Consider the following 57,361-nt stretch of genomic DNA (forward strand, 5'->3'; position numbering starts at 1 on the left):
ATGATGTCGGCCTCCTCGTCGGCAACGACGCGGACTTCCTTGAGGTCGATCCCGATATTGGTCAGGTACTCGGCGATAAAGCCGATGTTCTTGTCCTTGGTCCGGCCGGACAGGATCTCGTCACCAATGACCAGAATACCCGCTGTGACGATCTCACTCATTTCCAATCCTCGTCTTATCCCCTGACCTTGCGCATCCAACGCATTGAAGTCACGGGGCTTTGCTGCCGAAATAAGCACCCGGAAGCCGATTTTTGAGGCAGCACGGGGAAACAACCCCATACCAAATGCCCCAGCCCATGCATATCGCGCTGGCCCGGCCCTTGCTACCATCCCGTGAAGTCATGCACTGTGTCGCATGGCTTCGAAAGATAGTCAGGATTTATGGCAGTCGCGTTTGATGAAATGAATGGCCCCGGCGGGGACCTCCGGCCCGCCTACCAGGAACTCTCCCGCTGGTTGAAGGAGACGCCTCCGGACGCCCTTGAATATCGCCGCCAGGAAGCGGAGTTGCTGTTCCGCCGGATCGGCATCACCTTCGCCGTCTATGGCGACGCCGAAGCCCAGGAACGGCTGATCCCCTTCGATGTGATCCCCCGGATCATGTCGGCCAAGGAATGGACGCTGCTGGAAAAGGGCCTGAAGCAGCGGGTCCGCGCCCTCAACATGTTCCTGCGCGACATCTATCACGGCCGCGACATCCTGCGCGCCAATATCATCCCCGACGACCTGATTTTCCAGAATCCGGTCTTCCGCCCCGAGATGAATGGCCAGGACGTCCCCCACGACGTCTACGTCCATATCGCCGGGATCGACATCGTCCGGGTCGACGCCGATAATTTCATCGTGCTGGAGGACAATGCGCGGACCCCGTCCGGCGTGTCCTACATGCTGGAAAACCGCGAAATCATGATGCGGCTGTTTCCGGACCTGTTCGCCCGCCACCGCGTCGCACCGGTGGAAAAATACCCCGACGAATTGCTGTCGGCGCTGCGCTCGGTGGCGCCGCTCTCCGCGTCCGCTGAGCCTGTGGTCGCGCTGATGACGCCCGGCGTCTACAACTCGGCCTATTACGAGCACTCGTTCCTGGCCGACAAGCTCGGCATCGAGCTGGTCGAGGGCCGCGACCTCATCGTCAAGAACGACGAGGTGTTCATGCGCACCACCGAGGGCCTCAAACGCGTCGATGTGATCTACCGCCGCGTCGACGACGACTTCCTGGATCCCCTGACCTTCCGCCCGGATTCCGCGCTCGGCGTGCCAGGGCTGATGTCGGCCTATGCGGCCGGCAACGTCACGCTGGCCAACGCGGTCGGCACCGGCATCGCCGACGACAAGGCGGTTTATTCCTACATGCCTGACATCGTGAAATTCTATCTCGGCGAAGAGCCGATCCTGAAGAACGTGCCGACCTGGCGCTGCCGCGAGCCGAAGGACCTCGCCTACGTGCTCGACAATCTCGGCGATCTCGTGGTCAAGGAAGTGCACGGCTCGGGCGGCTACGGCATGCTGATCGGCCCCGCCGCCACCAAGGCGACCATCGAGGCGTTCCGCGACAAGCTCAAGCGCGAGCCGGAGGGTTTTATCGCGCAGCCGACGCTGGCGCTGTCGACCTGCCCAACCTGCACCGCGTCGGGCCTCGCGCCGCGCCATGTCGACCTCCGGCCGTTCGTGCTGACCGGGCGCGATCACGTCACCATCGTGCCGGGCGGGCTGACCCGCGTGGCGCTGAAGGAAGGCTCCCTGGTGGTCAATTCGAGCCAGGGCGGCGGCACCAAGGACACCTGGATTCTGGACGAATAGAGATGCTGTCGCGCACCGCCGAAAACCTGTACTGGCTGGCCCGCTATGTCGAGCGCGCGGAATATCTCGCGCGCACCATCGACGCGACCTTGCGCGTGACCGCCCTTCCCGCCGCCTATATCGGCAAGACCAATGAATGGGATTCCGCGCTGTTGACCGCCGGCGTCAGCGCCAGCTTCTACGAAGCCTATCAGGAAGCCAACGAACAGAACGTCGTCGAGTACCTGGCGTTCTCGCCGTCCAACCCCTCCTCGATCAAGAATTGCATCGAGGCCGCCCGGCTCAATTCCCGCTCGGTGCGCACGGCACTGACGAGTGAGATGTGGGACACCATCAACTCGGCCTGGATCGAGCTGCAGGAGGTCTGGGGTAAAGGCACGTCGAGCCGGGAAGAGCTGGCGAGATTCCTGCGCTTCGTGCAGGAGACCTCGCTGCGCTTCGACGGTTCCGCTTACCGGACCATGCTGCGCAACGACGCCTACTGGTTCTCGCGCCTCGGGCTGCATCTGGAGCGCGCCGACAACACCGCCCGCATTCTCGACGTGAAATATCACGTGCTGCTGCCCGAGGAGGAACATGTCGGCGGTCCGCTGGATTATTACCAGTGGACCTCGATCCTGCGCTCGGTGTCGGCGCTGACGGCCTATCACTGGGTCTACCGCGAGACGCTGAAACCCTGGCTGATCGCTGATTTGCTGATCCTCAACGACACGCTGCCGCGCTCGCTGGCGAGCTGCTACAGCAATCTGGTGCGGAACCTCGACCAGATCGGCGTCGCCTATGGCCGCCAGGGCGCCTCCCAGCGCCACGCCCGCGGCGTCCGCAACCGGCTTGAACACAGCCATATGGACGATATCTTCCAGCATGGCGTCCATGAATTCATCCAGGAATTCATTGCGGACAACGCTCGGCTGGGTGAGATCATCACCAAGCAATATCTGATATGATGTACGTCATTCCGGGATGGTCCGAAGGACCAGACCCGGAATCTCGAGATTCCGGGTTCGATGCTGCGCATCACCCCGGAATGACAACGCAGAAAAGTAACGGTCTGCCATGCGCCTGCGAATTGCCCATACCACCAGCTATCGCTACGAGCCCCCCGCCTCTGGCGTGATCCAGATCCTGCGGATGACGCCCGGCAGCCATGACGGGCAGTATGTCGCCGAGTGGCAGATCGACGTTTCTACCGATTCCCGGCTCGACATGCACCAGGACGCGTTCGGCAATGTCACGCATGTACTGACTCACGGGCCGCTCGCCGACCTCACCATCAATGTCGAGGGCCTGATCGAGACCCACGACACCGGCGGCGTGCTGCGCGGCACCGACGAGCGTTTCCCGCCAAGCCTGTTCCTGCGCCCCACCGCGCTCACCGAAGTGAATCCGGCGATGGCGACCTTTGCCCGCGAGATGCGCTCCGAATCGGGCGACGACGTGCTCGGCTTCCTGCATGCGCTGATGGTGCAGATCAACGAGCACATGACGTTCGACGAGGATCCGACCAACAGCGGCACCTCGGCGGCGGAGGCCTTCGCTTTGAAGCGCGGCGTGTGCCAGGACTACGCGCATATCTTCATCGCCTGCGCGCGCTCGGGCGGCGTGCCGGCGCGGTTTGTCTCCGGGCATTTCCTGCGCTCCGACGGCACCGTCAACCAGCAGGCCGGCCATGCCTGGGCGGAAGCTTTCGTGCCTGATCTCGGCTGGGTCGGCTTCGACGCCGCCAACGGCATCTGCACGACGGACGCCCACGCCCGCATCGCCATCGGGCTGGATTATCTCGGCGCGGCCCCCGTCCGCGGCACCCGCTATGGCGGCGGCAACGAGACGCTGACGGTCGCGGTCAAGGTAGAACAGGCCGGCGGCCGGTCGGGGCAGTGGCAGAGCCAGTCGTGAGGGGCTCCGTCATTCCGGGATGGTGCGCAAGCACCAGACCCGGAATCTCGAGATGGTTGCGCGAGATTCCGGGCTCGTCGCTTCGCGCCGCCCCGGAATGACGACTGAAGTTGTCGCTCGAGATCCCGGGTTCGCGCTAAGCGCGCCCTCAGATGCGCAATTGCGCATCGGGGGATGACGGCCTTTCGGCCGTCACTTATCCAGCCACACATCCTCGAACCGCAGATTATTATACTGACTATTGTCGTGCGGCTTGAAGTTCTTCACATGAGGCTGCCAGCAATTGCCGGCCGATGAGTGCAGGATGATCGGGCGTACGGCGTCGTCGACCAGGATGCGCTCGATATCCCAGACGATCTTCCTGCGCTTTTCCTTGTCGAGTTCGCGCGACTGTGCCGCCAGCAGCTTGTCGACCTCGGCATTGCAGTACTGGGTATAGTTGCGCTCGGACTTGCATGAATAGTTCTCGACGATGTTGCCGTCGGGATCGTCGACGCTGACGCCGGTAACGTTCAATCCGATCGTAAAATCCTTCTTCGCCAGCCGCGCATACCATCGCGGCGTATCGAGGATGTCGAGTTCGCCGACGATGTAAATCTTCTTGAGCTGGTCGGCCAGGATCACCGCGGGATCGCGATAGGTCGGCAGGTTCCGGGTCTGGATCTTGATCGGCAGCGGTTTGGCGTCGCTGTAGCCGAGCTTCTGCATGATCGCCTGCGCTTCCGCGACGTTCCTGGCGATGTCAGGGCCATAGCCCATGAGCGATGACACCATTTCCGGAGACATGCCCCATTCGCCCTCGGGCTTTGCCAGCATCGCCCCGCCCAGCCGCGCGTTGCCTTCCATCAGGATGGTGTTGAAGGCCTTGCGATCGAGCGCCAGCGACATCGCCTTGCGAATGTCGGGATTGTCGAACGGCGGGTTGACGCGATTGACCAGCAAATTGATCTGGGTTCCGGTGCCGGTCATCTCGCAGATCGCGTTCGGCGCCCGCGCCTTGATGTCCTTCAGCAGGGGAACGCTGACATCGGAGGGAAAGGTGATGTCGTAGTCGCCGGTCGCGAATGCCAGCATCCGCGTGGCGCGGTTGTCGATCGTCCGCACCGTGATTTCATCGAGATAGGGCCGATCCTTCTTGAAGTAATCCGGATTGCGCACGACGTGCATGGATTCGCCGCGCTTGAATTCGACGAACTTGAATGGCCCGGTGCCGATCGGCTTGGTCCGCATCACAGCTTGCGGCACGTGGCAGGGATAGACGGCTGAAAAAGCGCTCGCCAGCAGCACCGGCAGGCTCGGCTGCGGCTCGCTCAGTTCGAACGTCGCCTCATGGTCGCCATTGATGCTGACGTCCTGCAGCTTGGTGTACCAGACCTTGCGCGGGTTGCGCCTGAAATCCTGCGTTTCGGTCTTGCCGATCAGCATTCGCCAGGTGCACTGCACGTCTTTCGCCGTGAAGGGTTGGCCGTCGTGCCACTTCACGCCCTGCCGCAGCTTGAAGGTCAGCTTGGTGTTGGTCGCGTCCCAGGACCAGCTTTCGGCCAGATCAGGGATCACGGTCTCCATGCTCTCATGCGGTTTGGCCGGATCGAACACCACGAGATTATTGAACACCGCCGCAAACGGCAGCACCGAGGCGATGGTCGCTTCTTCCAGGAGTGACGTCGAGGGCGGATTGTCGTTGTGATAGAGCCGCAGCGTGCCGCCCTTCTTCTGGGCGATTGCGGGGCTTGCAGCGCACAGCGCGATGCAAAGCAGTGCCAGGGGAGCGAATTTCCATCTGACGGACAACCGGTTGGCGCGCACTTTGGCCTCCCAAAAGATTTTGTTTTTCTATAGAACTACCACCGGTCGAGCGCAACGTTACGCGGGTGATTATCCCAGAGTAAGGTAGCTGGCGTCGCATGAAGATCGCGGTCGGGATCATCGCAGCGGTTCTGTTGGCGGCCGCTGCCAAGGAAGCAAGCGCAGTGTTCGCGCCGCTGGCGCTGGCGCTCTTTATCATCGCAATCGTCTGGCCGCTGCAGAGCCGGCTGCAGGCGAAAATGCCGAAATTGCTGGCATTAGCCGTCACCATCGTCGTCACGATCGTGGTCTGTCTCGCTTTCGCCTCGCTCGCGGCCTGGGGCTTCGGGCGGGTCGGACGATCACTGATGGCCGATACGGTGCGCTATCAGGCGCTTTATGGCGCCATGGTGACGTGGCTCGACGGCCATGGCGTCTCGGTCGCCGGCCTGTGGGCCGAGCATTTTAACGTCGCGTGGCTGATGCGCGCAACGCAACTCGTCACCGGCCGCGTCAACACCACACTCAGCTTCTGGGTGATTGCACTTGTCTATGTTGTGCTGGGACTTCTGGAGGTAGAGGACGCCAGACGAAGGATCGAGACGCTCGGCAAGCCTGAGGTTGCGCGCGTGCTGCTGGACGGCAGTGCGGCGACCGCGGCCAAATTCCGGAAATACCTCCTGGTTCGGACGCAGATGAGCGCCATCACCGGCCTGCTCGTCGGTCTGTTCGCCTGGATCACCGGACTGCCGTTCGCGCTCGAGTGGGGCGTGATCGCCTTTGCGCTCAATTACATCCCCTTCATCGGGCCCTTCATCGCAACGCTGTTTCCCACCTTGCTGGCGATGACACAATTCGAGAGCTGGCAAGCCGTTCTTGCCGTGTTCGTTTGCCTCAACATCATCCAGTTTGTGGTCGGCAGTTATATTGAGCCGCGCGTTGCCGGCAGCATGCTTTCGATCTCGCCTCTGGTTGTGTTGTTCGCGATCTTTTTCTGGACTTTTCAGTGGGGCTTGTTCGGAACCTTCATCGGCGTACCGATCGCGCTCGCTATCCTCACCTTCTGTGCCCAGCATCCGTCGAGCCGCTGGATAGCCGATCTGCTCGGCGGATCGAAGCAATAGGGGGTGACAAACGCTAGCTACCGCTCTCGCCGGCGATCTCGACGCACTGCGGCGGGAGCAAACAGAGCCGCCCGTTCGAACCGGCGGCCAGCGTATGGATCAGAAACTGCGTCGGTTCGGCGTCAGGGCCACCCATGACAGGCGACGGAGCTGAGATGATCTTCAGCGTACCGCAGGCGCCGATCCAGTCGATGTGGCGATGGCCGTGCATGACCACGGCCCGCTTCGCGAAAGGCCTGAGTTTGCGGACAAACCAGCTGCCGTTGACCAGCGCGGTTCCAATCCGTTCGGAAAAATTCGTAACCGGCATTGGATATTCTATCAGATGATGATGCAGCGCGACGATCCATTGCGCTTTCGGGAAACGACCCAGCGCCGCCGCGAGCCGGCGCATCTGTTCAACGGAGACCAATCCGAGCGCGTTGGTGAAGGAAAAATGCGTATCGGCGTTGGAATTCAGGATCAGGACGCCTAATCCGTCTTCCCGATCGGGTGGCAACAGCATCGGAAACAGGTCGTCGAACAGCCCGACCAGTCCGGCGGCGCGGCGCAAGCCGCCGCGTTCGGCGAATGCCGCGATCCGCTGGCGATACGGCGCCAGCGCCTCGTTGAGCGTCGCTGCCGGCTTTCCCGCGTCGTCGACGACATACACACGTTCCCCCTGCACGGTTGCGATGGCCGACAACGTCCGCATCTGCCGCAGCCGCTTGCCGGGGCTGAACGGCAAATCGAGCCGGGCCGGATTGGCACGGTCGACGATGTTCAGATCGTGATTGCCGGGCAACATGACCATGAGAGCCGCGAGATCACGATGCAGCGCCACGACGTCGAGGAATTCGGCCCATTCCGTCGCGCGGCCGGCATCGGCCATGTCGCCGGTCACAAGGATGAGATCGAGCGGGTCAGCGGCGTGGATCGCCGCAAGACGCGCCATGAGGCGCGTAAAGCGCTGGTTTCCGCGCGGGCCGCCACGTCCGCTCTCGATGCGGAAACCATATCGCTCGCCAATCACGTGAAGGTCCGAAAGATGCGCGACACGCCAGGTCCGGCAACCGGACGGCGCGTCGTCGAATCCGGGAAGATCGAGCGGCTGATCCATTCTGGCATCCGCAAAGCCCCAGACCAGCGACGCGAACGCGAGATAACCCGATACCAGTATGACCGCATTGGCCAAAGTCGGAACGATCAGCCGATGCAGAAGCACAAGGTCCGACACCGAACCGATCCACCGCGAGAAGGGCCAAACGAAAATCGCGACTGCCGCCGCACACAGGCAGAGCACAATGCCGGCGCCAGCGGAGCTCGTCGCACGCAGCCGTGCCCGCCCTGCCGCGTCAGCGTTCCTGCCGAACACCAGTTCCACCAGGTGCCGCAGCGCTTCGCGCCCAAACGCATAGCCGGGCTGGACGGCGAGCGCATTGAGCGACCAGAAATTTGTCTCAGCGGCCCGAAACAATGGTCGCCATCCGAACCATCCAAGCGCGATGACCGTGACCAGCAGCAGCGACGCGCCGATCCCGGTCAGTTCCAGAACATGTTCGGACAAGGATGAGAACCATGCCGTCGCGATCAGCGGCGCGAGCCCGAGCAGCACCGCCGGCAACAGCAGCGAGACGGTCCAGGCAAACAGCAGTTTCGGCAGGCTGATTTCAACCAGCAGACTGCCGGCGATCGCCAGCAGCGATCTCTGTCCGGGACTGGAGGCATCGTCCTCGATATCGCCCTGGCGCGGATCGACAAGCAACCGGCCTTGAGCGGCTGTTGAATCAGGCTCCGCGGTCGGCCTCGTCATGATCAGGGCCCGCATTTTACGTCCGCAGCAGGATCGATTGCTCTCCGACCGACGCTATCAGTCTTTCGGTGGAATGCCAGCAGCGCATCCGCTCACCCGGGGCCGCGACCTTGCTTCTGAACACACTCATTTTGTTCGCCAGCCTTCCTCTGCGCCAGCCTTCGGATATGCAATTCGTGCCACCGGATAGCGTAATTTGTCACAAATTTTTGTAGCAAAGCGCACAAGCCGCAAACCCTTTCATTCGGTTGCAGCGTTAACATTGAGCGATAGTAATCAAGTTCCGCATTACAAATTGCAAGGGAGGCTTGTTATGCGCACAAGGCTTATCGGCACTGTCGCGGTTGTTTCGACCGCTTGGCTGGTCACGTTGAGTGGAAATGCCCGTGCAGAAATATTGATCACGACTGCCGCGATATCGCGAGGCGAGTTGGTTGTCGTGGGACGGGTTCGGCGAGCGCGCGACCCCAACGTGGAGATCAAGATAAGCCCAACCAAAACGGTGCGTGTTGAGAGCACATCGACCGGAGGCTTTAGGTGGGTTGGATCGGAATTTCCCTCCACTTGTATCGTGAAGATCACGTCCGGGCCGGATACGAGAGACGTGGTGATACAGAACTGCGGCCTTCCCGGACCTGCTGGCCCGCCTGGCCCAGCAGGTCCTCCAGGCCCGGCCGGACCGAAGGGGAATTAGCGGCTTCGGTGCGGATTGGACTTAGTCTTGAGGACTTCATCCCGCTCAGAAGAGGTTCATATGGCGAGGGTCAGGATCGTGCATACGACCGAATACACCTACCGCAACGCGGTGGGCTTGTTGCGCCACAAGCTGATGATCCGGCCGGATGAGAGTCACGATCTGCGACTTCATAGCGCGACGCTAAAGGTCGAACCGGCGCCGTCCGATATCTACTGGAAGCATGACGTTTTCGACAATTCGATCTGCTTCCTGCATTGGCCGGAAGCGCTCAGAACCAGGCGGCTCGGCATTGTGTCAGAGCTTGACTTAACACATCACCCCGAGGGGCAGCCACTTCCGATTTATAGTCTCGACTCGGCTGCCGAGCAGTTTCCATACGCCTACGCCGCCCATGAGTTTCCCGATCTGGCTCGGTTCACTCAACTCCAAATGCCGGACTCCGATCGAAAGGTCGACGCATGGGCCCGCCGTGTCGTGTCAAGCGTGGATAGTAAAGAGACCCTGCGAGTACTGGACGCAATGACGCATGTAATCAAGGAAGAATTCCGTTATGTCGCGCGCCATGAGGAGGGTACGCAGACAGCCGCCGAGACCCTCGCACTTGGTTCCGGCACCTGCCGCGATTTTGCAGTGCTGATGATGGAAGCGCTGCGCTGCTTCGGGCTCGCCGCGCGTTTCGTCACCGGCTATTTGTATGACAATATCTCAGGTTCGGTTCGCGGGGGCGGCAGTACCCATGCCTGGTGCAGCGTCTACCTCCCCGGCGCAGGATGGGTTGAGTATGATCCCACGAATGGCTTGATTGCCGGCGAGAACCTGATCCGCGTGGGCGTAACCCGAGAGGCGGAACAAGCAATTCCAATTTCGGGCGGCTTCGTCGGCAACGCTGATGACCCGATCGCACTGCATGTGGATGTATCCGTCCATGCCATGCCGCAGCATGGATGCGGCGCAACATAATTAGCCCGCTCCCGGCATATGCAGTTTGTGCCATCGCGTTGCGCGATTTGTCACAAATTTTGTAACGAAACATACGTGCTGCAAACAGTGCTGTTCGGTTGCACCGTTGACTCGACGCTTCCTTGAGCGTTCACTTGTGCAACGATCTAAAAAGAGCTGACGCAATTCCTCGGGATGATTTGTCAGCGCGCAGCAGTGCTGCCGAAATACCTGACGATCCCTGAAGCGGATTGCTTGAGCCAGATGGAGGGGTCCAATGGACTCACCTTCGATCGCGGAACAAGCCGAGCGGCCATACGTCTCAACGGGGCATTTGCCCGAAGCCGAGACGGTGCAGAGGTTGGTGTCTGACGCACACCGGCAATTCAAGTCGAATACCGACGGCCAGAATTCCCAAGTCTATCCAGCCCTTGCCAGGATCCCCGGCGATTTGTTCGGCGTCTGTGTTGTCGGCACCAGCGGACGCGTCTACGCCGCCGGAGATACCGACTACGAGTTCTCGATCATGAGCGTGTCGAAGCCGTTCGTGTTCGCGCTGGTTTGCGAGACGATCGGACCGGAAGCAGCGCGCGACAAACTCGGTGCGAACGCCACGGGACTGGCCTTCAATTCGCTGGCCGCGATCGAGCAAGGCTCGAATGGTCGCACCAACCCGATGGTGAACGCCGGCGCCATTGCGACAACAAGCCTGACACCGGGTTCGACCGCGGAGGAAAAATGGCAATTCATCCATGACGGATTGTCGCGTTTCGCGGGCCGAAAGCTGCCGCTGAATGAAGAGGTCTACGCCTCGGCGTCGGATACCAACTTCCGCAACCGCAGCATCGCCCGCCTGCTGCAGAGTTTTGATCGGATCTACTGCGACGCAAGGGAAGCGACCGACCTCTACACCAGGCAGTGCTCGCTGAATGTCAGCGCCCGGGACCTCGCGGTCATGGGCGCTACGCTGGCTGATGGCGGCGTCAATCCGATCACCAGGGAACGCGTGGTCGATCCGGCAGTCTGTCACTACGCGCTGGCGGTGATGATCACCGCCGGACTGTACGAGACTTCGGGCGACTGGCTTTACGACATCGGCTTGCCCGGAAAGAGCGGAATCGGTGGCGGCATCGTCGCGGTTGCCCCGGGCAAAGGCGGCTTCGGAACCTTCGCGCCCCCGCTCGACGCCGCAGGCAACAGCGTCAAGGGACAGCTCGCCGCTAAATTCCTGTCGCAGCGGCTGGGAATGGATCTGTTCGTGTCGCAACCGGAAGAATGAATCAGATGCCAAAGGGATTGTGACGGGCCGCAAGACCCGACCGATCCGGACCCGAGCAAGCCGGAGGACGCCATGGCAACGCACTCGATTTCAATCGGCGACATCCGCGAAGACGCGCAGGCGTCATGGGTGCCGATGATCGCCATTGCGTTCGGCCAGATGATCATGTCCTTCAACGTCGCTTCGCTGCCGGTCGCGATGGGGGGCATGGTGCAGAGCTTCGGCGTCCCGCCGACGACCGTCGCGACCGGCATCGTGGCCTATTCGATGCTGGTTGCCGGCTTCGTGATGCTGGGCGCGAAACTCGCCCAGCGGTTCGGCGCCGCTCAGGTCTTCCGCGCCGCCGTCGTCCTGTTCTGTGCCGCGCAGATATTGATGACATTCAGCCCCACCGCGACCCTGATGATCACGGCCCAGGCGCTTTGCGGCGCGGCAGGGGCCGTGATCGTGCCGTCGCTGGTGGCACTGATCGCCGAGAATTATTCAGGGCGCCAACAGGCGACCGCCGTCGGCGCGCTTGGTTCGGCGCGGGCGGCTGCCGGCGTGCTGGCGTTCATCATTGGCGGCGTCCTCGGTACATATATCGGCTGGCGTCCGGCGTTCGGAATCCTGATCGCCGCCTCCGCCATTGTTTTCGTTTTGAGCTTCCGCCTCAGGCCCGACCACGGACGGCCGGACGTGCAGATCGATGTCACAGGCGTTGTGCTGGCGGCAACAGCCATCATCCTCATCAGTTTCGGCTTCAATAATCTGAACGGCTGGGGCTTGGCGCTGGCAACCCCCAACGCGCCGTTCGACCTGCTTGGCCTCTCCCCCGCGCCGGTCATGATCGTTCTGGGTATCGTACTCGGCCAGGCCTTTCTGATGTGGACGCATCGGCGCCAGGCGGCCGGGAAGACGCCGCTGCTTGCCCTCGAGGTGATCGACTCGCCGCAGGAACGCGCGGCGGTCTACGGGCTGTTTGCCGTGGTCGCACTGGAGGCGGCGCTTAACTTTTCCGTGCCGTTGTACATTCAGATCGTACAGGGCCGCTCCCCTCTCGCGACCGCGATCGCGATGATGCCGTTCAATCTCACGGTGTTCTTCACGGCGATGCTGATCGTCAACGTCTACGACAAACTGACGCCCCGCCAGATCGGCCGCTATGGCTTCGCCCTTTGCACGATTGCACTGGTGTGGCTCGCGTTCGTGGTGCGGAACGACTGGAGCGAGATTCCCGTGCTGTTCGGCCTCGTCCTGTTCGGTATCGGCCAGGGTTCGCTGGTCACGCTGCTGTTCAACGTGCTGGTCACCGCCTCACCCAAGGCGCTTGCAGGCGACGTCGGATCGGCGCGCGGCACCACGCAGAATCTCGCCGCGGCAGTCGGAACAGCCGTCGCCGGCGCGCTCCTTGTCGGCCTCTTGAGCACAATCGTCGTCAGCAACATCGCCGCGAATCCGGTGCTGCCGAAGGAGATACAGAGTCAGGTCGATCTCAACAGCATCACTTTCGTCAGCAACGAGCGTCTGCGGACCGTGATGGAGAACACGACCGCTACGCCCCAGCAGGTGCAGGAAGCGGTGCGCGTGAACACGGAGGCGCGGCTGCGAGCGCTGAAGATCGGCCTGCTCATCATGGCCGGCCTCGCCTTGCTCGCGGTGTTTCCGGCCGGACAGCTCCCGAATTACCTGCCGGGAGAAATCCCAAGTGACGACCCCGCGGTCGAAGGCGCGAAATCGGCCTGATCCCGATTGCGAGACGTGTGTTCTCCGCGGTGAAAGTAACAAGGCGTCGATCAAAGGAGAGAACCCAATGGATGCAATCGAGCGTCGCAGCGTATTACGGGGCCTTCTGTGTGCGGCCGCAGCCGCGGGTTTTGCCGCAAGTTCGCTGCCGGCCGTGGTCGAGGCCATGCCCCTCGCGCCCCAGAAGGACCTTGGCAAAGATCTTGGCAGCAAAGATCCTGGCAGCAAGGCGGATGATCTCACCGTGCGGGTTCAGGCCGTAGCCCGCCGGCCGCCCCGGCGTCCTGTGGCTCGTCCGCCGCGACGACGCCCAATTCATCGTCACCGCCGGCGCCGTTGGGTCTGTTATTGGCACCGCGGGCGCCGCGTTTGCGGCTGGCGATGGCTATAGCCAATTTCAGTATGCTGATGAGACCCGAGCAGCCGGCGCTGCCGCTGATTTGATCGCACAGGCTCCGAACCGAGGAGGACAACATGACCACTTACGACGGTAGTTCACGGTTGCGCGCCGATGGTTTGTCCGCGCCGCCATTTTGGATCTGCGTTCTGCTTGGATTGGTGATGATTGCGGCAGGAGCCCTGGTGTTGGGTGACGTCGTGCTCGTGACTGTGATCAGCACGATGTTCATCGGCTGGATCTCGATCGCCACGGGCGCCTTCGAAGTGGTTCACGCGTTCTGGACCAAGGGATGGGGCGGCTTCATATGGCAGGTGCTGCTGGGCATTCTGTACATCGCCTTCGGCGCGGCGCTGGTGAGCCAGCCCGTCGCCAGCGCCTTGATCCTCACCTATGTCCTCGGCCTGTTGCTGCTGATATCCGGCATCGTTCGAATTCTGCTGGGCTTCGGCCACTGGAGAGAAGCCGGCTGGATCATGCTGCTGTCGGGATTGTTCGGAGTCCTGGCTGGCCTCGTCATTCTGACGGGATTCCCGATGACCGGTCTGTGGGTGCTCGGATTTGTCCTCGGCGTCGACCTGATATCTCACGGCATCGCGTGGCTGGCTTATGCGTGGCGGCCGGCGGCGAAAACGGCATAAGGGAGTGGTCGCTATGGTTGCACGTGCTGACGAAGGGTCCGTTTTTCTCGCGAAAAAACTCGGCGGTCTGGTTCTGATCGTGCTGGGATGCGTGCTGCTGGTCGCAGGCATGAACCTCGAGTCAACGGCGTTATCGTTTCTTGGCGTCCTGTCACTGATTGCCGGCGTGATCTTCTGGGTTCTCAAGATCATCAGGCGCAATGAGAACAGTCAGACCAGATAACCAGATCAGAGAACGGGGAACACGCGGCTATGAGAATGTCTTGCCTGAGAATATTCCCCGGCAGCTCCATGCTGGCAGTTCTGGCTGCAATTGGAATGAGCTTCTCCGCCCCGCCCTCCGCGCAGGCCCAGCAAGCTGCATTATTTCAGAACGTCAGGATCTTCGACGGAAAGAGCGGCGCGCTTTCAGCGCCGTCCAACGTCCTGATCCGAGGCAACACGATAGAGAAGATTTCGACGGCGGCGATCACGGTCGACGCTCAAACTGCAACGATCAATGGTGCCGGCCGCGTCCTGATGCCGGGCCTGATCGATGCGCATTGGCACGCGATGCTGATCCGCACGAACCCGGTAGAGGCGTTCGGTGACGTCGGCTTCAACAATCTGGTGGCTGGCGACGAAGCGACAGACACGTTGATGCGCGGCTTCACCACCATTCGCGACGTGGGCGGGCCGGTGTTTGGTCTCAAACGCGCCATCGATGAAGGCATCGTCAAGGGCCCGCGTATCTATCCGTCCGGCGCCATGATCACTGTCACGAGCGGGCATGGGGATTTCCGGCAGCTGACTGATTTGCCGCGGACGATCGGCGGCATGCTTACCCGCATGGAGCAGATCGGCGGCGCCATCGTTGCTGACAGCCCTGACGAGGTGCGCGTACGCGTACGCGAACAGCTCATGCAGGGCGCCTCACAAGTCAAGTTGACGGCGGGCGGCGGAGTGTCGTCACCCTTCAGTCCGATCGACGTGAGCACCTTCACGGAGGCCGAAATGCGCGCCGCGGTCGAAGCGGCAGAAAATTGGGGGACCTACGTCGCCGCGCACGCCTTTACGCCGGCTGCGATCCGGAGCGCTATTGCGGCCGGCGCGAGGTGTATCGAGCACGGTTTCCTGATGGACGACGCAACCGCAAAACTGATCGCGGACAAGGGTGTTTGGCTGAGCATGCAGCCACTGCCGGAGGGAATGAGGCTGGGCCTTCCTGAGGGTTCTGTGCAGCGAGCCAAAGCGGAAGAGGTCTGGCCCGGGATAGCCCGCGCCTATGAGATGGCGAAGAAATACAAGATCAAGACGGCGTGGGGCACGGATGTGCTGTTCTCCCGCGAGCTGGCCCAACAACAAGGGGCAATTCTGGCCTCGCTTACCCGTTGGTACACCCCTGCCGAAGCGCTGGTCATGGCGACATCGACAAACGCCGAACTGCTTGCCATGTCCGGGCTTCGCAATCCTTATCCCGGCAAGCTCGGCGTGGTGGAAGAAGGCGCGCTGGCCGACCTGTTGCTGGTGGACGGCAACCCCGTCGATAACATCAAGCTGATCGAAGACCCCGCCAAAAATTTCATCGTCATCATGAAGGATGGAAAAATCTACAAAAACCTGCTTGGCGCGGGCAAATAGGACACCTCATCCATCGCAGTGCCATGTTCGTTTTGATCGATCAATATTCGCAACCGCGATAGTTCGAGGCCTCGCAGGCTTGCGCCATCGCACGTGCGGTCGAGATTGATGGTCCGCGACACATCGCACAGGCCGGCCCCGGCCCCGGCATCGCCGCGTTTCCCCCCAAGGCTGACCACATGAAGGCGCCGTTCGAATAGCGCGGAACGCTCTCGCAATTCCGCCTCCCAGCATGTTTTCATTTTTGCCTAAAGCTGCCAAAATCCATGGGGCTGCGAGGGATGACTGCCAGGCAAAACGACCGGATACGAGGAGACGCGCGATGTCGGAAACCGACAAGGTGTTCGCAGGCTCGATCCCGGAAAACTACGATCGCCATATGGTTCCGCTGATCTTCGAGAGCTACGCGCGGGACCTTTCACAACGCGTCGCCACGCTGGCGCCAAAGGCCGTGCTGGAAACCGCGGCCGGCAGCGGCGCGGTCACGCGCGCGCTGGCGCCAGTCCTTGCCGCTGATGCCTCCTATGTCGTCACCGACCTCAATCAGCCGATGCTGGATTATGCGAAATCAAGACAAGGCGCGGACAGCCGCATCATGTGGCAGAAGGCCGACGCCCAGGCATTGCCGTTCGAGGACGCCGCGTTCGACCTGGTCTGTTGCCAGTTCGGCGTCATGTTCTTTCCCGATCGCCCATCCGGCTACCGCGAGGCCCGGCGCGTTCTCAAGCCGGGCGGCTATTTCCTGTTCAATGCCTGGGATCGCATCGAGGAGAACGTGTTCGCGAGCGACGTCACCGACGCGCTTGCGACGTTCTTTCCGAACGACCCTCCCCGCTTCATGGCGCGCACGCCCCATGGCTATCACGACACGTCACTGATCCGCAGCGACCTGGCAAAGGCCGGCTTCACTGATGTGACGATCGAGACCCGGGAGGCGCAGAGCCGCGCCCCTTCTGCCCGCTATGTCGCGCTGGCCTATTGCCAGGGAACCCCGCTGCGCAACGAGATCGAAGCACGGGGGGCGGACCGGCTCGAGGCTGCGACCGACCATACGGCCTCGGTGATCGCCGGCCGGCACGGCAGCGGCGAGATATCGGCCAAGATCCAGGCCCATGTCATCCTCGCCCGGACCTAGCCCTGCCGAGCCGATTCAATGCGTCTTTTTACCCACCCGGCGCATGCCAAGTCCTGGGTAATTGGGGGGTTGGATGCCCTCCCGAAATTCGCTACTAGTTGCCCCGCCGGTAATTCGGACGGCTTGGGGACACGGAATGACCTATTGTTGCGGAGTGCTGGTACGGGACGGTCTGGTCATGATCGCGGATACCCGCACCAATGCCGGCCTCGATAACGTCTCGACCTTTCGCAAGCTCCACATTTTCTCCAAGCCGGGCGACCGCATCATGGCGATCGCCAGCGCCGGCAATCTGGCGATCAGCCAGTCGGTGCTGTCGACCCTGACCGAAGGCATCGAAGACCCGCATACCGGCGAGGTCGAAACCCTGATGAACGCGCCGACCATGTTCCAGGCCGCGCAGCGCATCGGCCGCGCCATCCGCAGCGTCCACGCCACCGAAGGCGACGCGCTGCGGTCGGAAGACGTTTCCTTCGACGTCTCGTTCCTGTTCGGCGGCCAGATCAAGGGCTCGCGGATGCGGCTGTTCATGGTCTACACCGCCGGCAATTTCATCGAATGCACCACGGACACACCCTATTTGCAGATCGGCGAGCACAAATACGGCAAGCCGGTGCTCGACCGCGCCATGCATTACGACGTCGAACTGTACGAGGCGCTGAAGACCAGCCTGATCTCGATGGATTCGACGATGCGCTCCAATCTCGGTGTCGGCCTGCCGATCGACGTGCTGGTGGTGCGCGCGGATGCCTGCGAGGCCGACCTCAACCACCGCATCGAGGCCGGCGAGCCCTATTTCCACGATTTGCGTTCGCGCTGGTCGGCCGCGCTGCGCGCGGCGCACCAGAATATTCCAAGACCACCCTACAAGTCAGAAACAGAAACAAAGAAGTAAAGGCGAGGAAACAATGGCCGAAGCAACAAACAAGATCGCAGTCGTCACCGGTGCGGGCACCGGCGTCGGACGCGCGGCATCGCTAGCGCTGATGAATGCCGGCTTCACCGTGGTGCTCGCCGGGCGCCGCATGGAAATGCTGGAAGAGACCAAGAAGCTCGGCGACAATATCGGCAAGAGCCTGTGCGTTTCCGCCGACATGACGAGCCCGGCCTCGATCGCCGCCCTGTTCGACAAGGTCAAGGAAACCTACGGCCGGCTCGACGTGCTGTTCAACAATGCCGGCATGGGCGCGCCGCCGGTGAACTTCGAAGATCTCACGCTTGAGCAGTGGCAGGCGGTGGTGAACACCAACCTCACCGGCCCCTTCCTGTGCACCCAGCACGCCTTCCGCATCATGAAGGACCAGAACCCGCGCGGCGGCCGCATCATCAACAACGGCTCGATCTCGGCGCATGCGCCGCGGCCGTTCTCGTCGGCCTACACCTCGACCAAGCACGCCATCACCGGTCTCACCAAGGCCACCAACCTCGACGGCCGCATGTACGACATCGCGGTCGGCCAGGTCGATATCGGCAATGCCGCAACCCCGATGACCGACCGCATGGTCGCCGGCCCCGGCGTGATGCAGCCCGACGGCACGATGAAACACGAGCCGCGCATGGACGCGAAAGCGGTCGGCGACGCGGTGGCCTACATGGCCGGCCTGCCGTTAGACGCCAACGTGCTGTTCATGACGGTCATGGCAACCAAGATGCCGTTCGTCGGGCGGGGCTAGCCAAATCCACCGTCGTCGTCCCGGCCTTGAGCTCAGATGCGCAATTGCGCATCGGGGGACCCATACTCCGCGGCGGTGATTGGGTAACGAGGCCTCTACCATTCGCGTTCTCATCGAGAATTTACGGCGTATGGGTCCCGGCTCAAGGCCGGGACGACGTGGTGATGGGTCGTCGGCCTACTCCAGCTTCTCCACATCGCGCAGCGTCGGAAACAGCTTCATCCACAATAGCGCGATCGCAATCGTGCCGACGCCGCCGAGCACGGCGGCCGGCATCGCGCCGAACAGTGCCGCGGTGACGCCGCTTTCGAACTGGCCGAGCTGGTTTGACGCGTTGATGAACAGGAAATTGACCGCGCCGACCCGGCCGCGCATGTCGTCGGGCGTTGCGAGCTGCACCAGCGAGAAGCGGATCACCACGCTGACGACGTCGGCGGCGCCCAGCACCACCAGTGCCAGCACCGACAGCCACATCCAGTGCGACAGCGCAAACACCACCGTCGCCACGCCGAACACGATCACGGCCTGAAACATCCGTATTCCGACGCGGTGGTTGATAGTGTGGTGCGCGAGGAACGCGGTCATCAGCAGCGCGCCGATCGCGGGCGCGGCGCGCAGGATGCCGAGACCGAGCGGGCCGGTCTGAAGGATATCGCGCGCATAGATCGGCAGCAGCGCCGTGGCGCCGCCGAGCAGCACCGCGAACAGATCGAGCGAGATCGTGCCGAGGATGGCCGGGTTGTTGCGGACGAATTTGACACCGGCAAAGATATCATCTGATGTCGCGGCATCCCGCACAACGGCCGGCTGTATCAGCCGGATCGCGCCCATGATTGCGGCCCCGAACAGCAAAAACGCCGCCATGACCCCGTAGGCCGCGCTGGGTGCGAGGGCATAGGCCAGCCCACCCAGCGCGGGACCGGCGATGGTGGCGATCTGCCCCGCGCCGCTCGAAACCGCGGTGGCGCGCTGCAGCGAGCCTTTCGGCGCGATCAGTGGCAGCAGTGCAGCCAATGCCGGGCTTTCGAAGGCCCCGGCTATACCGAGCACAAAGGACGCAATGAAGATCTGCGTCACGTTAAGAATGCCCGCATAGGCGCCCCAGGCCAAAAACAGCGCCGTCAGCCCCTCGGCGACCTGGCAGAGTTGCACCACCCGTTTGCGTTCGTAGCGGTCGGCGGCATGGCCGGCCACGAACAGAAACAACGCCGTCGGCAGGAATTGAACCAGTCCGATCATGCCGAGATCGAATGCGCTGCCGGTCATATCGTAGACCTGCCAGCCGATGGCGACGGCCCCGATCTGGCTGGCGAAGCGCGACAGGCTGCGCGACAGCAGAAACGACAGGAAAGAGGGATGCCTGAGCAGATCGCCGGCGCCGACAGGCATCAGGGAAGACATGGTGAGGCCGGTATCCTGCTTCTCGAAGCGTGAGCCGTGGCCCCGCTTGCATTGTTGATTACGCCGTGAACGACCCTGGTCCCCCTGTCAATGGCCACGGGCTGTCAATGCCCGGCGGCGAAGGGCTGCCCGGCATTGCGCTTGCAAGTCCCCCGCTGCCATAATCGACCGGGGGACTTTGAGATCATGCTGCAACTGCAATCGGCTTTCGGCGTGCTGGCGTTGCTGGCGATCGCGTGGGCGCTCGGCGAGAACCGCCGCGCGGTGTCATGGCGGCAGATGGCGATCGGGCTTGCGGTCACCGTGCTCACCGCGCTGGTGCTGCTCAAGCTGCCGCTGGTCGCAAAGGCGTTCGGCGCCATCAATGACGCGGTCAATACCATCGCGGCGGCGTCCCGCGCCGGCACCTCCTTCGTGTTCGGCTATCTCGGCGGCGGCACGCTTCCTTTCGACCTCAAGGCGCCGGGCGCCGATTTCATCCTGGCGTTTCAGGCGCTGCCGATCATCCTCGTCATGAGCGTCCTGACCACACTGCTGTTTTATTGGCGGGTGCTGCCGCCGATCGTGCGCGGCATGGCGTGGCTTTTGGAACGCACGCTCGGCGTCGGCGGTGCGGTCGGCCTTTCCGCCGCCGCCAACATCTTCCTCGGCATGGTCGAGGCGCCGCTGTTCATCCGCCCATACCTTTCGCAACTCACCCGCAGCGAATTGTTCATGGTCATGACCGGCGGCATGGCGGGAATCGCCGGCACCGTGCTGGTGCTCTACGCCACGTTTCTGGCGCCATTGATCCCGGACGCGGCCGCGCATTTCGTCATTGCCTCGGTCCTCGGCGCACCCGCGGCGATCCTGGTCAGCCTCATCATGGTGCCGGAGACGTCGGACAAGCGGACTGGCGGAATGCTGGCCGCTCCCGATACGGAGGTGAAGAGCACCATGGATGCGATCGTCAGGGGCACCACTTCCGGACTGGAGCTGCTGCTGAACATCATCGCGATGCTGCTGGTGCTGGTAGCATTGGTCTATCTCGCCAACGCCATCCTCGGCCTGTTGCCCGAGATCGGCGGCGCGAAGATTTCGCTGCAGCGGCTGCTCGGCTATCTGATGGCGCCGGTATGCTGGCTGTTGGGCCTGCCGTGGTCGCAGGCGATCACGGCGGGAAGCCTGATGGGCACCAAAACCGTGCTCAACGAGTTGATCGCCTATGTCGATTTATCGAAGCTCGGTCCTGATGCGCTCGATCCGCGGTCGCGGCTGATCATGCTCTATGCGATGTGCGGCTTTGCCAACTTCGCCAGCCTCGGCATCATGATCGGCGGCCTCGGCACCATGGCGCCCGACCGCCGCGAAGAAATCAACGCGCTCGGGCTGAAGTCGATCGTATCGGGCACGCTGGCCACTTGCCTGATGGGCGCGATCGTCGGGGTGATGAGCTAGGACGCACACGCCGCTTCATCGTTGGAATTCGCTGTGTGAGGCTCGCTGTGTGAGGCTCCTCACAGCGACAACGAGCCGCACCGGCTACTCTGCGACCGTGACATGAGGGAACGCCCTTCCCAAACGATTCCAGGAGAGTGACATGAACAATCAAATCCGGGACCTTGGTCCAACGAAACCGAGCAACGAACGCGCCAAACGTTCACTCATTGACGTCGAAATGGAACTTGGCGAAGAGGAATTGTCGAACGTATCCGGCGGCAGCTTGCATTTGACGTGCGCAAAGGGACAGCATTTTGCGACGGGCAGGATCACCTGTTGAATGCAGACGTCCCCATGCGCCATGCTGGTGGCGCTATCGCGCCAAATCGATCGTGTCGAGCACCCTGACCACCTGCCTGATGGGTGCGATCGTGCGGTTGTGAGCTAGCGGGCAATGGCAAAAATCGACGAGGTGTGGCATACTTCACATGCAGATACTTCACCTCGCATTACGGTTACGCTGAAGTACAGGATATCCAGCAGCCCGAGCGACGAAGACCGCCGCACCTATCGTCGCCGACGACCGCGAACGGAGGCGCAGGGACAATGCAGGACACGATGCGGCTATACCGCACGCTGTTTGGTACGCGCGCGTATGTCCGCTCGCTATGCGAAGGCGCCGCCTTCCTCACTGCCAGCAGCATCGCGATCTTCGCCGCCGTCACCTATGCCACGGTCCATGCCAGCAACCACGTCACCGATTTTGTGCTGAGCCGCGTCGGGCCCTACAACGTCCGCTTTCTGTTCATCTACGGTACGTTCACGGCCTTCGTCATCACGGCGGGGCTGCTGGCCTGGCGGCCGAACCGGTTGCCGTTCGCGCTGAAGGCCACGGCGCTGTTCCTGGTGGTCCGCGCCGTCTTCGTGGCGCTCACCCACATGGCGCCGTCGCCGATCGACCCGCAGCAGCCGGCGCCGTTTTTCAACTCCATTTTTTACGGCAGCGATCTCTTCTTTTCCGGTCACACCGGAATGCCGTTCCTTGCGGCGCTGGCGTTCTGGCACATCGTGCAGTGGCGGATATTCTTTCTCGCGCTGACCGCGTTCTTCGGCGCGATCGTGCTGCTCGGCCACTATCACTATTCGATAGACGTGCTCGCCGCACTGTTCATCACCCACGGCGTCTTTCAAACATCGCGCTGGCTATTCAGCCGCGACTACGCGTTGTTTCGCTCCACCGAGAACCAGGCGGTGCAACGGCCAAAGCGGGGAGTTCGCAAGCGGGTCGAAAAATGGGTCGAGGAGCACAGTCCAAAGCGCCCGACATTGGTCCCCGTCGACGGAACCGCGCGTGCGTCTGAATCATTCGTGCTGCACGCCGTCGGTGAAGACCCCGACGATGGCACAGGCCATCGTCGGAGATGATCAATGGGCGCCCTCACAGATACCGCCCTCTCTACTCCGCGCTGCTGACCAGTTTCATCCGCGGCTTCACCGCGTCGATCATGCCCTGATAGGTGTTGACATAGTCGAGCGCCATTCGGCGAGCGGTAAAGCGCGTCTCGAAATGCGTGCGAATGGCCTGGCGATCCAGTTCCCCGAGCCGCCCGACATCGGCGACCGCGCTGATTTCATCCTCGACGATGAAGCCGGTCTTGCCGTCGTCGATGATTTCAGGAACCGATCCACGGTTGTAGGCGATCACGGGCGTGCCGCAGGCCATGGCCTCGATCATGACGAGGCCGAACGGCTCCGGCCAGTCGATCGGCAGCAGCAGCCCGATCGCCCCGCTCAAGAAATCGGCTTTCTCGTGGTCCCCGATTTCGCCGATAAACTCGACCAGCGGATTAGCCATCATCGGCTTGATGATCGCATCGTAATATTCCTGGTCCGCGCGATCGACCTTCGCCGCGATCTTGAGCGGGATACCGCAGCGTATCGCGATCCTGATCGCCCGGTCCACGCCCTTCTCCGGCGCGATACGGCCGAGGACGGCAAGATAGCTCGGCTTCACGACTTGGGGCGTCAGCAGATTTTCCGGCAAGCCATGATGGATGGTGCGGATGAAATTCGCCTGCGGCACCGGACGCCGCTGCGCATTCGAGATCGAGACCAGAGGTATCGACGAAAACGTCTTGAACAGCGGTTGATGTTCGGGAAGGTCCAGCCGCCCATGCAGGGTGGTCAGGAACGGCGTCGGTTGCCGTGCGAACAGCGAAAAAGGGTAGTAGTCGAGGTGGAAGTGAAGAAAGTCGAATTCTTCGTCGTCGCATTTCTGCCTTACTCGCTCGAGCATCAGCATGTGCAGCGCGTTGGCGTCGCGAACCGATCCATCCAGCCTCAGCGCCTTCGGCCATGCGGCCTCTAACTTTCCGGATGTTCGGGAATCGCCGCTGGCGAATAGCGTGACCTCGTGGCCCAGAGCGACCAGTTCCTCGGTCAGCCAATAGACGACCCGTTCGGTGCCGCCATACAGCCTGGGCGGAACAGCCTCCGTCAACGGAGCAACCTGCGCGATGCGCATCCTAACAACCTCCTGATCTCTGACTCTGCTTTGAAAGCCCTCAGCCCCTCGTGGCGCGGCATCGCCAAGTCGGGAACGTTTACGCACCTGCGAAGTTCCAAGATGATGCGCACTTCGCGCACACTGTCGTCTTGCTCATGACATCACATGTGATCAGGCTCTTCGGACCAACCTTGCTGCGGAATTGTTGTGCAGATGAGGCGCAGCTGCGTCCTCGGGATGATCCTCATCAAGACCGGCTCCCGGCAATCGGCGATCCGCTAGGGATTCTCGTTTATCTCCAACAGGTTTAGCAGGCACATGGACAATCTTTCGGGATATGCAAACCGCCCTTTCCACTTCGTCATGCGCTATCTGCGCCAGCGGCGCACGTCGCATCTGGTGATATTGGTCGCGGTTGTTGCCGCCGTTGCCTGCTCGGTCGGCACCCAATACGGCGTGAAGTATCTCGTCGACGCCCTCGCCGCCGGACCGGCGCATAGCGCCGGTGTATGGCTGGCATTCGTTTTTCTCATAGCGCTGATTGGTTCCGACGTTTTGCTGTGGCGGATCGCTAGCTGGACCGCGAGCTTCACCTTTGTCGGCGTCACCGGCGATCTGCGCCGCGACATGTTCCGCCATTTGACCGGGCATGCCCCGAGCTATTTCATCGATCGGCTGCCGGGCATGCTGACAAGCCGGATCACCGCCACTTCGAATGCCGTCTTCACGGTGGAGAACATGTTCGTATGGAACGTGTTGCCGCCCTGCATCGCCACAATTGTGGCAATTGCTCTGATTGGAACCGTCAGCCTGCCGATGGCCGCCGGCATGGTCGTGATCGCAAGCGTGGTCCTCATCGCCATGTTCCGGATCGCGGCCGCTGGCAAGCCGTTACATGACGACTACGCCCACAAGGCCGCCGCCGTTGACGGCGAAATGGTCGACGTCATCAACAACATGCCGCTGGTGCGAGCCTTCTGCGGGCTCGACCATGAGCACAATCGTTTCGACGACACCGTCGACCGCGAATTGACCGCGCGAGGCCGAAGCCTGCGCTATCTGGAAAAGCTGCGGCTCATCCATGCGGTGATCACGCTGGCGTTGACGGTGGCCCTTTTGTACTGGGCGGTCACGCTGTGGCAGAGCGGCAAGGCCACGACCGGCGACGTGGTGCTGGTCTGCACGCTCGGCCTCTCCATCCTGCACGCGACCCGCGATCTGGCGGTAGCGCTTGTCGATGTCACCCAGCACACGGCCCGGCTCTCGGAGGCGATCGCAACGCTGCTGCAGCCGCATGAACTGCGCGACCATCCCGAGGCCGAACCGCTGATCAAGAGCGGTGCGGCCATCACCTTCAGGAACATCTCGTTCGGATATCCCGGCGGTGTCCAGGTGTTCGACAAATTCAACCTGAATCTCAAACCCGGACAGCGCGTCGGCCTGGTCGGCCAGTCCGGCGGCGGCAAATCCAGCCTGTTCGTGCTGTTGCAGCGCTTCTACGACGTGGACAAAGGCAGTATCACCATCGACGGCCAGGATATCTCGCGCGTCACCCAGCAAAGCCTGCGCGAGGCGATCTCGGTGGTGCCGCAGGACATCTCGATGTTCCACCGCTCCATCATGGAGAACATCCGCTATGGCCGCCCAACGGCGACCGACGACGAGGTTTTACGCGCGGCGATCGCGGCGCGGTGTGACTTCGTCGAAAATCTGCCCGACGGCCTTGCCACCATGGTCGGCGATCGCGGCGTCAAGCTCTCCGGCGGCCAGCGACAACGCATCGCGATCGCGCGCGCGTTTCTGAAGGACGCGCCGATCCTGCTGCTCGACGAGGCAACTGCCGCGCTTGACGGCGAATCCGAAGAGGCCATCCGCGATGCGCTCGGCCGCCTGATGCGCGGCCGCACCGTGATCGCGATTGCGCACCGTCTCGCGACGCTGCGCAATTTTGACCGCGTCGTGATGCTCAAGGATGGCAAGGTCATCGAGGATGGTCCGCCCGACCGCCTGATGCGTGAAACCGGCCCGTACCGGCAGCTCGTGACCCAGGAAATGAACCGTCTCGCGATCCACGCAGCCTGAATCGCGGCGGCGAATTGAGACACAGTCAGATCGGCGTCGCGGCGTGCGGAGCGGTATCCGCTAGAGCGTTTTCCAGCGAATTGGATACCGGTTGGCGTCAATGAAACGCGTCAAATCAAGAATCTAGCCCGTTCCGATTTAATCGGAACGGAAAAGGCTCTAGAGTTACAGGACAGAGGTTACGCATGGCCACCAAAGCCAACGTCCAGCGGGCGGATGCTCCGCTCGCGGAGCAGATCACGGAATCGCCGTTCTACATTCCCATGACCGGCCAGGCGGCACGGCCGCGCCGCACCCTCAAGCATGACGATACGTTCATCGTCCTCGACAGCCATGGCGACATCGGTGCTTCGGCCGGTGGGCCCGATGGACTGTTCAATGCCGATACCCGCTATCTGGCGCGGCTCGAGCTCTTGCTGAACCAGACTCAGCCATTGCTGCTCGGCTCCAACCTGCGCGACGACAATTCCGCACTGACGATCGACCTCACCAATCCCGACATCTATGACGGCGACCGGATCGTCCTGCAGAAGGATCTGATCCACATCGTGCGCACCATCTTCCTGTGGCGCGGCACCGCCTATCAGCGGATCGCCGTCCAGAACCATGGCGACCGGGCGGCACACATTGATCTGACCTTCCTGTTCGACAATGATTTCGCCGATCTGTTCGAGGTGCGCGGCGCCAGGCGCCCGCGCCGCGGCACCGGCACCAGCGAGCTGCTCAGCCCCGCCGATGTCAGGTTCGAATATCACGGCCTCGACGGCGAGGCGCGAACGACCAATCTGCATTTCGACCCGCGCCCGACCCTGCTGGCGGTGAACAGCGGCAGCTATCATTTCGTGCTCGAGCCGCAACAGCTTACGTCGGTGTTCGTTGCGGTGACCTGCAACTATGCCGCGGAGCACCGGCCGGCGCCGTTCATGCGTGGCCTGCTCGCACATCGCCGCGAAATGCGCCGTTCCACCGCGGGCACCGCCAGCGTCGAAACCTCGAACAGCATCTTCAATGAGGTGTTGTGCCAGTCGATGGCCGATCTCAACATGCTGATGACCGACACCCCGCATGGCCGCTATCCCTATGCCGGCATTCCCTGGTATTCGACTACGTTCGGCCGCGACGGCCTGATATCAGCGCTGCAGATGCTGTGGATCGACCCGCGCGTGGCCTGCGGCGTGCTCAAACGGCTCGCTGCCTATCAAGCCAAGGCCGTCGATGCCCTGAACGACGCCGAACCCGGCAAGATCCTGCATGAAATGCGCGGCGGCGAAATGGCGGCGCTACGCGAAGTGCCGTTCGCGCAATATTATGGCAGCGTCGATTCCACGCCGCTGTTCGTGCTGCTGGCGGGATTCTATTTCGAGCGCACCGGTGACGAGGACACGCTGCGCGAGCTGTGGCCCGCGATCGAGGCCGCGCTGGCCTGGATCGACGGTCCCGGCGACCCTGATCGTGACGGCTTTGTCGAATATCGGCGCGCCTCCGAACAGGGCCTCGCCAACCAGGGCTGGAAGGATTCCTTCGACGCAATCTTTCATGCCGATGGCCAGTTGGCCGAGGGCCACATCGCCCTGTGCGAGGTTCAGGGTTACGTCTTCGCCGGCAAACGGCTGGCAGCGCGTTGCGCGCGCCAGCTTGGCTTTGCCGAGAAGGCGCGCAGGCTCGACGAGGAGGCAACCCAACTTGCCGCGCGCTTTGAGGAGGCGTTCTGGTGTCCTGACATGGGCACCTACGCGCTCGCGCTCGATGGCGCCAAGCGGCCGTGCAAGGTGCGGACATCCAATGCCGGCCAGCTTCTATTCACGGGCATCATTGGCGAGGACCGTGCGCGCATGGTCGCCGCCGACCTGATGCGGCCGCGCTTCTTCACCGGCTGGGGCATTCGCACCGTGGCATCAGGCGAGTCCCGCTACAACCCGATGTCCTACCACAACGGCTCGATCTGGCCGCACGACAACGCGCTGATCGCGCTGGGCCTTGCCCGCTACGGCCTGAAACATTCCGTCGAACATCTGTTCAAGGGGTTGTTCGGCGCGGCGAGTTACATGGATCTCAGGCGGTTGCCGGAATTGTTCTGCGGCTTCCACCGCGAGCGGCGGTTTGGCCCGACGCTCTATCCCGTGGCGTGCTCGCCGCAGGCATGGGCGAGCGCGACGCCGTTCACGCTGCTGGAAGCTTCGCTCGGCCTGGAATTCGATGCGCGGGCCGGCGAAATCCGCCTGCGTAATCCGCGTCTGCCGGAATTCCTGAACGAGGTCGTGCTGCGTGACTTGCGGCTTGGCGATTGCAGCGTGGATCTTCGCCTGCGCCGTCACGGCGACGATGTATCGCTCGAAATGATGCGGACGCGCGGCCGCGTTCAGGTCTCGATCGTGTTGTCGCGCTGACGGCGATCGTACTCGGGGAAATGGTGACGAAACCGGCTGCGGCCGGTTCGTCACCTCTGCGCAACAGCGAAGAGCTTCAGGAGACCGCATGCGTTCAGGGCAAAAGATCACGGCAGCCGTTCTGGTGTGGAGCGCGATATCCCTCGGCGCATTGGCGGTCGCGCAGGAGCCAGACAAGGGCCCGCCGGCCCCCGCCGCACCAAGTCCGGCGGCAAAGGCCTCGCCGGATGCGCCGAAAGAACCGGTGCCCCCGCCTTCCGTCACGGTCATCCGCGCGGCGGACGCACGCGGGATTCTCGGACGCGATGTCCGCAGCACGGCTGGCGAGAACATGGGGCGCATCGTCGACGTGATCGTCGATCGCTCCGGAACCGTGCGCGCCGCGGTGATCGATTTCGGCGGCTTTCTCGGCGTCGGCAGCCGAAAGATCGTCGTCGACTGGAACGCACTCCACTTCGGACAAGTTACCAACAAGAAGGAAAGCATGACGCTCGAATTGACGTTGGAACAGGTCAAGGCCGCGCCCGAATACAAGGAAGATACGCCGATCGTGGTGCTCGGCGCCACCGGCAGTCTGCAACCCCTGCAATTCGACCACTGACGGAGGAGGAGAATTCCACTGTCCGCGCGCCCGAACCCATATCCCAAAGATATTGCCAAGGATTTTGCCGATGAGACGCGGGGCGCGCCGTCCGTCGATGAACGCGGCGACACGTCACCGCCGCCGCCGGCATCGCCTGAGCCCCACCCTTCGGCGCAAAGCCAGCGCGGCCTCGACTGGTTCATCTTCTTTCTCGCCGACGTCCAGACCGGCTTTGGTCCGTTCGTCGCGGTCTATCTGACGACGCAGAAATGGACCCAGGTCGAGATCGGGCTGGTGCTGTCGATCGGCGGCATTGTCGGGTTGATCGGCCAGATGCCGGGCGGCGCCATCATCGACGCCGCCCGGAGAGAACGGCTGGTCGCCGGTTTCGCGGTCGCAGCGATTGGAGTCGCAGCGCTGGCCTATGCGGCATGGCCGATCTTTCCCGTCATCGCAGCGGCGGCGACATTGCACGCCATGGCGAGTTGCGTGCTCGGCCCGGCGATCGCCGCGATCAGTCTCGGATTGGTCGGACCGTCCGCGATCGGCGAACGGCTCGGGCGCAATGCCCGGTTCGCGTCGATTGGCAACGGCGTCGCCGCGGCGCTGATGGGGGCCTGCGGCTATTTCATCTCCAGCCGCTCGGTGTTTCTCGCCACCTTTGTTCTGGTGATCTTCACCATCATAGCGCTATCCCGGATCAGGGATCGCGAAATCGATCCGGAGCAGGCCCATGGCGCGATCGTCCGCGCCAAGCCGGATCCCGAAGCCACCAGCGTGCTGCATCTGTTGCGCCAGCGCCCGCTCCTGATCTTTGCCGGTGCCGTGATGTTGCTGCAGCTCGCCAACGCCGCGATGCTGCCCTTGATGGCCGGCATCGTGACGACGCGTTCGACCCAGTGGGCGCCGGTGCTGATCGCGGCGTGCATCATCCTGCCGCAAGCGATCGTGGCGCTGACCTCGCCATCGGTCGGCCGTAAGGCGCAACAATGGGGCCGCCGGCCGCTGCTGCTGATCGGCTTCACCGCGCTCGCCATCCGCGGCGTGCTGTTCGCAACCGTCACCGATCCCTATCTGCTGGTCGCCGTGCAATTCTTTGACGGCGTTACCGCCGCGGTGTTTGGCGTTCTCATCCCGTTGACTGTCGCCGACATCGCCTTCGGCAGCGGCCATTTCAACCTCGCCCAGGGCGTGGTGGGGACGGCGGTCGGCATCGGCGCTTCCTGCAGCAATATCCTGGCAGGCTATGTCAGCGACCATTTCGGACATAGCGTAGCCTTCCTCGGCCTGTCCGCCATTGCCTGCGTCGGGCTTTGTCTGATTGCGTTTGTGATGCCGGAAACGAAGCCGCCCCGTCATGCCCGGGCATAGCCGTCTGAAGGACGGCGTCGCTTACGCTCGCCTACGCCCCGGGCATCCACGACTTACTTCCTTTGCGCGAGACAAGACGTAGATGGCCGGGACTACAAGCCCGGCCATGACGAACACTAACATTCGCGCTCGCGCGGACTTACGACGATAATTCCACCGTCTTGAATTCCGCCGGCAAAATCACTTCCAGCAATTCGACGTCGTCAGAATAGTCCAGGATCAGATGCCTGATGCGCGGCGGCTGGGTCCAGCAGCCGCCCTGTTTCATCAAGGTCTCGCCCTGGCCTTCCATGTAGGTCTTCACCCACCCCTTGAGCACATAGACCATCTGGAATTCGACGTCGTGATAATGCAGTTTTGAAACTTCCTCCGGATTGCAGGGTCCGATCAGCCGGATCACATGCGCTTGCGCGAGGCCATGGGTCGCCGCGGCAATGCCGAGATCGCGGTACTGCGCATAGGTGCGCAGGCCGTCGGCCTTAAAATCCTCATCCCGATGATGGCTGATGGCGATGCGCTGTTTCGGCCGCGCCTTCGGCTTTGCTACGGCCTTGGCCGTTGGCTTGGCTGCCGCCTTCGATTTGGCTGTGGCGACGCGGCCTTTTGATGCGATGGTCTTGCGGGCTGAAGATTTGGCTGCCGTACCGAGGCCCGTCCATTTCTTCTTCACCGCGGTTTTGGCTGCGGCTTTCGATGTCGCTTTTTGCTTGGCCATTGGCGCCCTCCCGTTTGTTTGATGGCGGGAGGCTAACACAAATTGAAATTCGTAGGGTGGGTTAGGCGAAGCCGTAACCCACCGCCGTCGTGGCGACGAAGATGGTGGGTTTCGCTACGCTCTACCCACCCTACGAATCCTGTCCGCTCAATGCAGCCTGAAAACGCCGTCCACAGCGCGAAGTTCTGCCGGCTTGATCAGCTTGGAATGCGCGACCGTGACCGAATACAGCGGGCCGTCGAGCTTTTCCTGCCAGAAGGCCAGAAAATCTTTCAGCGCCGGAAATTTCGGAAACAGATCATAATTCTGCCAGACGTAGGTTTGCAGCAGCGAGGGATGATCCGGCAGCCGATAGAGAATTTCCGCCGTCGTCAGCCCATAACCCAGCACCTGCTTCCGGAAATCGTCGGAAACAACCCCAACCCGCGAGACCATGCCAACCTCCATCGGTGGAAGCGCATTTCACGTGGTGGCCACACCGAGCCACCCCGGCGGAGATGCGCTCACATGAGAGAAATGTGACGCACGATACCCACCCATCACAAGCCTAAATGTTTAATGAACTGTTGAAAAATCACGCGTTAGCAGCAGCTTACCGCACGTGCTAATACGGGCTCGGCAGGCCGTTTACCTCGATTAATCATGATGAATGAAATTGGCAGCCGTCATATTTGAGTGCCAATTTTTCTGCTAGAAGCCCTTGTCCCCCGAACAAGACTGGCTTAAATCAGCCGCAGCCGAGCTAGCACTCGCCTGCTCGGACTGCCAAAATCCCAGAATTCGACAACAGTTGCAAAAACTTAGGAGGACTGCATGAAATTCCGTCCGCTTCACGACCGCGTCGTGGTCAAGCGCATCGACGCCGAAGAGAAGACTGCTGGCGGCATCATCATTCCGGACAGTGCCAAGGAAAAGCCCTCCCAGGGCGAAATCACCGCCGTCGGCCCCGGTGGCCGTGACGAAGCTGGCAAGCTGATCCCGATCGACCTCAAGGTCGGCGACCGCGTCCTGTTCGGCAAGTGGTCCGGCACCGAGGTCAAACTCGATGGCCAGGAACTGCTGATCATGAAGGAAAGCGACATCATGGGCGTCCTCACCGACGTTCCCGCGACCAAGAAGAAGGCCGCCTAAGCCAAACCCGCACACGCTCACCCCTGAGGAGCGCCTGCGAGGCGCTCCGCGACAAGGGTGAGACACCAAGTTCAACTCAGGGAAATCAAATATGTCAGCTAAAGAAGTCAAATTCGGCGTTGATGCCCGCGACCGCATGCTGCGCGGCGTCGACATTCTCGCCAATGCCGTGAAGGTCACGCTCGGCCCGAAGGGCCGCAACGTCGTGCTCGACAAGTCGTTCGGCGCTCCCCGCATCACCAAGGACGGCGTTACCGTCGCCAAGGAAATCGAACTCGAAGACAAGTTCGAGAACATGGGCGCGCAGATGGTGCGCGAAGTCGCCTCCAAGTCCGCAGATGCTGCCGGCGACGGCACCACCACCGCAACCGTGCTCGCGGCTGCGATCGTCCGTGAAGGTGCCAAGTCGGTTGCTGCCGGCATGAACCCGATGGACCTGAAGCGCGGTATCGACCTGGCTGTGGAAGCCGTGGTCGCCGACCTCGTCAAGAACTCCAAGAAGGTCACCTCGAACGAGGAAATCGCCCAGGTCGGCACCATCTCCGCCAATGGCGACGCCGAAATCGGCAAGTTCCTCGCCGACGCCATGAAGAAGGTCGGCAACGAGGGCGTCATCACGGTTGAAGAAGCCAAGTCGCTCGAGACCGAACTCGACGTCGTCGAAGGCATGCAGTTCGACCGCGGCTATATCTCACCCTACTTCGTCACCAACGCCGACAAGATGCGCGTTGAAATGGACGACGCCTACATCCTGATCAACGAGAAGAAGCTCTCCTCGCTGAACGAGCTGCTGCCGCTGCTCGAAGCCGTGGTGCAGACCGGCAAGCCGCTGGTCATCGTCGCGGAAGACGTCGAAGGCGAAGCTCTCGCCACCCTCGTCGTCAACCGTCTGCGTGGCGGCCTCAAGGTCGCTGCCGTCAAGGCTCCGGGCTTCGGCGATCGCCGCAAGGCCATGCTGCAGGACATCGCGGTTCTGACCGGTGGTCAGGCGATCTCGGAAGATCTCGGCATCAAGCTCGAGAACGTCACGCTGCAGATGCTCGGTCGCGCCAAGAAGGTGATGATCGACAAGGAAAACACCACCATCGTCAACGGCGCCGGCAAGAAGGCCGACATCGAGGCGCGCGTTCAGCAGATCAAGGCGCAGATCGAGGAAACCACCTCGGACTACGACCGTGAGAAGCTGCAGGAGCGTCTGGCCAAGCTCGCAGGCGGCGTCGCGGTGATCCGCGTCGGCGGCGCGACCGAAGTCGAAGTCAAGGAGCGCAAGGATCGCGTGGATGACGCGATGCATGCGACCCGTGCGGCGGTTGAAGAAGGCATCGTGCCGGGCGGCGGCGTCGCCCTGCTGCGTGCCTCCGAGCAGCTCAAGCGCATCAAGACCGCGAACGACGACCAGAAGACCGGCGTCGAGATCGTGCGCAAGGCGCTGTCCGCGCCGGCCCGCCAGATCGCGATCAACGCTGGTGAAGACGGCTCGGTCATCGTCGGCAAGATCCTCGAGAAGGACCAGTACAACTACGGCTTCGACTCGCAGACCGGCGAATACGGCAACCTGGTCTCCAAGGGCATCATCGACCCGACCAAGGTGGTTCGTGCGGCGATCCAGAACGCAGCGTCGGTTGCGGCTCTCCTGATCACCACCGAAGCCATGATCGCCGAACTGCCGAAGAAAAACGCGGGCGGCGGCGGCGGTATGCCCCCCGGCGGCGGCGGCATGGGTGGCATGGACTTCTAAGTCCAGCCATCCAGGCGAACGTCAAAGAATGCAAAACCCCGGCAGCGATGCCGGGGTTTTTGTTTGTTGGGGTTTTCGAAGGCCAGCAATCCCTCTCCGGGACGCGCCGCTTGGCGCTGGCCGCAGATGCGCAATTGCGTATCGGGGAATCCATACGCGCGATCGAGGTTATGACGGAGGATAATTTGTGGTCGCTTATCGTTCAACACGAACCCGCGGCCAGTTCATCCGCTCGCCCCGCCACCGCCCCGAAACGTCCCGTCAATACGGCTTCGCCCACGCATCGGCGGCGGCGATGATCTTGCCGAACAGTCGGCCGAGCTCGCGCCGCTCCGCAGGATCGAGCGTTTCCAGCATGGCTTTTTCGCGCTCGATAAAGCTGCCTATGATCGCGGTGTAGATGCGCTGTCCGGACTCGCTGAGATGCAGCACCCGCGCGCGGCTGTCGGCGAGGTCGGTCTTGCGCGTGATCAGCCCTTTCTTCTGCAGCAGTTTTACGGCCCCCGCGATGCTGGTCTTGGGCCGGCCGGTGACGACGCTGATCTGCTGGGCGTTCAGCCGCGGTTGCCGGGTCAGGCAAAACAGAACGATCCATTCGGAGCGCGTCAATCTGAACGACTTCTCCATCATCGCCACCAGCGGGCCGACATAAAAATTGGCGATGTAGTTCATCCGGTACGCCAGCGGGATCGGATTGTCCTTCAGGATCGCGTCGAGCAGCAAGCCGTGAATCACGCGCTCTCCGGGCTGCCAACCGACATTCAACTCTTCCGCCTTGCCGGACTTGCGCTTCGCCGCCGCCTTGATCGCCATCGCACCACTCAATCCATCGTCAGATAGGTGTTTATCGCCCGGTATAGGCTCATGTGATTTTTCTCGATACAGAGGAAGTGCGAGCCATCGGGTATTTCCAGCGAGGATTTCGCGGCCGATCCGATCGCCGCTTCCAGCCGCTGCATATCCGACGCCGTCGAGGTGGTGTCGCATGCGCCCCGCACCAGCAGGACCGGCGCCTCGATCGTTCCGGGATCGTACAGCGGCCGGCCATTGAACACCTCGACCAGATCCGCAAATGCGCCGTTCGGGCAACGAAACGCCCGCGGATGATGCGACCCGGCGAGGACATCCGTGCTCGCCGCCGCCTCGAACAACGCTTCCACCACGCCATCCGCGCGAACGTCGGCCGGATCGCCCGGCGCATCGCTGTTCCAGCGCGCCACCACGTCGGCCATGGTGATGAGCCGATAGGCGCCAAAATGACCGGCCAGTTTGCTGCTGTCGGCGGCGTCACCGATGCGGTCCAGCCACAGCGCGTTTTTCTCCGCAAACAGCGGCGCGTACAGCACCAGCCGGCGGACATCGGCCGCGTGCTGGCTCGCGTACCAGCCGGCGACGATGCTGCCCCACGAAAACCCGACCACGTCGATCGACAGAACCTTTCGGCGCCGCCCGATTTCCGATACGGCCGTACCGACGTCTGCGACCGCATGCCGCGCGCGGGAGAACGGCGGATGCGCCGCCATTGGTGCATTCATCACGCCGGTCTCTATCGATACGCCATATCCCCTGGCATCGATGGCATAGACAAAGCGACCCCGCGCAAGCTCCTGCATCAGCGAGTAGCCCGCCAAAGGCAGATCGAACAGCGCCGATCCGAAGGTCGCGCCATGCACCAGCAGCACCGGCGGAAGGATCGCCGGCCCAACGGGTTGCATCTCCCACAAGCCAAGCGCCGTCTCGCCGTCCTTGGCTGCGATCCGTAACAATCGTTTTGTCGTCATCGGCTTACCGCACATGCGAGAATCTGAATCATCCGACTGTCAGGCTATTCCAAGGTATATAGTGCGTCATCGTACTAAATAGTCCAAAATCGCTCTATAAAGTGAAGCCAGCGCCGGTTGGCGCCGCATTAAGCGGGCTTCAAAACAGGGGGAGATGCAACCATGCGCAACATCGCACTCGCACTCTTGATGGCGGCGGGCACCGCCCTCGCCGCGCCTGCACCCGGCTTGGCACGCGACACGGCGACGGCTTCATCCCGCGCAGGATTCGATACCGCGAAGCTGAAGGCCATCACCGGATGGCTGCAGGCCGATGTCGACAAGGGCCGAACGCCGGGCGCGGTGGTCCTGATCGCCCGCGACGGCCAGGTGCTGCTTCACGAGGCCGTGGGATGGCAGGACAAGGACAAGAAGGTCCCGATGGCGCGCAATTCCATTCATGCGATCGCCTCATCGACCAAACTGATCACCACCGTGGCGGCGCTTCGCCTGTTCGAGCAGAACAAATTGCAGATCATGGCGCCGATCGCACTCTACCTTCCCGAACTGAAAGACCTCAAGATTTCGGTCGAGAAGAAAGACGCCAGCGGCAATGCGACGTCCGAGCTCACCGCGCCAACGCGCCAGCCGACGGTTCACGATCTGATGACCCACCGCGCCGGATTCACCTACTTCTTCTTCCCGCCCAATCCGCTCCGCGCCAAATACCGAGAGCTCGGCATCGATCGCGTCGACAACATGTCCGCCGACGAAATGCTGAAGAAGCTCGCGACGCTGCCGCTGGCGTTTTCACCGGGCACCTCTTTCGAATATTCGATCGCGACCGACCTGCTCGGCCATATCATCGAGCGCGTCACCAAGAAACCTCTCGACGTCGCTCTGAAGGAGCTGGTGCTGGATCCGCTCAAGATGGGTGACACGACGTTTCACGTCCAGGGAAATGCGCTTGCGCGCTATGCGCGACCCTTGCCGACGGACCCTGACATGTGGGTGTTCGAATGGCTCGATGTGACGCGGGCGCCCAAGCGGTTCTCCGGCGGCGCGGGAATGGCATCCACCGCCGCTGATTACTTCCGGCTGCTGCAACTTCTCGCCAACGGCGGAGCGCTCGACGGCACCCGCCTGCTATCGCCGATGACCGTTCGATGGGCGCTAGCCGACCAGATCGGAACGATGCGCGGCGTGGCGCATCCTGGCGACGGTTATTCCTGGAGCCTGGTCAATCCGGTCCGGGTCAGCGTCGGCGGCGCGCCGTTCCAGGGCAATGTCGGCGATCTGTTCTGGGGCGGCATCACGGGACCGCGCTACTTCATCGACACCAAGGAGAATCTCGTCGGCATCGTCTTCGTCCAGGGGCCGTCGATCCGCGCCGCCTATCATGCCGAACTGAGAGCAATGGTTTACGGCGCGATGATTGCGAGCAAGAACGAGAAGTAACGCGCCCGCTATTTCCGCGGACGCCGACCCTGCACCGAGATGAAGGGCCGCCCGTAGGCGACCCTTCCTGTTACGCGCTTTCCGCCGGCTTCAGGCGAACCAGCTTGTTGAGCAGGGCATCGAAGCCCTGCCCGTCGCCGGCGTGAAGGTCGATGCGGCCGACCTTCTCCACCAGCCGCTCGAGGGACTCCAGTTCCTTGAGCCGCAGCAGCAGCGGGTTCTCTTCCATCAGCTTGGCGGTGTTCAGAAGCGAGCGCGTCGCCGCGGTCTCTTCCTGCCGGCGGATCAAATTGGCCTTCGCCACTCGCTCCGCCTCCACCACCTTGTTCACCAGCTCGCGGATCTCGCCGGGCAGGATCACATCCTTGACGCCGAGCTCCGTCACCTCGACACCGCTGTCCGCGATACGCCCGCGGACATAGTCCCGAAGCTCCGCATCGAGAGCTGCCTTTGCGGACAGCACCTCGTCGAGCGTGCGGCCGGCAACCGCCTCGCGGATCGCGAACTGCACCAGCCGGTACAGCCACGCATCCACGTCAGGCACCACGGCGACGACCCGCTCGGGATCGACGATCCGGCGGAACGCCGTCAAGGTCACCCGCAGCGCGATGCGGTCCTTGGTCAGCATCTCCTGCGCGGTGATCTCGACCGCCTGGGGACGCAGATCGAGGCGCTTGACCTCGACCTTGCGGCCGACGATCCAGAACGCGTGCCGGCCGGGCGCGAGCCGCTCCACCAGCCGGCCCTCGACATAGAGCAGACCGGCTTCGTGGTTCTCGACCACCGCTTCCGTCACGACCACCGAACGGTTGCGATCGATCATCGCCAGATGACGCACCGTCACCCTGGGATCGCTGGTCACGTCGATGCGCTCGACATCGATCGTGGTCGCGACCTTCCAGTAGACGCGCGCCTGCCAGGGCGTCATCAGCTGCATCGGACGGCCGTCGAGGTTGACGATGGCGACTTCATCCGCCCTGGTCTCGACCGCCTCGAACAGCTCGGCCGCCAGATCAGGCCGTGCAGCCTTCAGCACCAGGTAACGCTCCACCGGAAATTCGGCGCGAACCACCTTGAACACTTCGGCCGCCAATTCGTTGCGCGGATCGAACAGCCGATGCCGGCCGGGTCCGAGCACGCGCTCGAGCCTGCCGCTCCGCGTCAGCAACGCGCGCTCACCATCCTTCACCGTCACATGCGTCATCAGGAAATGCCAGTTCATGGCACGCCTCCATCATTGGCCTTCCAGCCAGAGGTCGGAAGACTGGTTTCGTTTTGAAGGAACGGAGGACCGAACGGCGCTTCCTGTAAGTCCGGCGGACCGTGGTTTGAGCTTGCATGACGACAGGCGCACGCGCGCAATCGCCCGACAATGTCGGGCGTTTTGAGCGGTGTTCCCGGCGTCAGCGCAAGCGGTATCCACCGCGGCGCAGAGCCGTTCGTACAGTGTCTAGGTTCGGACGAAGAGCCTTGCGGCAATGCGGCCGGACTGCGACTGAAGCGCGCGTCCGGTCCCCTTCAATGGGAAATTCAGTTTTTTAGACTGAACCGGAGCGTTGGAACGGGATTCGAACCCGCGTCACGATGATTCATAGTCATCTGCTCTACCACTGAGCTATCCTTCGGTTGCGCAAGAGATCGGAATCGAACCGACGCCTTCGGGTTTCACCCCGACGCTCTCCATGAGCTACACCTCGCGTCTTCATTCGGCGGAACACGAAACCGGACACCGGCTCGCGCCAGTCGGGATCTCAGAGAGCCCGAACCCATGGCCTAGCGAAGGAGCGGGCTAATAAACGAAACATCTTTCAGTTGCAAGCGTGTTTTTCAAATTCGGCAAGTGCTGTGACTTCCCGTCACAGCCATTTAACGAACCAATGTGCCCATTCGTCGCAATTCGATGACGTGATGCCGTCCGCTATCGGTCGCCTGTCCGCGCCGCGACGCTGACGCACTCGCGCCGATGATGCTGCCTTCCATCCCGGAAGCCTACCCACGTCGTGCCGCGCCTCGTCGATGCGCGCGACGGCTGGCGATGTGACCTTCGCGACGAGAGGGTTGACGCTAAACGTGGCCGCACCAGCGTTGGATGATCGCGTCGGCTAAATCAAAGGAGAACTGTGATGACTGGAAATGCAATCAATGCGAAGAGCGTGCGCGAGTTGTCCGCCGAGGCGCTCGATGCGGTGGCTGGCGGCTGGCTCCCGCTCCCCTTGCGCGCCTTCACCCAAATCAAAGCAGGAACGGGTGAACCGGGTGGTCAGAACGATCCGGCCCAAATGTTTCAACAGATCATGCAGCAACTCACTCAGGGCTAAATCAAAGGAGAACTGTGATGACCTGTTGGCGCGGGACCGTCGAACGATGGCGGTCGTCCGCAATCGCAAGCAGACTTTGTGCGGGGACCACGTGACGGTGATGTTTGAAGATAATTGCACTCGCGCATTTCCGGTTTAATTTTCTGTACGATCAGTACACAAAGGCGGTGCGCGATGTGGCGCCTGTTATCCGGAAACAATGATCTTCATGGGGTGGAACGCCCGGAGCCCGTACGAGGTTAGATAGAATGCGCACCATCGCGGCGGCGCTGATCGGCGGCCTTGGATTGGAGGCGGCACATGAAAATCATCGTGGACGAAGACGGAGAAATCATCGCCAAAACAACGGATGACCATATTCTGATCGGCGGCCACCACCGCCTCGCGGTGGCAGCCAGCCTCGGTCGAAAACTGTTCTGGCGAGATACCGGCGAACCTGTAAAGCTTGACCTGTTCTTCAAGCATCATGGAACTCTTCGACATACAGCCTGAGGAGGCTGCACATCGCAGGGATGAGCCTCTGTTACGTTGTGGCCCGGATGACAAGGGGCGCAGAAAGCCCCGCGCAAACGGGGCCTCCGCTCGCTTCTTTCAGACGGACTGCGTTATTTCGACATGTCCTGTGCAAATCTGACCGCCCCGTACCCGGCGAAAAAGCCGGTGCTGAACGCCGCCGCACCCACCAATATGAAGATAAAGCCGCCATTGACCTCATCGAGTTCCGCATCAGTCACGGTATCCGACGCAGCGATTTCGATTGCATCCATAGTTACGCCTCCTACCTTGGGTTGGTTGATACCGATGCACCAGTGCCTCGGCGATCGGAACGATGACTGATCGGCGGCGGTCGCACTGTTACGAAGATCACATTCTTCGGTGGCCTAAGGCCGAACCCGGTGACCCATACGCCGCGGCCGATCGGTTAGGATCGCTCGCGCTAGATACCTTCTGCAACAATGATTGCTACGCGTATGAGTCCCTGCGTTCGCAGGGACGACGAGCGGCGTCACTGAACCCTGGCCAGCACCGCAAGGCGCCGGATGCCCTGGTTCCGGTACGCGTTCAGGAACGCGTAATAGTCCTTGAAGGAAACGCAGCCATTGGAATCGCCGCGGCTGCCGAGCATGTAGGTATGCGCCAGGAGGCCGTCACGGTTGAAGATCTTGTCCTGCCCGCCGATCGGCGTCAGCCGCAGCGCCGGCACGCCGTGGAACAGCGCCTCGCGCGGCTTCAGGTCATAGATATGCGGCGGCGTCACGCCCTGCATCCGCACATGCGCATAGCGCACATCGTCCATCTTGGCGCCGAGGCCTGAATGCGCTTCGAGTTTGGTGCCGTCGGGCAGATAGACCATCTTCGCCGAAATGTCGTAGACCGCGGTCTGCTTGTCGTAAGGCGGCGATCCGCCCAGCATCGGGTTTTGCGCGCGGGTATCGGGTAGGCTTCCGGTGACGCTGGCGTCGGCGGAAGCGTAGGACAACAGCCCGCCATGCGAGGGCTGCTTGCCCCACAATTTCTCGACCATGCTCGGCTTGTCGTTGGACGCAATCGACATCACCGCCGCCTTGGCGCGCTGCGCCATGTCGCGGACGGAAGCCCCGGATTCCTTCGCGGCGGGTTTGGCTTCAGCCTGCTTGGGCGCCGGGGCCGGAACGTTCAACGCGACCTGGGTCGGTGCCTGCGAAGCGGCTTCCTTCGGCTTCGGCGCTTCGCCAGGTTTTGGCGCTTCAGTCTTCTTCACACCGACCGGCAGCGAGACCTCCGCCACTTGCGTGGCTTCGATCGCCCTGGATGCTTCCCCTTGCGGCGCCGAGGCTGCAAACCTTTCGTTAAACATAATCGAAGGAGCGACGGTCACGGGCGCGGAAATTTTCGGGGCCGGCTGGGGCAGCGACGCGAACACTTCGTTGAAGGCGGGCCGCGCCGGACGCGACGCGACAATCGAGGAGCTCTTGACGACCGGCGGATCGAACGCCGCGCTGTTGACCGAGGGATAGATGCCGGCTGCGAAAATATTGCTGTAGACGGTCCAGGCGCAGCCCAGCACCACGGCTGCGATCGCGACGCCGCCGAGGAAATGCTGAGGAATGACTTTCCGGGAAGATTTCTTGCGGTTGTGGGCCGCAAGGCCAAACGCACCGGTACTCGTACTCATTCGCCTTGCGTCCACAACAACTCTACTAAGTCCCCGCTTGATGCCGCGCCCGAAAAGTTCCCGGGCAGCATCTCGCAAAGACACGGAGCGTCATTAAGGCGAGTTTTAGTTAAATGCAGATTAAACGCGGGCAGATGTAAGGCATGCGCAAATCATTGGAAGTTATGCGCAAATCAGCCCGTAAACATGCGGGGTTGCCCTGCGATCGGGACATCCGGCCGTTGGCCGGCTGTCCCATTTTGGCAATCAATCCTTGAACGGATCGAATTCGTTCTCGCCCGCCATGACGACGGCGAACGGACGCAGCCTGTGCTGCACCTTGATCGAGCCGGCATGCTCGGCAAGCACCTCCGGCAACCTTCGATAGGCCATCGGGCTTTCGTCGAGATCGGCGCCGATCAACGTCACGCCGCGCGACTGCAGCCACGCATCCATCTCGACGCGCGTAAACCTCCGTTTGGCCTCCCTGCGACCGAACCTCCGGCCCGCGCCGTGAACCGTCGAGTAGAGCGACGCTTTCGCTTCGGGGCTATCGACGCCTTCGACGATGACGGCGTCATCTCCCATCGATCCGCCGATGAAGCCGCGCTGTCCCGGAAAGGCCGGCGTCGCGCCCTTGCGCACAACCCACAAATCCTTACCCGCGTGATTTTCGCGCCAGGCATAATTGTGATGGTTGTGGACCATGTCGGTGATGTTACCGCCGATGATCTTTCGCACGCGCTCAATCACCCACTCCCGGCCGGCATAGGAATAACGCCCGGCCAGTTGCATGGCCGCGATGTAGCGTCGCCCGATCTCGCTGTCCTCGTCGATGACAGCCGGCGGCACATTCATGCCATCCTTGCCGCCCGCAGCCTTGAGGTAGCGGGTGGCACTGGTGTGGCCGAGACCGCGGCTGCCGAAGTGAACGCCGATCCAGACAAGGCCGGCTTCGTCGCGCATCAAGTCGACATAGTGGTTGCCCGATCCGACGGTGCCGAGCTGCGACACGGCCTTCTGCCGATACGCGCCCATGTCGGATTCTCTCCAGGCATCGCCGTCGTCGAACAGTTCGTGCTCGACGCGCTCCTCATTGGTCCGCCCGACGCCAAAGGAAATCGCCCTGTGCACGTCCTTGATGATCGTGCCGACATTGCTTTCGATCCGGCTGAACGGCGTATCGAGACGCACCGCCATGTTGCCGCAGCCGATGTCGAAGCCGACGCCGGAGATGCTGATCTGCTTCTCATAGGCGATCACGCCGCCGACCGGCTGGGCATATCCCAGATGACCGTCCGCGCAGATCACGCCGGCCACGGCGTTGCCGACCGCCATGCAGTTGCGCATCTGCGCGATCGTGGCGTCCTCGTGCTGGCCGAAGATCTTGAGTGGGCTGTTCTGGTATTGCGCAGGCTGCACCGTGAGCTGTTCCTTGCGCGCAGCGTCGCGGAACGTGCACCAGACCGGGATCGGCCGCTGACCGGGACGATCGATCTTCGCATCGGGGTCGAGCCCGGCTTCGACCGCCAGGGCCCTTGCACGCTCCTGATAGGGATCGAGCCGCATTACATCTTCCTCTTCCACGATTACCGAGACGTCGCCGGCAATGTCTTACACCGAGCATAGGTCGTCGCACTAAAACCCGCTTAGGTTCATGCACAGCGGGGCTTTCGCCGGACACAGCCTGCCGTCAGCGTGGCGCTCATTCATCCGATCGGTCGTCGGATTATTGCCGGCGCAGCCACGTCGGCAAAACGCTGTTTTCCAGCGCCAGTTCCGGCGGCGGGGAGCGATCGAATACCCCGCCTTTCGGCCCCTCCAGCAGATCGAGCGCATACGTCTCGACCACAAGCGGGCCGCGCTTGCGCTTGACCTCACCGACCTTCTCGACGCGGGCAAATTCGTCCTTCAACGGATGATCGCCGGGCAAGGCCTCGCGAACATACAGCTGTTTGTCGCCGAGCTGGGCCGCCGTCGGCTCGGGCATGTTGACCCAGCGGATGCGCTGGCTTTGCTGAGCAACGCAAGTGCCCTTCGGCAGATAGAACGCAAGCCAGCCGGTGGTGCCGTAATCCGGCGCGAGCACGCAGGATGCGCCCGCGCGCGCCCGCACCGCTTCGATCTCGCCTGCGATTTCGCGCCAGCCGACGCCGACGCTGCGCACGGTGGCGTCGCGGCGATAACCCGAGAGCGCGCCGGTGTTGGCCTGCACGATCAGGATCGCAAACATCACGATGCCGGTTGGCGCCGCCCAGCGCAGGCAGAAATTGACGGTGCGCTGCTCGCGCTTTTCCCATGGCACCAGATGGGCTGCATACGCCGCCGCGACCACAAACGCCGGGTAGACCGGTGCGAACCAGTTCGCCTCGACGCGGGCGTGCAGCGAATGCCAGACGAAATAGACGACGATGGTCCAGAACATGGTGCTGACCAGCACGCGCGCCGGCAGCGCACCGGCGCGACGCTGAAACAAAGCATAGAGACCCATCGCGCCGAGAATCCATACCAGCGGCGTTGCGAACGCGATCTGCGTCGGGATCAGTTCGGCGATGAAGGCCGGCCTGAAATCCTCGATCCGGGCCCGGCCCATCTGCTTGATGAAAGACACCCAATGATGGTCGGCGTTCCACAGAATGACCGGCGAAAACAACAAGAGCGCGACGAGGCCGCCGAGATAAGGCCATGGCGAAATCAGCCAGCGCCGCAGTTTCGGAACCACCACCAGCCAGATCAGGATCGCGGGGCCGAAGAACAGCGCGGTGTATTTCGACAACAGCGCAGCGCCCGTGGCGAGACCTACCGCCAGCCACCACGCACCGCGTCCGGTCTCGAGCACCTTGGACAGCGAAAACAGCACGAAGCTCGACGCTACCAGGAGCGGCGCATCCGGCGTGACGATCATGGTGCCGACCGCGGCCATCAGCGTGACGTTGAGCAGGATCGCCGACGTCGTCGCCACCCGCCTGCCGCCGAACAACACGGCCGCGGTCTGGTACACCGCCCAGCTCATCGGCAGCGCCAGCAGGATAGAGACCAGACGGACGCCGAGTTCGGTGTCACCCGCAATCATGGTGCCGAGGCGGATCACGAATGCCACCATAGGCGGATGGTCGTAATAGCCGCCGGCCAGATTCTTCGACCACATCCAGTAATAGGCTTCGTCGAAGGTGATGGGCGTGTAGGCGGCGGCTACCAGCCGTACCGCGACCAGCGCCAGGATCGTCAGAACCGTGTTGAGGACGAGCCGCGCCTCGTTCGGATTCATTTTGGAGCCCCACCGGTCCTGTTTGAATCAGGACCGGGCTCCAGTTCATCGTTTCGACGCGTTTTCTTCACGCGAACCGGGTATCCACTTCGCTTGAAAACGCCGTCGATCATCGCTTGCGCCAGACGAACAGTCCGGACATCGCGTAATTCCAGACCACGCCCATCAGCGCGCCCGCCGCTCCCGCCAGCCACCAGATCGGCTCCTGGTCGTAGACCGAGAACGCGACGCCGACATTGGCGAACAGGCCGACGCTGCAGACGAGGTAAAACAGCAGCAGGCCGCGCAGGATGGCAAAACCCTTCAGGCGTTGATCGCGATAGGTGAGAAAATTGTTCAGGATGAAATTGCTGGTCATCGCCACCAGTGCGCCGACGGCCTGCGACTCCGGGAATGGCATGTTGAAGAGTTGGTTCGCGATGAACAGCGCCGCGAGATGCACGATGAGGCCGATCGAGCCGACCATCGCAAACAACAGAAAGCGCAGCGAGACCACGTCGTGAGTGAACTTGGCCAGCACCAGACCCAGGAAATCCAACGCCACCATCGAATCGAGCTTGCTCTCGCCGTGCTGGCGCGAGCCGAAGGTAAAGGGAACCTCGACCGTGCGCAGCTTGCCTTGCGCGGTCGCGACGATATCGAGCAGGATCTTGAAGCCCTGGATTGAAAGCTGCGGCGCCAGTTGCTCGAAGCGGTCGCGGCGGATCATGAAGAAGCCGCTCATGGGATCGGCGATCTCGACCTTGAGCACGCGTCTTGCAACTTCGGTCGCGAGCGCGCTGATGCCGGCGCGTCCCTTGTTGAAACTGTCGGCGCTGCCGCCCTCGACATAGCGGCTGCCGACCACGAGTTCGGCCTCGCCACGTTGCAAGAGGCCCACCATCTTCGGCAGCTGGGTCTCGTCGTGCTGCAGATCGGCGTCGATGACAGCCGCATAGGGCGCGCTGGCGGCGAGAATGCCCTCGATGCACGCCCCGGACAGGCCGCGCCGCCCGATCCGGCGGATGCAGCGGACGCGGGGATCCTTCTGCGCCAGGCTGCGCACCACTTCCCAGGTGCCGTCAGGGGAATTGTCGTCGACGAACACGACTTCCCAGGGGATGTCCTTGAGGGTCGCGTCCAGCCGCCGGTAGAGGACGGTGACGTTGTCGCGTTCGTTAAAGGTAGGGACGACGACCGAAAGCTGAGGCAAACCCGCGGCCTGCGGCGGGTTTTCGGGGCCCGGTTTGATGGCTTGATTCATGGGGCCAGCGTATATCCGCAGCCGCTGGGGATGCCAAGGCGCCGCCAGGACTACCAATGGCGCCGCCAGCGCTACGAAAGACGCCGCCAGCAATCGAAGCCGCCGCTAAGATTACCAAAGCAGGGGCGCGGGAACGGGTTTCAGGTGGGGAAACTGGGCCAAAAAGGCCCCCAAAATGCCAACGACCACGAACAGAGGGCGCGCGTACATCCGGCGCAGCCAAACTATTCATGGTCGTCCCGGCGCCGGAGCTGCTTAAGCATCGACGTCGCCGTTAGGAGCAAGATAGGGATGCCAGGGGCCTTCCGCAAGGGTGGCCTGACCCCTACCCTGCGTCGACTAATTCGGCACTTCCCGGATCACCGGTCCCCGTGGTGCGGGCGCCGCGGGCGCCATCTGGGACGGTTGCTGGACAGCGGCCGGCTTCGGCGCCGGCTTGCCAAACTGCCCGATCGGCCCATAGGCGATCGCGACCACCAGCACGATCGAGGCGACAATGGCACCCAAGATACCGGCTATCGACTCAGAATTCATACCCGACAATCCCCCGTCTGATCGGGAATCAATATCACGGAAGGCCGGAATGGTCGAACAGGCTGGCGAAAACCGAGTTGGCTACTTCGACGCGGCTTTGCGCCTTGCGAACGCCGTCACGATGTCCTTCTGGGCGAAGGCGATGGCATCGTTGGCCGTCGTCAGGTTCGCGCCCGCATCCTTGTCCGGGGACTGGATCCCGAGAAAGCCCACCAGCGCCACCCGGAAATTCTGCCGCTCCGACGCACAGGCAGCCGCGATCAACGCGCCAAAATCCTGTTCCGGCATGTTCCTGTTGCTCTCGCGCGGATATTCGCGGGCCAGGCAGTTCCAATAGGCGTCACGCCCCGAAACCGCCAATTTGCGCGCGTCACCGACCTCGTCGGCGAGAACTGGGAAAGTGGTCATCACGACCAATGCGGCGATCAGGATGCGCATCCTTTTCTCCATTCTTGTTTTGCGTAGCCCGACCCGCGATCGAGACAAGAGTGCACAGCACGGTTTAAGCGAGTTGGCCAATCACGATTGATTGGGCTGGTCTGGAGTACGCGCTGCCGGAGAAGGCCCCGGGTCCGCGATCAACGCCGCATCTCAGGAGCTTGTGCTGTGGCGCGCGCTTCGCTTTGACGCCGGCCCGGCCCCGCGCATGTAATGCCGCTCCGGCCGATAGCGGCCGGACCAGTTTCGCATCATCCTGCGGGCGAATGTCGATAGCCATCGGAAGATTGCCATCGGAAGCTCCTTCTCGTTCCGCGTTCCGAAATTCAGGCGCCGAGCTGGCCGGTCAACCGCTCGTGGAACGAGGAGCTGCGCTGGTCGAGCCCAACGAACGTGACTGACGCGCCATGGTCGCGGTATTTGGTTTCAATCGAATCCAGCGCCGCGACGCTCGAAGCGTCCCAGATCTGGGAATGGGTGAGATCGATCAGGACGCGCTTGGGATCCGCGCCGTAGGAGAAGCGCTCGACGAGGTCGTTGCTGCTGCCGAAGAACAGCGGCCCATGGACGTGATAGCGAACCGAAAGGCCGTCTTCGCTGAGCGTGCGGTCCGCACGGATGACATGGGCGACCCGGCGCGCGAACAACACCATCGCCAGCAACACCCCGACGGCGATCCCGATCGCGAGATTGCTGGTGGCAACCGTGACGGCAACGGTCAGGACCATCACCAGCGTTTCCGGGATCGGCATGCGCCTCAGCGTCGCCGGCGTGATGCTGTGCCAATCGATGGTCTTGAGGGCTGCGATCATCATGACGGCGGCGAGCGCCACCATCGGAATTTGCGCCATCAGGTCGCTCAGCGCGGTCACCAGCACCAGCAGCACGATTGCGGCGACCACCGTCGATATCCTGGTGCGGCCCTGCCCGATCTTCACGTTGACGACGGTCTGGGCGATCATCGCGCATCCGCCGATGCCGCCATAGAATGCGGCCGCGATATTGGCGACGCCGAGCGCCCAGGACTCCTTGCCCTTGTGCGAGCGGGTATCGGTCAGGTCGTCGACCAGCTTCGCCGTCAGCAGCGTCTCCAACAGGCCGACAAAGGCGACGCTGAGCGCGGTCGGCCAGATGATGCTGAGCGTTTGAAGGTTGAGCGGGACGATGAACGCAGTAAAGCCAGGAAGCCCCGGCGCCATGGCGCCCTCGCCACCGACATTGGGCACGGTCAGATGCCCCACCATCACGATCGCGGTCACGACGATGATCGCGACCAGCGGCGCCGGCACGGCCGTCGTGAAACGGGGCATGATGAGGACAACCGCGATCGTCAGCGCGAACAGCGGATAGACCAGCCACGGTACGTTGAAAATGTGGGGCACCTGCGCCGCAAAGATCAGAATGCCGAGCGCATTCACAAAACCGATCATCACCGAACGCGGAACGAAGCGCATCACCCGCGCCAGTCCGGCGAGTCCGAAGACGATCTGGATGACACCGGCAAAAAGGATGGTCGGCAGGATGTAGCCGACGCCATGCACCTTCACCATCGGCCCGATCACCAGCGCGATCGAGCCCGCCGCCGCGGTGACCATCGCAGGCCGGCCACCGAGCGCCGACATCACCAGGCACAGCACGATGGAGGAGACCAGCGCCACCTTGGGGTCGACGCCCGAGACAAAGGAGAACGAGATCACCTCCGGAATCAGCGCCAGCGCGGTGACTATGCCGGCCAGGGACTCGCGGACGAAAAGGTTGGGCGCACGCAGCACCGCGCCGATCGATGGCGAGTCTTCAAACTGGAGTTGCGCGTTGGTCGTGGTGCTGGCGACTTGCATGGGAAACTTTCGAAAGATGTCTGGAGGTGCTCCGGCCCGCGCCGGTTGTGAAAGGGATACTCGTCAGGCGCCCGGTGGTTGACGCACGACGCAGCGGAAGCCGATATGACAGGTGGAGGAATCGACGGTTTCGCCCTGGCGCGCCGACGGCCGGTAGCGCAGGCAATAATTCGGCGCGCACAGATGCGAACCGCCCTTCACCACGCGGCGCACGGATTTGTCGTCGCCGGGCTTCGGATGACAGCACGATTGCTGTTGCTGCTCCTGCGCGGCGCCATAGGGGCTCGACGTCCATTCCCAGGTGTTGCCGACCATGTCGAACAGGCCGTAGCCGTTGGCCGGGAACGCATCGACCGGCGATGTGCCCTCGTAGCCGTCATCGGCCGAATTCTGGTAAGGAAAATGGCCCTGCCAGGTATTGGCCATGAACTGCCCGTCCGGATTGGAGGCGTCGCCCCAGGGATAGGCCTTGCCTTCCAGACCACCGCGCGCCGCAAACTCCCACTCTGCTTCAGTCGGAAGCTCCTTGCCGGCCCACGCCGCGTAAGCGAGCGCGTCCTCATAAGCCACATGCACGACAGGATGATTTTCGCATCCTGCGATCGAACTCTCCGACCCCTGCGGATGCCGCCAGTCGGCGCCGGGTCTGTATTCCCACCAGGCGAGATTGTTGCGCAGGTTGACCGGACGATCGGGCTTCTTGAACACCAGTGAGCCCGGCACCAGCATTTCCGGATCGGCGTCGGGATACATCGAAGGGTTCGGCGGGCGCTCGGAATAGGTGACGTATCCGGTCGCCTCAACGAATTTATGAAACTCGGCGTTGGTGACGGGATAGGTGTCGATCCAGAAGCCGTCGACGGAGGCGGAACGCACCGGGCGTTCTTCCCGATAGAAGCTGTTGGAGCCCATCAGGAAAGAGCCGCCCGGGATCCAGATCATGGAATCGCGGTTGATTGTGCCGGGCGTTACGCCCGTGTTTGGTTGGCCCGGGAGCGAGCAACAGCCCGCTCCCCGGCGATTGCCGGCTGCACCCTGTACGACATCAGCCGCTATCGTCGGTGCAGACATCGTCCTCAAGCCTTCTGGCGCTGCTTCGGCACGAAATCGAGTGCCGCGCCCGGCGGAATCAGCTCCTCCTTCTTGGCGCTCTCCTCGAAGTCGCGGATGATGCGCTGGGCGTGCTGCATCACCCACCAGCGAACGTAGCGCTGGTTGACGGCGTCACGCTCCTTCGGGTCTTCCTTCAGATGCGTGATGCGGGCAAAGCCAAGCGCCAGTTCCGGATCATGGAAATGTTGCTGCCGCTTGAAGTTGATCTTGAAGTCCTTCCACTTCACGGCATGCAGTTCGTCCTTGAGCCAGACGATGCAGGACTCGCGGTTGGACGTTTCCTTCTTGCCGAGGAAAAACTCGCTCTGGTCGACGCCGTCGATCAGGCGATCCTTGGGTGCCTCGCAGCCGGTCATGGACAGCAGCGTCGTGAACATGTCGGTGACATGAACCATCTCGTTGCTCTCGGTGCCCGGTTTGATGTGGTTCGGCCAGCGGATCAACAGCGGCGTACGAATGCCGCCTTCCGCCGAGCTGAAGTACGAGCCGTCGAAGAAGCCGCCGGTGCCGCGTCCGGCAAGATGGTCCTCGGCGCCGTTGTCACCGCACATCACGACGATGGTGTTGTCGCGAACGCCGAGTTCGTCGAGCTTGTCGAGCAGCACGCCGAAATCATGGTCCAGCATCAGCAGGCAATCGCCCCAGTCGCCGTTGGTGCTCTTGCCGACGAATTCGTCGCGCGGGCTCATCGGGAAGTGCATCAGCGAGTGGTTGAAGTAGCAGTAGAACGGCTTGTCCGCCTTGACGGACTTTTCCATGAACTTGATGGCCCGTTTCTGGTACTCGAGGTCGCAGGTCTTTTTGGTCTCCATGGTGAGCTGCTCATCGAGCAGCGGCCAGGCACCCTTGCCCTTGACGCCTTCATGCATGTGCGAGAAGCCGTCGCGCTCCGCGACATAATGGGGGTCGGTCAGCCACATGCATTCGTCATAGGTGCGCAAGGGGCCGTACCATTCGTCGAACCCGTGGTCGGTCGGGAAGCGGCCGTCCTCGGCGCCGATGTGCCATTTGCCGTAGATCGAGGTCGCATAGCCGGCATCCGACAGAATGGTGCCGATGGTGCGCTCCCACTTGACGATGCCGCCGCCATTGCCGCCGAGCGCGATGGTGTGGTTGCCCGAACGGATCGGGAAACGGCCGGTCATCAGCGCCGAACGCGTCGGCGTGCACTGCGGCTCGACGACGTAGTGCGTCAGCTTGGCGCCTTCCTTTGCGAACTGATCCATGCGCTTGGTATCGGCGCCGCGCAGAATGCCGCCGCCGTAGCAACCGAGTTCGCCCATGCCCAGATTGTCGACATGGAAAAACAGAATGTTTGGTTTCTTTGCCATTGAATGCTCCGATTTGATGGACGCCAGGCGTGAGTCATCGTTGACGCGCGCGCCTGTTTGCGTCTGTGCTTGATTGCTGTGATCGATTCTTGGGTTCGCGCCTGTCAGGCCGCGACGTTCAAGTTACGTCAGAAGATTTCGCCTACTCCTTTCGGTCCCACTTTCATTCCAAAGCCAGATAGGCCCCGATCCTTGATCTCCGGCGCCATGGCGGCGAGCGACTCTTCGCGGATCAGACCCTTGAGTTCCTGCACCAGGTTCATGAATTCCGGCGTGTCGGTCATCTCCGCCGTGCGCGGACGCGGCAGCGGCACCTTGATGACAGCCTTGATGCGGCCCGGGCGCGCGGTCATGACGTAGATGCGGTCGGAGAGGAAAATCGATTCCTCGATGTCGTGCGTGATGAACAGCACCGAGATGCGGAACTGCTGCCAGATGTTGGTGAGGATCTCCTGCATCACGACCCGCGTCTGCGTGTCCAGCGCGCCGAACGGCTCATCCATCAGCAGGACTTGAGGGCTTGTCGCCAGCGCACGGACGATGCCGATGCGCTGCTTCATGCCGCCGGACAGCTGATCCGGATAATGGTTTTCGAACGAGAGCAGCCCGGCCAGATCGAGCAGCGCCCGCGCCGTGGTGTTGCGCTTGCTTTGCTCGACGCCTGCCATCTTGAGGCCGAACTCGACATTCTTGCGAACCGACAGCCACGGAAACAGCGAGTATTGCTGGAACACGACGCCGCGGTCCGAACCGGGTTTGGTGATCGCCTTGCCGTCGAGCAACGCCTCGCCGCGGGTCGGCTTGACGAAGCCGGCGACGATGCTGAGCAAGGTCGACTTGCCGCAACCGGAAGGTCCGATCAGCGAGACGAACTCGCCCGGCTGCACGTTGAGCGAGACATTATCGACGGCGACGACCTTGTTGTCGTTGGCGCCGAACGTCACGCCCATGTCGCGAACGTCGATGAAGCCCTTGCTGACTTCGGTTTCCGCCATGGTCATGCTCATCGCCGGCCTCCGGGTGCGAATGCGAGCCAGGGCATCAGGAGGACGCCAACCATCCGGATGATGCCGCTGCACGCCAGTCCAAGGACACCGATCGTGATCATGCCGAGCACGATCGCGGGATAGTCCACCAGTGAGTAGGCTTCCCAGGTGAAGTAGCCGACGCCGAATTGACCCGAGATCATCTCGGCGGCGATCAGCGAGACCCAGGCCACGCCCATGCCGACGGCAAGACCCGTGAAGATGTGCGGCAGCGAGCCAGGCAGGATCACGTTCATGAACAGACGGATTTCGCTGGCGCCGAGACAGCGAGCCGCCCGTACCAGCACGCCATCCAGTGAATGAACCCCGTGAATGGTGTTGAGCAGGATCGGAAAGAAAGCGCCGATAAAGGTAATGAAGACGATGCTGGCCTCGTTGTTCGGCCACAGCATGATCGACATCGGCACCCAGGCGATCGCCGGAATGGGCCGCATGATCTCGACGACAGGCATGAAGAAGTCACGCACGCGCTCGTACTTGCCGATCGCAAGCCCGAGCGGCACGCCGATGATGGTCGCGATCATGAAGCCGAACAGAATGCGTCGAACACTCATGGCGATATTGAACAGGTATTTGTTCGACAGCCCGACCTGCGTCAGCTGCTGATACACCTCATAGGGCGTCGGAACATTCTTGAAGCGGATGTAGAATTCGAACTTGTACTTGGTGCCGAGATACCAGAACAGGAACAGCGCCCCGATCGAGATGCAGGCAAGCAATGCAGTGATGATCCGCTCGCGGGTCACGTATCCGAGCAGGCCCAGAAACACCTTGGTCAGCGAGACCGTGGGGATCGGCTCCGGTTCCGGCACCGGAATTTCCGATGCGGACATTTGGGCTGCGGAGGCTTTCACCGCCACCGGCTCGGGATCGGCGTGCTTGTCGACCATAGGGAGCGCCACAATCTTGGCTGTTGCCGTGCTGCCCATCGGATTCCCCTATTGCCCCAGGTTGATGGCGCCGAGGACTTCGGCATAGGTGGCAAGCTTGCCGCCATTCTTGGCCGCATAGGCTTCCGCATCCTTCTTGAGCAGGAACGGCACGACATCCGGCTTCTTCGGATCCTGGCCGCCGACCGAATAGAACGCAGCGTCGGCGAACACCTTGATGCCGAGCTCGCGGTCGACCAGATAGACGGCGTTGAACTTCTTGCCTTCGGAGCCGTACTTCTTCACGCCGAGCAGCGTGCAGACCGGTGAGCTGAACGGCACGATGTCGCCGCCCTGGATCCAGATCTCGCCGGTTTGCAGGGGATTGTTGACCGGCGTGTTGCAGACCGGATCGGTGCCGGTGACGTTATAGGTGTCATACGCAGCAAGCTGCTTGTCGTAGTCGAGCCCGAGTTCCTTGTAGGCGGTCCGTACATAGCCGTCGTTGACCCAGGCGCCGATGTTCAGTTCCTTGATCATGTTGAGCTTCTGCAGGATCGCGTAATTGGCACCGACAGCTTCCACCCATTTCGGCTTGATGGTCGCATCGAGCGTGTGCACGCCGCCGGGACCCAGGAAGATGTAAATCACTTCCTTGTTGATCTTGGTCCACTCCTCGATCTTCTCGGCCGCAAACTTCGGGTTCTTGCGCATCCAGTCGTTCGCCTCCATCAACGCCTTGATGTAGGCCACCACGATTTCCGGATATTTCTCGCCGAAGTCCTTGCGCACGACGACGCCGTGGAACGTCGGCACCTTGGTTTCGGCGCCGTCATAGATCTTGCGGGCAAAGCCCTTGAACGGCAGCAGCTCGGCGAACGGAACGAAATCGCCATGCGCGTCGATACGTTTTTCCTGCAGATTGGTAGTGCCGACTTCCGGCGATTGCGAAACCAGGCTCCAGAAATCGGGCGGCAGGCCGCGCTTCTGCAGCGAGGTGAGCATCATGCCGTGCGCTGCGGAGCCGAACGGCACCGACACGTTCTTGCCCTTGAGATCGGCGAGTTCGTAGAACGGCGAGTCCTTGTGGACGACGATGCCATTGCCGCCGCCATGCGCGTTGTAGGCGATGATCGCGACGAGCTGCGTTTCGTTCTTGGTCGCCTGCCCGGTGGCGCCATTCACCATCAGCGGGTAGTCGCCCATCATGCCGATCTGGATATTGTTGGCCATCATGCCGTTGGTGATCGGCGGACCGGAGGTGGCGTTCTGCCAGCTCAGCTTGTACTGGATGTCCTTGTACTTGCCGGTCTTCGGCAGGTGCTTCTCCAGGAGTCCAAGCTCTTTCAGCACGACGCCGCCGGTCACCGTGTTGGTCGTCGTATTCTGTGTGCCGATCCCGATCTCGAGCGTCTGCGCGCTCGCCTGTCCGGGCGCCAATGCGATGGCTGCCGCAGCGATCAAAGGAAGGAAGCCAGAGAGTTTAGACGCAGGGCCGATGCTCATGAGACAAATCCTTTCGAACCAAACTGTGCGGTGTGACTGGCATGGCCCACGCTGAATCCCCCGGCCGCGGCGAAGGGCGGCAGGGTTACTCGGCGCTGAGCAGACTGGCTGGCTTGATGATCTTGATGGTGCAAACGACATGCCATCAGACCAATCCTGACGACGCAAACGGCATTCGGTTCGCGAAGGCCCGGTTCGCGAAGGGCGTGGCTAACGAAGGGAGTGGTAGGCGTCATTTGCCGCAAACTCGCTTGCTTCCATCACGGACGTGATCACGTCCGGTCAGCAAGTTCTGAACGGCCTCCTCAGAATCCGAAACGACGAACGCCTCCAACCAGCAACCTATTGCTAAGAAATTTGCGGATGCTCAATTAATGAACAGATTTTGCGCCCGTCTTGGTTATCCGGCGGGCTAAATGTCTATAAATTAGTCATTGCGATCAGACAGGACTCAGCCCGCAAAGGTCTGGAAGCCCGCCGTCATCAGCGGCGGTTTGACGCGGGACTCACTGTTAGGCGCTCGCTTCAGATGTCGTCAGAGGCCGCGGCCTTGGCGAGCTTGCCGTCGCGGATATCGCTTAGCCTGTCCGCGTCCTTGATGACGAGGTTGGAGCCGTGCGCGTGCAGGATTCCCAGCTCGGTAAATCGCTTCAGGCTGATGGTGACGGATTGGCGCGTCACGCCGGTCATGTGCGCGAGATCGGCATGCGTGAATGAGGCGGCAATCAGCGACCCCTCGCGTTCTTCAACGCCATACAGGTTCATCAGATGCAGCAGCAGCTGCGCCAGCCTTTCGGTCGGCGAGCGCGTTCCGAGCATCTGGGCGAGTGCCGAATAGCACTGTCCCTTGAAAGTCAGGCCCTCGATGATTCCGATCGCGAGCGCGGGGATCGTGAGCACCATCCGGCGCAGGATATCGCCCGGCAAATGCAGCACGGTGCTGTTGACGGCGGCGACCCCCGACCAGATGTGCAGGCCTTGCTTGAAGACCTCGGGGCCGCCGACGAAATTGCCGGAGTGCCAATAGGCGAGCGTGATCTCGCGGCCCGATGGGGCGATGTAGAACACCTTGATGCGGCCGCTCTCGATCAGGAAGATGCCGTCTTGCGGACTGCCCTGGCTGAACAGCTGGGCGCCGCGGTAGAGCACCTTGCGCTTTCCTGAACCCAACACTTGCGCGATTTCAGACTCGGTGAGGCCATGGAACAGCGACGGCGGCCCGCTCCGTTGCGTTCCGCCATCGGTCATCAGCAAGGCCCCGAACTGGGCTTGCCCGCCGCCCTTGGTCGCTTGTTGCGATGGTTGATGTTTGCCTGTCATGTATCCGCTCGTAGCCAACTCCGAACCTGCGTCGATATGAACGGAAAAGTTCCTGGGCCTACGGCCTGCTACATTGCAAAGGTTTGCAATTGGCGCGCCAAGTTCTGCGTGTATTGTCGGCTGAACCGGCGTCTGTGTCCATATATCGCGCCGCAGCGCCCGGCTTCTATCCCGCACTTCCGGACGCTCATGTTTGCCTGCGGCAATCTGGCCAATTAGGTCCGATCTGGATTAAGATCGGTCCGCAATCATCCCTCCTTCGTAACGAGCCCCCGGTGAGCAAACCTGCAAAATCGTCCGCAAAAACCAGCGGCAACATTTTTATCGGCATCGGCGGCTGGACCTTCGAGCCGTGGCGCGGTGTATTTTACCCAGAGAAGCTGACGCAGGCGAAGGAGTTGTCCTACGCCGCGTCGAAGCTGACCTCGATCGAGATCAACGGCACCTATTACGGCTCGCAGAAGCCGGAGAGTTTTCGCAAATGGGCGCGTGAAGTGCCCGACGGTTTCGTGTTCTCGTTGAAGGGACCGCGCTTCGCCACCAACAGGCGCGTACTGGCGGAAGCCGGCGACTCCGTGAAGCGGTTCTATGATTCAGGCGTGCTGGAACTCGGCGACCGGCTAGGCCCCGTGCTGTGGCAATTCGCGCCGACCAAGAAATTCGACGAAGCCGACTTCGGCAAGTTCCTCGAACTGCTGCCGCGCAAACTCGAGGGCCGCGCGCTGCGTCACGTGGTCGAGGTCCGCCACGACAGTTTTTGCGTGCCCGATTTCATCGCGCTGCTGCGAAAGTTCGAAACGCCCGTCGTGTTCGCCGAGCACGGCAAATATCCGGCGATTGCCGATATCGCGAGCGACTTCGTCTATGCGCGGCTGCAGAAGGGCAATGACGAGCTCAAGACCTGCTACCCGCCAAAACAGCTCGACGCCTGGGCGAAGCGGTTTCAGGCCTGGGCTTCGGGAAGCGAGCCCGACGACCTGCCGCGCGTCGATGCGGCCAAGCCGAAGAAGGCGCCGCGCGACGTCTTCGCTTACGTGATCCACGAGGGCAAGGTACGCGCGCCCGCGGGCGCAATGGAATTGATCGAGCGGGTGAAATAGGCATAGCGTTTTCGAGCGAAGTGGATTGCCGGTTCGCGTAAAGAAAACGCGTCAAGAGAATACCTCCTCGTCAGTCGAGCTTGATGCCGGCCTCGCGGATCAGCTTGGTCCAGGTCTCGTATTCGGACGCGACAAAGGCATTGAGCTTGTCGTCCGGCAGGTCCCAGACTTCGCCGCCGCTCTTCTCGAAGCGCTCCTTGAGGTCGGGCAACGAGGCGCGGATATCGCGGCGCAGTTTTGCGATCAC

The 57,361-nt window shown here is 62.1% G+C and carries 51 protein-coding genes and 2 tRNA genes (2 of these 53 running past the window's edge); 26 read left to right on the forward strand and 27 right to left on the reverse strand.

Annotated elements, in window-relative coordinates; genetic code table 11:
- Positions 1-161: the 5' portion of a competence/damage-inducible protein A gene (locus JQ597_RS19665; protein ID WP_211996254.1), read on the reverse strand. Its footprint begins 577 nt before the window's first position; the window shows 161 of its 738 coding nt (coding positions 1-161); its start codon is at positions 159-161; its stop codon lies beyond the left edge, outside the window.
- Between the two features lie 222 nt (positions 162-383).
- Here JQ597_RS19665 and JQ597_RS19670 point away from each other — a divergent pair, with 222 nt between their 5' ends.
- From JQ597_RS19670 to JQ597_RS19680, 3 genes are all read left to right on the forward strand, one after another.
- On the forward strand, positions 384-1,802 hold the full coding sequence (locus JQ597_RS19670) for a circularly permuted type 2 ATP-grasp protein (RefSeq protein WP_192734058.1): 1,419 nt from the start codon (positions 384-386) through the stop codon (positions 1,800-1,802).
- A 2-nt stretch (positions 1,803-1,804) separates the two neighbouring features.
- A complete protein-coding gene (locus JQ597_RS19675; RefSeq protein ID WP_212265874.1) occupies positions 1,805-2,749 on the forward strand; it encodes an alpha-E domain-containing protein in 945 nt (314 codons plus the stop codon).
- A gap of 109 nt (positions 2,750-2,858) precedes the next feature.
- On the forward strand, positions 2,859-3,698 hold the full coding sequence (locus JQ597_RS19680) for a transglutaminase family protein (RefSeq protein ID WP_212265875.1): 840 nt from the start codon (positions 2,859-2,861) through the stop codon (positions 3,696-3,698).
- Positions 3,699-3,890: 192 nt separating this feature from the next.
- On the opposite strand, the gene JQ597_RS19685 is transcribed toward JQ597_RS19680, so the two are convergent.
- The gene (locus tag JQ597_RS19685) at positions 3,891-5,504 is read right to left on the reverse strand and encodes an ABC transporter substrate-binding protein (protein ID WP_349628855.1); all 1,614 of its coding nucleotides are present in this window, start codon (positions 5,502-5,504) and stop codon (positions 3,891-3,893) included.
- 98 nt (positions 5,505-5,602) lie between these two features.
- On the opposite strand from JQ597_RS19685, the gene JQ597_RS19690 reads away from it, so the two are divergent.
- Positions 5,603-6,607: an AI-2E family transporter gene (locus JQ597_RS19690; protein ID WP_212265876.1), complete on the forward strand. Its 1,005-nt coding sequence runs from the start codon at positions 5,603-5,605 to the stop codon at positions 6,605-6,607.
- A 13-nt stretch (positions 6,608-6,620) separates the two neighbouring features.
- Here the strand turns inward: JQ597_RS19690 and JQ597_RS19695 are convergent, their stop codons facing one another.
- Positions 6,621-8,399, reverse strand: coding sequence for a metallophosphoesterase family protein (locus tag JQ597_RS19695; protein ID WP_212265877.1), 1,779 nt, complete (start codon positions 8,397-8,399; stop codon positions 6,621-6,623).
- Between the two features lie 772 nt (positions 8,400-9,171).
- Here JQ597_RS19695 and JQ597_RS19700 point away from each other — a divergent pair.
- The 9 genes from JQ597_RS19700 (at position 9,172) to JQ597_RS19740 (ending at position 18,505) form a co-directional block, all read left to right on the forward strand.
- A complete protein-coding gene (locus JQ597_RS19700) occupies positions 9,172-10,056 on the forward strand; it encodes a transglutaminase family protein (protein ID WP_349628856.1) in 885 nt (294 codons plus the stop codon).
- 256 nt (positions 10,057-10,312) lie between these two features.
- Entirely contained in the window at positions 10,313-11,314 is a 1,002-nt protein-coding gene (gene glsA, locus JQ597_RS19705) for a glutaminase A (RefSeq protein ID WP_212265879.1), read from the forward strand.
- A 72-nt stretch (positions 11,315-11,386) separates the two neighbouring features.
- The gene (locus JQ597_RS19710) at positions 11,387-13,039 is read left to right on the forward strand and encodes an MFS transporter (protein WP_249133193.1); all 1,653 of its coding nucleotides are present in this window, start codon (positions 11,387-11,389) and stop codon (positions 13,037-13,039) included.
- Between the two features lie 474 nt (positions 13,040-13,513).
- On the forward strand, positions 13,514-14,077 hold the full coding sequence (locus JQ597_RS19715; RefSeq protein WP_212265880.1) for an HdeD family acid-resistance protein: 564 nt from the start codon (positions 13,514-13,516) through the stop codon (positions 14,075-14,077).
- A 13-nt stretch (positions 14,078-14,090) separates the two neighbouring features.
- On the forward strand, positions 14,091-14,300 hold the full coding sequence (locus JQ597_RS19720; protein ID WP_212265881.1) for a hypothetical protein: 210 nt from the start codon (positions 14,091-14,093) through the stop codon (positions 14,298-14,300).
- Positions 14,301-14,395: 95 nt separating this feature from the next.
- A complete protein-coding gene (locus tag JQ597_RS19725; protein WP_249148042.1) occupies positions 14,396-15,697 on the forward strand; it encodes a metal-dependent hydrolase family protein in 1,302 nt (433 codons plus the stop codon).
- Between the two features lie 322 nt (positions 15,698-16,019).
- A complete protein-coding gene (locus JQ597_RS19730; RefSeq protein ID WP_212265883.1) occupies positions 16,020-16,832 on the forward strand; it encodes a class I SAM-dependent methyltransferase in 813 nt (270 codons plus the stop codon).
- Positions 16,833-16,968: 136 nt separating this feature from the next.
- The gene (locus JQ597_RS19735) at positions 16,969-17,727 is read left to right on the forward strand and encodes a proteasome-type protease (protein ID WP_212265884.1); all 759 of its coding nucleotides are present in this window, start codon (positions 16,969-16,971) and stop codon (positions 17,725-17,727) included.
- A 13-nt stretch (positions 17,728-17,740) separates the two neighbouring features.
- Positions 17,741-18,505, forward strand: coding sequence for an SDR family oxidoreductase (locus tag JQ597_RS19740; RefSeq protein ID WP_212265885.1), 765 nt, complete (start codon positions 17,741-17,743; stop codon positions 18,503-18,505).
- Positions 18,506-18,682: 177 nt separating this feature from the next.
- Here the strand turns inward: JQ597_RS19740 and JQ597_RS19745 are convergent, their stop codons facing one another.
- On the reverse strand, positions 18,683-19,906 hold the full coding sequence (locus JQ597_RS19745) for an MFS transporter (protein WP_212265886.1): 1,224 nt from the start codon (positions 19,904-19,906) through the stop codon (positions 18,683-18,685).
- Between the two features lie 186 nt (positions 19,907-20,092).
- On the opposite strand from JQ597_RS19745, the gene JQ597_RS19750 reads away from it, so the two are divergent.
- The 3 genes from JQ597_RS19750 to JQ597_RS19760 all read left to right on the forward strand — a co-directional run bounded on the left by JQ597_RS19750 (position 20,093) and on the right by JQ597_RS19760 (position 22,750).
- Positions 20,093-21,343 carry a NupC/NupG family nucleoside CNT transporter gene (locus tag JQ597_RS19750; RefSeq protein WP_212265887.1) on the forward strand — a complete coding sequence of 417 codons (1,251 nt, stop codon included), beginning with the start codon at positions 20,093-20,095 and terminating at the stop codon, positions 21,341-21,343.
- A 142-nt stretch (positions 21,344-21,485) separates the two neighbouring features.
- Positions 21,486-21,665, forward strand: coding sequence for a hypothetical protein (locus JQ597_RS19755; RefSeq protein WP_212265888.1), 180 nt, complete (start codon positions 21,486-21,488; stop codon positions 21,663-21,665).
- A gap of 266 nt (positions 21,666-21,931) precedes the next feature.
- Positions 21,932-22,750: a phosphatase PAP2-related protein gene (locus JQ597_RS19760; RefSeq protein WP_212265889.1), complete on the forward strand. Its 819-nt coding sequence runs from the start codon at positions 21,932-21,934 to the stop codon at positions 22,748-22,750.
- Between the two features lie 31 nt (positions 22,751-22,781).
- Here the strand turns inward: JQ597_RS19760 and JQ597_RS19765 are convergent, their stop codons facing one another.
- Complete coding sequence (locus tag JQ597_RS19765) at positions 22,782-23,849, reverse strand: glycosyltransferase family 4 protein (RefSeq protein ID WP_212265890.1); 1,068 nt, start codon at positions 23,847-23,849, stop codon at positions 22,782-22,784.
- 300 nt (positions 23,850-24,149) lie between these two features.
- Here JQ597_RS19765 and JQ597_RS19770 point away from each other — a divergent pair, with 300 nt between their 5' ends.
- The 4 genes from JQ597_RS19770 (at position 24,150) to JQ597_RS19785 (ending at position 30,254) form a co-directional block, all read left to right on the forward strand.
- On the forward strand, positions 24,150-25,913 hold the full coding sequence (locus JQ597_RS19770) for an ABC transporter ATP-binding protein (RefSeq protein ID WP_212265891.1): 1,764 nt from the start codon (positions 24,150-24,152) through the stop codon (positions 25,911-25,913).
- A gap of 185 nt (positions 25,914-26,098) precedes the next feature.
- Positions 26,099-28,300 carry an amylo-alpha-1,6-glucosidase gene (locus JQ597_RS19775; protein WP_212265892.1) on the forward strand — a complete coding sequence of 734 codons (2,202 nt, stop codon included), beginning with the start codon at positions 26,099-26,101 and terminating at the stop codon, positions 28,298-28,300.
- 88 nt (positions 28,301-28,388) lie between these two features.
- Complete coding sequence (locus JQ597_RS19780) at positions 28,389-28,901, forward strand: PRC-barrel domain-containing protein (protein ID WP_212265893.1); 513 nt, start codon at positions 28,389-28,391, stop codon at positions 28,899-28,901.
- A gap of 51 nt (positions 28,902-28,952) precedes the next feature.
- Complete coding sequence (locus tag JQ597_RS19785) at positions 28,953-30,254, forward strand: MFS transporter (protein WP_349628859.1); 1,302 nt, start codon at positions 28,953-28,955, stop codon at positions 30,252-30,254.
- 139 nt (positions 30,255-30,393) lie between these two features.
- On the opposite strand, the gene JQ597_RS19790 is transcribed toward JQ597_RS19785, so the two are convergent.
- Positions 30,394-30,969 carry a cupin domain-containing protein gene (locus tag JQ597_RS19790; RefSeq protein ID WP_212265894.1) on the reverse strand — a complete coding sequence of 192 codons (576 nt, stop codon included), beginning with the start codon at positions 30,967-30,969 and terminating at the stop codon, positions 30,394-30,396.
- A gap of 147 nt (positions 30,970-31,116) precedes the next feature.
- The gene (locus tag JQ597_RS19795; RefSeq protein WP_192734078.1) at positions 31,117-31,404 is read right to left on the reverse strand and encodes an usg protein; all 288 of its coding nucleotides are present in this window, start codon (positions 31,402-31,404) and stop codon (positions 31,117-31,119) included.
- A 378-nt stretch (positions 31,405-31,782) separates the two neighbouring features.
- Between JQ597_RS19795 and JQ597_RS19800 the strand changes: the two genes are divergently transcribed.
- Positions 31,783-32,100, forward strand: a complete 318-nt coding sequence (locus JQ597_RS19800) for a co-chaperone GroES (protein ID WP_027539690.1) — start codon at positions 31,783-31,785, stop codon at positions 32,098-32,100.
- 91 nt (positions 32,101-32,191) lie between these two features.
- Positions 32,192-33,838 carry a chaperonin GroEL gene (gene groL, locus JQ597_RS19805; protein WP_212265895.1) on the forward strand — a complete coding sequence of 549 codons (1,647 nt, stop codon included), beginning with the start codon at positions 32,192-32,194 and terminating at the stop codon, positions 33,836-33,838.
- A 261-nt stretch (positions 33,839-34,099) separates the two neighbouring features.
- Here the strand turns inward: groL and JQ597_RS19810 are convergent, their stop codons facing one another.
- Together JQ597_RS19810 and JQ597_RS19815 are read right to left on the reverse strand one after the other, a co-directional pair.
- Positions 34,100-34,651 (reverse strand): MarR family winged helix-turn-helix transcriptional regulator, encoded by a 552-nt coding sequence (locus JQ597_RS19810; RefSeq protein ID WP_212265896.1) that lies wholly within the window; start codon positions 34,649-34,651, stop codon positions 34,100-34,102.
- A gap of 8 nt (positions 34,652-34,659) precedes the next feature.
- On the reverse strand, positions 34,660-35,619 hold the full coding sequence (locus tag JQ597_RS19815; RefSeq protein WP_212265897.1) for an alpha/beta fold hydrolase: 960 nt from the start codon (positions 35,617-35,619) through the stop codon (positions 34,660-34,662).
- 162 nt (positions 35,620-35,781) lie between these two features.
- Here JQ597_RS19815 and JQ597_RS19820 point away from each other — a divergent pair, with 162 nt between their 5' ends.
- Complete coding sequence (locus tag JQ597_RS19820) at positions 35,782-37,056, forward strand: serine hydrolase domain-containing protein (RefSeq protein ID WP_212265898.1); 1,275 nt, start codon at positions 35,782-35,784, stop codon at positions 37,054-37,056.
- A gap of 70 nt (positions 37,057-37,126) precedes the next feature.
- Here JQ597_RS19820 and JQ597_RS19825 read toward each other — a convergent pair whose 3' ends face one another.
- The 3 genes from JQ597_RS19825 to JQ597_RS19835 all read right to left on the reverse strand — a co-directional run bounded on the left by JQ597_RS19825 (position 37,127) and on the right by JQ597_RS19835 (position 38,754).
- Positions 37,127-38,278: a slipin family protein gene (locus JQ597_RS19825; RefSeq protein WP_212265899.1), complete on the reverse strand. Its 1,152-nt coding sequence runs from the start codon at positions 38,276-38,278 to the stop codon at positions 37,127-37,129.
- A 335-nt stretch (positions 38,279-38,613) separates the two neighbouring features.
- Positions 38,614-38,677 (reverse strand) — tRNA-His (locus tag JQ597_RS19830).
- An 8-nt stretch (positions 38,678-38,685) separates the two neighbouring features.
- Positions 38,686-38,754, reverse strand: a tRNA-Ser gene (locus JQ597_RS19835).
- 425 nt (positions 38,755-39,179) lie between these two features.
- On the opposite strand from JQ597_RS19835, the gene JQ597_RS19840 reads away from it, so the two are divergent.
- Together JQ597_RS19840 and JQ597_RS19845 are read left to right on the forward strand one after the other, a co-directional pair.
- Positions 39,180-39,374 carry a hypothetical protein gene (locus tag JQ597_RS19840; protein WP_212265900.1) on the forward strand — a complete coding sequence of 65 codons (195 nt, stop codon included), beginning with the start codon at positions 39,180-39,182 and terminating at the stop codon, positions 39,372-39,374.
- A 300-nt stretch (positions 39,375-39,674) separates the two neighbouring features.
- Positions 39,675-39,866 (forward strand): ParB N-terminal domain-containing protein, encoded by a 192-nt coding sequence (locus JQ597_RS19845; RefSeq protein WP_212265901.1) that lies wholly within the window; start codon positions 39,675-39,677, stop codon positions 39,864-39,866.
- Between the two features lie 113 nt (positions 39,867-39,979).
- Here JQ597_RS19845 and JQ597_RS19850 read toward each other — a convergent pair whose 3' ends face one another.
- From JQ597_RS19850 to JQ597_RS19915, 14 genes are all read right to left on the reverse strand, one after another.
- Positions 39,980-40,141 carry a hypothetical protein gene (locus tag JQ597_RS19850; RefSeq protein WP_212265902.1) on the reverse strand — a complete coding sequence of 54 codons (162 nt, stop codon included), beginning with the start codon at positions 40,139-40,141 and terminating at the stop codon, positions 39,980-39,982.
- Positions 40,142-40,380: 239 nt separating this feature from the next.
- Complete coding sequence (locus JQ597_RS19855) at positions 40,381-41,529, reverse strand: DUF2778 domain-containing protein (protein WP_212265903.1); 1,149 nt, start codon at positions 41,527-41,529, stop codon at positions 40,381-40,383.
- Between the two features lie 246 nt (positions 41,530-41,775).
- The gene (locus JQ597_RS19860) at positions 41,776-43,077 is read right to left on the reverse strand and encodes an RtcB family protein (RefSeq protein WP_212265904.1); all 1,302 of its coding nucleotides are present in this window, start codon (positions 43,075-43,077) and stop codon (positions 41,776-41,778) included.
- Positions 43,078-43,237: 160 nt separating this feature from the next.
- Positions 43,238-44,776 (reverse strand): glycosyltransferase family 39 protein, encoded by a 1,539-nt coding sequence (locus tag JQ597_RS19865; protein ID WP_212265905.1) that lies wholly within the window; start codon positions 44,774-44,776, stop codon positions 43,238-43,240.
- Between the two features lie 109 nt (positions 44,777-44,885).
- Entirely contained in the window at positions 44,886-46,019 is a 1,134-nt protein-coding gene (locus JQ597_RS19870) for a glycosyltransferase (protein ID WP_212265906.1), read from the reverse strand.
- 339 nt (positions 46,020-46,358) lie between these two features.
- Positions 46,359-46,553, reverse strand: a complete 195-nt coding sequence (locus JQ597_RS19875) for a hypothetical protein (protein WP_192734088.1) — start codon at positions 46,551-46,553, stop codon at positions 46,359-46,361.
- Between the two features lie 81 nt (positions 46,554-46,634).
- On the reverse strand, positions 46,635-46,991 hold the full coding sequence (locus JQ597_RS19880; protein ID WP_212265907.1) for a hypothetical protein: 357 nt from the start codon (positions 46,989-46,991) through the stop codon (positions 46,635-46,637).
- A 326-nt stretch (positions 46,992-47,317) separates the two neighbouring features.
- Positions 47,318-48,829: a SulP family inorganic anion transporter gene (locus JQ597_RS19885; protein ID WP_212265908.1), complete on the reverse strand. Its 1,512-nt coding sequence runs from the start codon at positions 48,827-48,829 to the stop codon at positions 47,318-47,320.
- 63 nt (positions 48,830-48,892) lie between these two features.
- Positions 48,893-49,771, reverse strand: a complete 879-nt coding sequence (locus tag JQ597_RS19890; RefSeq protein WP_212265909.1) for a formylglycine-generating enzyme family protein — start codon at positions 49,769-49,771, stop codon at positions 48,893-48,895.
- Between the two features lie 134 nt (positions 49,772-49,905).
- Positions 49,906-51,273 carry an arylsulfatase gene (locus JQ597_RS19895; protein ID WP_249133195.1) on the reverse strand — a complete coding sequence of 456 codons (1,368 nt, stop codon included), beginning with the start codon at positions 51,271-51,273 and terminating at the stop codon, positions 49,906-49,908.
- Between the two features lie 128 nt (positions 51,274-51,401).
- Positions 51,402-52,274, reverse strand: coding sequence for an ABC transporter ATP-binding protein (locus JQ597_RS19900; protein ID WP_409363275.1), 873 nt, complete (start codon positions 52,272-52,274; stop codon positions 51,402-51,404).
- Positions 52,275-52,276: 2 nt separating this feature from the next.
- The gene (locus tag JQ597_RS19905) at positions 52,277-53,248 is read right to left on the reverse strand and encodes an ABC transporter permease (RefSeq protein WP_249133196.1); all 972 of its coding nucleotides are present in this window, start codon (positions 53,246-53,248) and stop codon (positions 52,277-52,279) included.
- A 9-nt stretch (positions 53,249-53,257) separates the two neighbouring features.
- Positions 53,258-54,694: an ABC transporter substrate-binding protein gene (locus tag JQ597_RS19910; RefSeq protein WP_212265910.1), complete on the reverse strand. Its 1,437-nt coding sequence runs from the start codon at positions 54,692-54,694 to the stop codon at positions 53,258-53,260.
- A 525-nt stretch (positions 54,695-55,219) separates the two neighbouring features.
- Entirely contained in the window at positions 55,220-55,942 is a 723-nt protein-coding gene (locus tag JQ597_RS19915; RefSeq protein WP_249133207.1) for a Crp/Fnr family transcriptional regulator, read from the reverse strand.
- 347 nt (positions 55,943-56,289) lie between these two features.
- On the opposite strand from JQ597_RS19915, the gene JQ597_RS19920 reads away from it, so the two are divergent.
- On the forward strand, positions 56,290-57,114 hold the full coding sequence (locus JQ597_RS19920; protein WP_212265912.1) for a DUF72 domain-containing protein: 825 nt from the start codon (positions 56,290-56,292) through the stop codon (positions 57,112-57,114).
- A 70-nt stretch (positions 57,115-57,184) separates the two neighbouring features.
- On the opposite strand, the gene JQ597_RS19925 is transcribed toward JQ597_RS19920, so the two are convergent.
- Positions 57,185-57,361, reverse strand: the 3' portion of a protein-coding gene (locus JQ597_RS19925) for a Bug family tripartite tricarboxylate transporter substrate binding protein (RefSeq protein WP_212265913.1). It continues 798 nt past the right edge of the window; the window shows 177 of its 975 coding nt (coding positions 799-975); its start codon lies off the right edge, out of view; its stop codon occupies positions 57,185-57,187.

It is taken from the genome of Bradyrhizobium sp. AUGA SZCCT0177 (assembly GCF_018130125.1).
Taxonomy (GTDB): Bacteria; Pseudomonadota; Alphaproteobacteria; order Rhizobiales; family Xanthobacteraceae; genus Bradyrhizobium.

Excerpts from the sequence above, each read along its gene's own strand:
- JQ597_RS19670 (WP_192734058.1), top strand. The coding sequence starts at position 384 with ATGGCAGTCGCGTTTGATGAAATGAATGGCCCCGGCGGGGACCTCCGG.
- JQ597_RS19675 (WP_212265874.1), top strand. The coding sequence starts at position 1,805 with ATGCTGTCGCGCACCGCCGAAAACCTGTACTGGCTGGCCCGCTATGTC.
- JQ597_RS19680 (WP_212265875.1), top strand. The coding sequence starts at position 2,859 with ATGCGCCTGCGAATTGCCCATACCACCAGCTATCGCTACGAGCCCCCC.
- JQ597_RS19690 (WP_212265876.1), top strand. The coding sequence starts at position 5,603 with ATGAAGATCGCGGTCGGGATCATCGCAGCGGTTCTGTTGGCGGCCGCT.
- JQ597_RS19695 (WP_212265877.1), bottom strand. The coding sequence starts at position 8,399 with ATGACGAGGCCGACCGCGGAGCCTGATTCAACAGCCGCTCAAGGCCGG.
- glsA (WP_212265879.1), top strand. The coding sequence starts at position 10,313 with ATGGACTCACCTTCGATCGCGGAACAAGCCGAGCGGCCATACGTCTCA.
- JQ597_RS19710 (WP_249133193.1), top strand. The coding sequence starts at position 11,387 with ATGGCAACGCACTCGATTTCAATCGGCGACATCCGCGAAGACGCGCAG.
- JQ597_RS19715 (WP_212265880.1), top strand. The coding sequence starts at position 13,514 with ATGACCACTTACGACGGTAGTTCACGGTTGCGCGCCGATGGTTTGTCC.
- JQ597_RS19720 (WP_212265881.1), top strand. The coding sequence starts at position 14,091 with ATGGTTGCACGTGCTGACGAAGGGTCCGTTTTTCTCGCGAAAAAACTC.
- JQ597_RS19725 (WP_249148042.1), top strand. The coding sequence starts at position 14,396 with ATGAGCTTCTCCGCCCCGCCCTCCGCGCAGGCCCAGCAAGCTGCATTA.
- JQ597_RS19730 (WP_212265883.1), top strand. The coding sequence starts at position 16,020 with ATGTCGGAAACCGACAAGGTGTTCGCAGGCTCGATCCCGGAAAACTAC.
- JQ597_RS19735 (WP_212265884.1), top strand. The coding sequence starts at position 16,969 with ATGACCTATTGTTGCGGAGTGCTGGTACGGGACGGTCTGGTCATGATC.
- JQ597_RS19740 (WP_212265885.1), top strand. The coding sequence starts at position 17,741 with ATGGCCGAAGCAACAAACAAGATCGCAGTCGTCACCGGTGCGGGCACC.
- JQ597_RS19745 (WP_212265886.1), bottom strand. The coding sequence starts at position 19,906 with ATGTCTTCCCTGATGCCTGTCGGCGCCGGCGATCTGCTCAGGCATCCC.
- JQ597_RS19750 (WP_212265887.1), top strand. The coding sequence starts at position 20,093 with ATGCTGCAACTGCAATCGGCTTTCGGCGTGCTGGCGTTGCTGGCGATC.
- JQ597_RS19755 (WP_212265888.1), top strand. The coding sequence starts at position 21,486 with ATGAACAATCAAATCCGGGACCTTGGTCCAACGAAACCGAGCAACGAA.
- JQ597_RS19760 (WP_212265889.1), top strand. The coding sequence starts at position 21,932 with ATGCAGGACACGATGCGGCTATACCGCACGCTGTTTGGTACGCGCGCG.
- JQ597_RS19765 (WP_212265890.1), bottom strand. The coding sequence starts at position 23,849 with ATGCGCATCGCGCAGGTTGCTCCGTTGACGGAGGCTGTTCCGCCCAGG.
- JQ597_RS19770 (WP_212265891.1), top strand. The coding sequence starts at position 24,150 with ATGGACAATCTTTCGGGATATGCAAACCGCCCTTTCCACTTCGTCATG.
- JQ597_RS19775 (WP_212265892.1), top strand. The coding sequence starts at position 26,099 with ATGGCCACCAAAGCCAACGTCCAGCGGGCGGATGCTCCGCTCGCGGAG.
- JQ597_RS19780 (WP_212265893.1), top strand. The coding sequence starts at position 28,389 with ATGCGTTCAGGGCAAAAGATCACGGCAGCCGTTCTGGTGTGGAGCGCG.
- JQ597_RS19790 (WP_212265894.1), bottom strand. The coding sequence starts at position 30,969 with ATGGCCAAGCAAAAAGCGACATCGAAAGCCGCAGCCAAAACCGCGGTG.
- JQ597_RS19795 (WP_192734078.1), bottom strand. The coding sequence starts at position 31,404 with ATGGTCTCGCGGGTTGGGGTTGTTTCCGACGATTTCCGGAAGCAGGTG.
- JQ597_RS19800 (WP_027539690.1), top strand. The coding sequence starts at position 31,783 with ATGAAATTCCGTCCGCTTCACGACCGCGTCGTGGTCAAGCGCATCGAC.
- groL (WP_212265895.1), top strand. The coding sequence starts at position 32,192 with ATGTCAGCTAAAGAAGTCAAATTCGGCGTTGATGCCCGCGACCGCATG.
- JQ597_RS19810 (WP_212265896.1), bottom strand. The coding sequence starts at position 34,651 with ATGGCGATCAAGGCGGCGGCGAAGCGCAAGTCCGGCAAGGCGGAAGAG.
- JQ597_RS19815 (WP_212265897.1), bottom strand. The coding sequence starts at position 35,619 with ATGACGACAAAACGATTGTTACGGATCGCAGCCAAGGACGGCGAGACG.
- JQ597_RS19820 (WP_212265898.1), top strand. The coding sequence starts at position 35,782 with ATGCGCAACATCGCACTCGCACTCTTGATGGCGGCGGGCACCGCCCTC.
- JQ597_RS19825 (WP_212265899.1), bottom strand. The coding sequence starts at position 38,278 with ATGAACTGGCATTTCCTGATGACGCATGTGACGGTGAAGGATGGTGAG.
- JQ597_RS19840 (WP_212265900.1), top strand. The coding sequence starts at position 39,180 with ATGACTGGAAATGCAATCAATGCGAAGAGCGTGCGCGAGTTGTCCGCC.
- JQ597_RS19845 (WP_212265901.1), top strand. The coding sequence starts at position 39,675 with ATGAAAATCATCGTGGACGAAGACGGAGAAATCATCGCCAAAACAACG.
- JQ597_RS19850 (WP_212265902.1), bottom strand. The coding sequence starts at position 40,141 with ATGGATGCAATCGAAATCGCTGCGTCGGATACCGTGACTGATGCGGAA.
- JQ597_RS19855 (WP_212265903.1), bottom strand. The coding sequence starts at position 41,529 with ATGAGTACGAGTACCGGTGCGTTTGGCCTTGCGGCCCACAACCGCAAG.
- JQ597_RS19860 (WP_212265904.1), bottom strand. The coding sequence starts at position 43,077 with ATGCGGCTCGATCCCTATCAGGAGCGTGCAAGGGCCCTGGCGGTCGAA.
- JQ597_RS19865 (WP_212265905.1), bottom strand. The coding sequence starts at position 44,776 with ATGAATCCGAACGAGGCGCGGCTCGTCCTCAACACGGTTCTGACGATC.
- JQ597_RS19870 (WP_212265906.1), bottom strand. The coding sequence starts at position 46,019 with ATGAATCAAGCCATCAAACCGGGCCCCGAAAACCCGCCGCAGGCCGCG.
- JQ597_RS19875 (WP_192734088.1), bottom strand. The coding sequence starts at position 46,553 with ATGAATTCTGAGTCGATAGCCGGTATCTTGGGTGCCATTGTCGCCTCG.
- JQ597_RS19880 (WP_212265907.1), bottom strand. The coding sequence starts at position 46,991 with ATGCGCATCCTGATCGCCGCATTGGTCGTGATGACCACTTTCCCAGTT.
- JQ597_RS19885 (WP_212265908.1), bottom strand. The coding sequence starts at position 48,829 with ATGCAAGTCGCCAGCACCACGACCAACGCGCAACTCCAGTTTGAAGAC.
- JQ597_RS19890 (WP_212265909.1), bottom strand. The coding sequence starts at position 49,771 with ATGATCTGGATCCCGGGCGGCTCTTTCCTGATGGGCTCCAACAGCTTC.
- JQ597_RS19895 (WP_249133195.1), bottom strand. The coding sequence starts at position 51,273 with ATGGCAAAGAAACCAAACATTCTGTTTTTCCATGTCGACAATCTGGGC.
- JQ597_RS19900 (WP_409363275.1), bottom strand. The coding sequence starts at position 52,274 with ATGACCATGGCGGAAACCGAAGTCAGCAAGGGCTTCATCGACGTTCGC.
- JQ597_RS19905 (WP_249133196.1), bottom strand. The coding sequence starts at position 53,248 with ATGGGCAGCACGGCAACAGCCAAGATTGTGGCGCTCCCTATGGTCGAC.
- JQ597_RS19910 (WP_212265910.1), bottom strand. The coding sequence starts at position 54,694 with ATGAGCATCGGCCCTGCGTCTAAACTCTCTGGCTTCCTTCCTTTGATC.
- JQ597_RS19915 (WP_249133207.1), bottom strand. The coding sequence starts at position 55,942 with ATGACCGATGGCGGAACGCAACGGAGCGGGCCGCCGTCGCTGTTCCAT.